At 28.5% G+C, this 57,671-nt stretch carries 48 protein-coding genes (2 of these 48 running past the window's edge); 32 read left to right on the top strand and 16 right to left on the bottom strand.

Annotated elements, in window-relative coordinates; all coding sequences use genetic code 11:
* From BTO07_RS01290 to BTO07_RS01275, 4 genes are all read left to right on the top strand, one after another.
* On the top strand, window positions 1–430 hold the final stretch of the coding sequence (locus BTO07_RS01290) for a FecR family protein (RefSeq protein ID WP_087519501.1). 560 nt of this gene lie to the left of the window's left edge; only the last 430 of its 990 coding nucleotides appear in the window; the start codon falls outside the window, past its left edge; it ends in the stop codon at window positions 428–430.
* A 20-nt stretch (window positions 431–450) separates the two neighbouring features.
* A complete protein-coding gene (locus BTO07_RS01285) occupies window positions 451–3,381 on the top strand; it encodes a TonB-dependent receptor (protein WP_087519500.1) in 2,931 nt (976 codons plus the stop codon).
* A 158-nt stretch (window positions 3,382–3,539) separates the two neighbouring features.
* The gene (locus BTO07_RS01280) at window positions 3,540–6,167 is read left to right on the top strand and encodes a TonB-dependent receptor (protein ID WP_087519499.1); all 2,628 of its coding nucleotides are present in this window, start codon (window positions 3,540–3,542) and stop codon (window positions 6,165–6,167) included.
* 827 nt (window positions 6,168–6,994) lie between these two features.
* A complete protein-coding gene (locus tag BTO07_RS01275) occupies window positions 6,995–9,709 on the top strand; it encodes a TonB-dependent receptor (RefSeq protein ID WP_087519498.1) in 2,715 nt (904 codons plus the stop codon).
* Window positions 9,710–9,871: 162 nt separating this feature from the next.
* Here the strand turns inward: BTO07_RS01275 and BTO07_RS01270 are convergent, their stop codons facing one another.
* Entirely contained in the window at window positions 9,872–10,222 is a 351-nt protein-coding gene (locus BTO07_RS01270; protein ID WP_087519497.1) for a 4Fe-4S dicluster domain-containing protein, read from the bottom strand.
* Between the two features lie 70 nt (window positions 10,223–10,292).
* On the opposite strand from BTO07_RS01270, the gene BTO07_RS01265 reads away from it, so the two are divergent.
* From BTO07_RS01265 to BTO07_RS01215, 11 genes are all read left to right on the top strand, one after another.
* Complete coding sequence (locus tag BTO07_RS01265; RefSeq protein ID WP_087519496.1) at window positions 10,293–11,354, top strand: acyl-CoA reductase; 1,062 nt, start codon at window positions 10,293–10,295, stop codon at window positions 11,352–11,354.
* A gap of 90 nt (window positions 11,355–11,444) precedes the next feature.
* A complete protein-coding gene (gene serC, locus BTO07_RS01260; protein ID WP_087519495.1) occupies window positions 11,445–12,506 on the top strand; it encodes a 3-phosphoserine/phosphohydroxythreonine transaminase in 1,062 nt (353 codons plus the stop codon).
* 139 nt (window positions 12,507–12,645) lie between these two features.
* Window positions 12,646–13,596, top strand: coding sequence for a D-2-hydroxyacid dehydrogenase (locus tag BTO07_RS01255; protein ID WP_087519494.1), 951 nt, complete (start codon window positions 12,646–12,648; stop codon window positions 13,594–13,596).
* Window positions 13,597–13,599: 3 nt separating this feature from the next.
* Window positions 13,600–14,838 carry a DUF1015 domain-containing protein gene (locus BTO07_RS01250; protein WP_087519493.1) on the top strand — a complete coding sequence of 413 codons (1,239 nt, stop codon included), beginning with the start codon at window positions 13,600–13,602 and terminating at the stop codon, window positions 14,836–14,838.
* A gap of 1 nt (window position 14,839) precedes the next feature.
* On the top strand, window positions 14,840–15,508 hold the full coding sequence (locus tag BTO07_RS01245) for a YggS family pyridoxal phosphate-dependent enzyme (RefSeq protein WP_087522518.1): 669 nt from the start codon (window positions 14,840–14,842) through the stop codon (window positions 15,506–15,508).
* Between the two features lie 25 nt (window positions 15,509–15,533).
* Window positions 15,534–16,613 (top strand): exonuclease domain-containing protein, encoded by a 1,080-nt coding sequence (locus BTO07_RS01240; protein WP_087522519.1) that lies wholly within the window; start codon window positions 15,534–15,536, stop codon window positions 16,611–16,613.
* Window positions 16,614–18,560, top strand: a complete 1,947-nt coding sequence (locus BTO07_RS01235) for a DUF3857 domain-containing protein (protein WP_087519492.1) — start codon at window positions 16,614–16,616, stop codon at window positions 18,558–18,560.
* A 38-nt stretch (window positions 18,561–18,598) separates the two neighbouring features.
* Entirely contained in the window at window positions 18,599–19,423 is an 825-nt protein-coding gene (locus BTO07_RS01230) for an ion transporter (protein ID WP_087519491.1), read from the top strand.
* A 2-nt stretch (window positions 19,424–19,425) separates the two neighbouring features.
* Window positions 19,426–20,349, top strand: coding sequence for a tRNA (adenosine(37)-N6)-dimethylallyltransferase MiaA (gene miaA / locus BTO07_RS01225; protein WP_087519490.1), 924 nt, complete (start codon window positions 19,426–19,428; stop codon window positions 20,347–20,349).
* 57 nt (window positions 20,350–20,406) lie between these two features.
* The gene (locus BTO07_RS01220; RefSeq protein ID WP_087519489.1) at window positions 20,407–20,925 is read left to right on the top strand and encodes an OmpH family outer membrane protein; all 519 of its coding nucleotides are present in this window, start codon (window positions 20,407–20,409) and stop codon (window positions 20,923–20,925) included.
* Window positions 20,926–21,061: 136 nt separating this feature from the next.
* On the top strand, window positions 21,062–22,015 hold the full coding sequence (locus tag BTO07_RS01215; protein ID WP_087519488.1) for an alpha/beta fold hydrolase: 954 nt from the start codon (window positions 21,062–21,064) through the stop codon (window positions 22,013–22,015).
* 88 nt (window positions 22,016–22,103) lie between these two features.
* On the opposite strand, the gene BTO07_RS01210 is transcribed toward BTO07_RS01215, so the two are convergent.
* From BTO07_RS01210 to BTO07_RS01195, 5 genes are all read right to left on the bottom strand, one after another.
* Window positions 22,104–24,176 carry a hypothetical protein gene (locus BTO07_RS01210; RefSeq protein ID WP_087522517.1) on the bottom strand — a complete coding sequence of 691 codons (2,073 nt, stop codon included), beginning with the start codon at window positions 24,174–24,176 and terminating at the stop codon, window positions 22,104–22,106.
* Between the two features lie 144 nt (window positions 24,177–24,320).
* Window positions 24,321–24,926 (bottom strand): GTP cyclohydrolase II, encoded by a 606-nt coding sequence (ribA, locus tag BTO07_RS01205; RefSeq protein ID WP_087519487.1) that lies wholly within the window; start codon window positions 24,924–24,926, stop codon window positions 24,321–24,323.
* A 23-nt stretch (window positions 24,927–24,949) separates the two neighbouring features.
* The gene (locus tag BTO07_RS01200) at window positions 24,950–25,348 is read right to left on the bottom strand and encodes a NifB/NifX family molybdenum-iron cluster-binding protein (RefSeq protein ID WP_087519486.1); all 399 of its coding nucleotides are present in this window, start codon (window positions 25,346–25,348) and stop codon (window positions 24,950–24,952) included.
* Between the two features lie 2 nt (window positions 25,349–25,350).
* Window positions 25,351–25,512, bottom strand: coding sequence for a DUF5320 family protein (locus BTO07_RS17245; RefSeq protein WP_157663254.1), 162 nt, complete (start codon window positions 25,510–25,512; stop codon window positions 25,351–25,353).
* Between the two features lie 3 nt (window positions 25,513–25,515).
* A complete protein-coding gene (locus tag BTO07_RS01195) occupies window positions 25,516–25,923 on the bottom strand; it encodes a DUF134 domain-containing protein (protein ID WP_087519485.1) in 408 nt (135 codons plus the stop codon).
* Between the two features lie 291 nt (window positions 25,924–26,214).
* Here BTO07_RS01195 and BTO07_RS01190 point away from each other — a divergent pair, with 291 nt between their 5' ends.
* Together BTO07_RS01190 and BTO07_RS17240 are read left to right on the top strand one after the other, a co-directional pair.
* The gene (locus BTO07_RS01190; protein ID WP_087519484.1) at window positions 26,215–27,918 is read left to right on the top strand and encodes a hypothetical protein; all 1,704 of its coding nucleotides are present in this window, start codon (window positions 26,215–26,217) and stop codon (window positions 27,916–27,918) included.
* A gap of 271 nt (window positions 27,919–28,189) precedes the next feature.
* Window positions 28,190–28,360 (top strand): CopG family transcriptional regulator, encoded by a 171-nt coding sequence (locus BTO07_RS17240; RefSeq protein WP_157663253.1) that lies wholly within the window; start codon window positions 28,190–28,192, stop codon window positions 28,358–28,360.
* Window positions 28,361–28,441: 81 nt separating this feature from the next.
* Here the strand turns inward: BTO07_RS17240 and carB are convergent, their stop codons facing one another.
* Window positions 28,442–31,297, bottom strand: coding sequence for a carbamoyl-phosphate synthase large subunit (carB, locus tag BTO07_RS01185; RefSeq protein WP_087519483.1), 2,856 nt, complete (start codon window positions 31,295–31,297; stop codon window positions 28,442–28,444).
* A gap of 120 nt (window positions 31,298–31,417) precedes the next feature.
* Entirely contained in the window at window positions 31,418–31,579 is a 162-nt protein-coding gene (gene rpmH, locus BTO07_RS01180; RefSeq protein ID WP_036785483.1) for a 50S ribosomal protein L34, read from the bottom strand.
* 230 nt (window positions 31,580–31,809) lie between these two features.
* Here rpmH and BTO07_RS01175 point away from each other — a divergent pair, with 230 nt between their 5' ends.
* The 3 genes from BTO07_RS01175 (at window position 31,810) to BTO07_RS01165 (ending at window position 36,600) form a co-directional block, all read left to right on the top strand.
* Complete coding sequence (locus BTO07_RS01175) at window positions 31,810–33,423, top strand: CTP synthase (RefSeq protein WP_087519482.1); 1,614 nt, start codon at window positions 31,810–31,812, stop codon at window positions 33,421–33,423.
* Window positions 33,424–33,567: 144 nt separating this feature from the next.
* Complete coding sequence (gene yidC / locus BTO07_RS01170) at window positions 33,568–35,451, top strand: membrane protein insertase YidC (RefSeq protein ID WP_087519481.1); 1,884 nt, start codon at window positions 33,568–33,570, stop codon at window positions 35,449–35,451.
* Window positions 35,452–35,628: 177 nt separating this feature from the next.
* Complete coding sequence (locus tag BTO07_RS01165) at window positions 35,629–36,600, top strand: hypothetical protein (RefSeq protein WP_157663252.1); 972 nt, start codon at window positions 35,629–35,631, stop codon at window positions 36,598–36,600.
* 410 nt (window positions 36,601–37,010) lie between these two features.
* Here BTO07_RS01165 and BTO07_RS01160 read toward each other — a convergent pair whose 3' ends face one another.
* A complete protein-coding gene (locus BTO07_RS01160) occupies window positions 37,011–38,216 on the bottom strand; it encodes a THUMP domain-containing class I SAM-dependent RNA methyltransferase (RefSeq protein ID WP_087519479.1) in 1,206 nt (401 codons plus the stop codon).
* 192 nt (window positions 38,217–38,408) lie between these two features.
* Between BTO07_RS01160 and BTO07_RS01155 the strand changes: the two genes are divergently transcribed.
* The 5 genes from BTO07_RS01155 (at window position 38,409) to BTO07_RS01135 (ending at window position 42,786) form a co-directional block, all read left to right on the top strand.
* On the top strand, window positions 38,409–39,134 hold the full coding sequence (locus BTO07_RS01155; RefSeq protein ID WP_087519478.1) for a class I SAM-dependent DNA methyltransferase: 726 nt from the start codon (window positions 38,409–38,411) through the stop codon (window positions 39,132–39,134).
* Complete coding sequence (locus BTO07_RS01150) at window positions 39,131–39,808, top strand: ZIP family metal transporter (protein WP_087519477.1); 678 nt, start codon at window positions 39,131–39,133, stop codon at window positions 39,806–39,808. Before BTO07_RS01155 ends, BTO07_RS01150 begins: the two co-directional genes overlap by 4 nt.
* A 103-nt stretch (window positions 39,809–39,911) precedes the next feature.
* A complete protein-coding gene (locus tag BTO07_RS01145) occupies window positions 39,912–40,391 on the top strand; it encodes a hypothetical protein (protein WP_087519476.1) in 480 nt (159 codons plus the stop codon).
* 52 nt (window positions 40,392–40,443) lie between these two features.
* Window positions 40,444–42,084, top strand: a complete 1,641-nt coding sequence (locus BTO07_RS01140) for a sensor histidine kinase (RefSeq protein ID WP_198342494.1) — start codon at window positions 40,444–40,446, stop codon at window positions 42,082–42,084.
* A gap of 60 nt (window positions 42,085–42,144) precedes the next feature.
* Window positions 42,145–42,786 (top strand): response regulator, encoded by a 642-nt coding sequence (locus tag BTO07_RS01135; RefSeq protein ID WP_198342493.1) that lies wholly within the window; start codon window positions 42,145–42,147, stop codon window positions 42,784–42,786.
* Window positions 42,787–42,853: 67 nt separating this feature from the next.
* On the opposite strand, the gene BTO07_RS01130 is transcribed toward BTO07_RS01135, so the two are convergent.
* Window positions 42,854–45,037 carry an ATP-dependent DNA helicase RecQ gene (locus tag BTO07_RS01130; protein WP_087519474.1) on the bottom strand — a complete coding sequence of 728 codons (2,184 nt, stop codon included), beginning with the start codon at window positions 45,035–45,037 and terminating at the stop codon, window positions 42,854–42,856.
* A gap of 139 nt (window positions 45,038–45,176) precedes the next feature.
* Here BTO07_RS01130 and BTO07_RS01125 point away from each other — a divergent pair, with 139 nt between their 5' ends.
* From BTO07_RS01125 to lptB, 4 genes are all read left to right on the top strand, one after another.
* On the top strand, window positions 45,177–46,145 hold the full coding sequence (locus tag BTO07_RS01125) for a KpsF/GutQ family sugar-phosphate isomerase (protein WP_087519473.1): 969 nt from the start codon (window positions 45,177–45,179) through the stop codon (window positions 46,143–46,145).
* Window positions 46,145–46,966 (top strand): twin-arginine translocase subunit TatC, encoded by an 822-nt coding sequence (tatC, locus tag BTO07_RS01120; RefSeq protein WP_087519472.1) that lies wholly within the window; start codon window positions 46,145–46,147, stop codon window positions 46,964–46,966. The genes BTO07_RS01125 and tatC overlap by 1 nt, the downstream gene beginning before the upstream one ends.
* Window positions 46,950–47,291 carry a carboxymuconolactone decarboxylase family protein gene (locus BTO07_RS01115; protein WP_087519471.1) on the top strand — a complete coding sequence of 114 codons (342 nt, stop codon included), beginning with the start codon at window positions 46,950–46,952 and terminating at the stop codon, window positions 47,289–47,291. Before tatC ends, BTO07_RS01115 begins: the two co-directional genes overlap by 17 nt.
* Before the next feature lie 145 nt (window positions 47,292–47,436).
* On the top strand, window positions 47,437–48,177 hold the full coding sequence (gene lptB, locus BTO07_RS01110; RefSeq protein WP_087519470.1) for an LPS export ABC transporter ATP-binding protein: 741 nt from the start codon (window positions 47,437–47,439) through the stop codon (window positions 48,175–48,177).
* Window positions 48,178–48,228: 51 nt separating this feature from the next.
* Here the strand turns inward: lptB and BTO07_RS01105 are convergent, their stop codons facing one another.
* Window positions 48,229–48,999 carry a CDP-alcohol phosphatidyltransferase family protein gene (locus tag BTO07_RS01105; RefSeq protein ID WP_087519469.1) on the bottom strand — a complete coding sequence of 257 codons (771 nt, stop codon included), beginning with the start codon at window positions 48,997–48,999 and terminating at the stop codon, window positions 48,229–48,231.
* Window positions 49,000–49,095: 96 nt separating this feature from the next.
* Here BTO07_RS01105 and BTO07_RS01100 point away from each other — a divergent pair, with 96 nt between their 5' ends.
* From BTO07_RS01100 to BTO07_RS01090, 3 genes are all read left to right on the top strand, one after another.
* Window positions 49,096–50,079 carry a YheT family hydrolase gene (locus BTO07_RS01100; RefSeq protein ID WP_087519468.1) on the top strand — a complete coding sequence of 328 codons (984 nt, stop codon included), beginning with the start codon at window positions 49,096–49,098 and terminating at the stop codon, window positions 50,077–50,079.
* Window positions 50,080–50,150: 71 nt separating this feature from the next.
* Entirely contained in the window at window positions 50,151–51,221 is a 1,071-nt protein-coding gene (locus tag BTO07_RS01095) for a PorV/PorQ family protein (protein ID WP_198342492.1), read from the top strand.
* A 5-nt stretch (window positions 51,222–51,226) separates the two neighbouring features.
* A complete protein-coding gene (locus BTO07_RS01090; protein ID WP_087519466.1) occupies window positions 51,227–52,411 on the top strand; it encodes a lipoprotein N-acyltransferase Lnb domain-containing protein in 1,185 nt (394 codons plus the stop codon).
* Here the strand turns inward: BTO07_RS01090 and BTO07_RS01085 are convergent.
* The 5 genes in view from BTO07_RS01085 to BTO07_RS01065 are tightly spaced (each overlapping or abutting the next) and all read right to left on the bottom strand, a layout consistent with a single transcriptional unit that may run on beyond the window.
* Window positions 52,391–53,770: a sugar transferase gene (locus BTO07_RS01085; protein WP_087519465.1), complete on the bottom strand. Its 1,380-nt coding sequence runs from the start codon at window positions 53,768–53,770 to the stop codon at window positions 52,391–52,393. The two genes, BTO07_RS01090 and BTO07_RS01085, sit on opposite strands and share 21 nt — an antisense overlap.
* Window positions 53,767–54,510 carry a glycosyltransferase family 2 protein gene (locus tag BTO07_RS01080; protein ID WP_087519464.1) on the bottom strand — a complete coding sequence of 248 codons (744 nt, stop codon included), beginning with the start codon at window positions 54,508–54,510 and terminating at the stop codon, window positions 53,767–53,769. The genes BTO07_RS01085 and BTO07_RS01080 overlap by 4 nt, the downstream gene beginning before the upstream one ends.
* Window positions 54,503–55,795 (bottom strand): phenylacetate--CoA ligase family protein, encoded by a 1,293-nt coding sequence (locus BTO07_RS01075; RefSeq protein ID WP_087519463.1) that lies wholly within the window; start codon window positions 55,793–55,795, stop codon window positions 54,503–54,505. Before BTO07_RS01075 ends, BTO07_RS01080 begins: the two co-directional genes overlap by 8 nt.
* On the bottom strand, window positions 55,792–56,805 hold the full coding sequence (locus BTO07_RS01070; RefSeq protein ID WP_087519462.1) for a glycosyltransferase family 4 protein: 1,014 nt from the start codon (window positions 56,803–56,805) through the stop codon (window positions 55,792–55,794). Before BTO07_RS01070 ends, BTO07_RS01075 begins: the two co-directional genes overlap by 4 nt.
* On the bottom strand, window positions 56,795–57,671 hold the 3' portion of the coding sequence (locus BTO07_RS01065; protein WP_157663251.1) for an O-antigen ligase family protein. The gene runs 452 nt beyond the window's last position; the window shows 877 of its 1,329 coding nt (coding positions 453–1,329); its start codon lies beyond the right edge, outside the window; its stop codon occupies window positions 56,795–56,797. The genes BTO07_RS01070 and BTO07_RS01065 overlap by 11 nt, the downstream gene beginning before the upstream one ends.

Genomic DNA, 57,671 nt, shown 5'->3' with positions numbered 1-57,671 from the left:
AGAAGTATATGGTACTTCATTTAATGTAAGCACAAAAAAGAAGAAAACAGATGTATTTTTAGAAGAAGGAAATATCTGGTTAAAATTAAATAATGGTACTGATAAAAAAATGATTCCTGGTAATTACATTTCTTATTCAGCTGAAAAAAATAAAATATTAGAAGACATAAATATTTTTAATCCTACTACAAAAACATCTTGGAAAGATGGTTCCTTATTGTTTGAAAACTTATCTTTGGAAAAGGCAATGGAAAAAATAGAAGAATCTTATGGTTATTCTATTGTTTTTAAAGATGATAAAAGTAAAAATACTTTAATAACAGGAGCTGTTCCTATTACTAATATTGATATCTGTTTAAAAGCCATTGAAAAATCTGTTGACGTAATTATTACCAAAAAAGGTAATAGTTTAATTATCAGAAAAAAGTAGGTATAACTTTAAATCAATAAATGGTTAAAAAATTAGTATTCATAAAACTTATATTACTTGTTTTTGTGATTTTCACTAACCAAATAACTATTGCTCAAGAACATCAAAAAAATACAATTCCTTTAGCCAATCTACTAGATAAAATTAGTAATAAGCATAAAATATTCTTTACATACAATGCTAATTTACTCTCTAATAAATACATCCAAGAGGAAGGCTTTATAAACTTATCTTTAAATGAATCTATTTCTTTATTAGAAAAACTCACTCCTTTTCATTTTGATGATTTAGGCAATAACTATTATGTTATTTATCCTAAAAAAAGCATTTATAAGAAGAAGTCTTTTTCACGAGAAAATAAAATTTTACCCAATACTATTGATAGTACTTTTAAAGAAAACAAAACAATAGTAAGAGGAATCGTTTTAAGTTCTGACAATGAACCTCTTAGTGGAGCGACTTTACAAGATGAAGAATCTTTATTAGGAACTACTACAAAAAGAGATGGTACTTTTGAATTTGAAATTAAAGACGAAAACAACATCACCATTAGTTTTATAGGTCATAATTCTAAAACTCTTAAACTTACACCAAACATATTTCACACAATTGTTTTATTATCTGGTCAAGAGTTAGAAGAAGTACAAATTGTAGGTTCAAGAAATAAAAACAGAGTTGCAAACGACACGCCTGTTGCCATTGATGTTATCGATATTGAAAAAACTTCAACCAAAAGTAGTCAGGTAGAAATAAATCAATTTTTACAATATGCAATACCTTCATTTAATGCTACAAAACAATCTGGAGCAGATGGTGCAGATCATATAGACCCTGCAACTATTAGAGGTTTAGGACCAGATCAAACACTTGTTTTAATTAATGGAAAAAGAAGACATCAAGCCTCTTTAATAAATTTATACGGAACAAGAGGAAGAGGAAATTCTGGTACAGATTTAAATGCAATTCCTATTTCAGCAATAAAAAGAATAGAATTATTAAGAGATGGAGCTTCTGCTCAATATGGTTCTGATGCAATTGCAGGTGTTTTAAATATTGTTTTGAAGGATACTGATGATGAACTAAATGTAAGTTCAACTTTAGGTTTTTATAATGGAGACAATAGCAATATTATGCCTAATAAAATTGATGGTTTCACTTATAAATTAGGTTTAAATTATGGAACAAAAATAAATAAAGGAGGTTTTATAAATTTTTCTGCAGAAGCATTATCAGCCGATAATACAATTAGGCCTGGAACTATTGCAAGAGAAAATTTTGGACAAGCTGCCGTTAAAAATGTGAGTCTATTTATAAATTCTGAAATTCCTATTTATAGAAACACTAAATTATATGTAAACGGAGGTTTTAACTATAAGAATACAGAAGCTTATGCTTTTACCAGAAAACCGAATAGCGAAAGAAATGTTCTTGGCATTTATCCGAGTGGATTTAATCCTTTAATTACCTCAAATATTTTTGACAATTCATTATCAATTGGAATGGTTACAATTTTTAAAGAATGGAATGTTGATGTTAACAATACTTTTGGTAGAAATAATTTTCATTATTTTATTAAAAACACTGTAAACGCTACATTAGAAAAGAACTCTCCTACTGAGTTTGATGCTGGTGGTCACGAATTAATACAAAATACCACAAGTATTGATTTTTCTAAATATTTTAAAACAAAATCTTCAGGATTTAATATTGCTTTAGGATTAGAATATCGATTAGATAAATATAAAATTTTTGCAGGTGAAGAAGCTTCTTATGCTGCTTATGATATTCATGAAAATGTAATAAATTCTCAAACTCCTTTAACTGATTATAAAAGCTATAATGGTGTTATTAGACCTGGGGGTTCTCAAGGTTTTCCTGGTTATTCTCCAGAAAATGAAGTAGACAGAAATAGATCTAATTTTAGTATTTATGTTGATACAGAAATAGATTTTTCTAAAAACCTCATGCTAGGTAGTGCTTTACGTTATGAATATTATAGTGATTTTGGAAGTACATTAAATTATAAATTAGCATCAAGACTTAAATTGAGTAAAAAAGTTAATCTTCGAAGTTCATTTAGTACTGGTTTTAGAGCTCCTTCTTTGGCTCAAAATTATTACAACTTAACTTTCACTAATTTTATTGGTAATACCCCAACAGAATCATTATTGGTTGCTAATAACAGTTCTATAGCTAGAAGATTTAATATTGATAAGTTAAAAGAAGAAATAGCTAAAAATTTTAGTTTTGGTTTTACATCAAAAATTGGTAATAACTTTAGAGCTTCCATAGACACTTACCTTGTTTCTATTAAAGATAGAATTATTTTAAGTGGAAACTTTGATGCATCAACTTTAGGTTTTGGCGTAGAAAACGTACAGTTTTTTGCCAACGGTGTAAATACGAAAACAACTGGTGTTGATTTGGTTTTAAACTGGCAAAAAAACATTGGTAAAAGCAAATTTTCTTTTGATTTTTCTGGAAACATTAACCACATGAGCATCACAGAGATTAAAAATAAAATGCTCGATAAAGAAACTTTTTTCGGAAGAAGAGAACAACAATTTCTATTAGCTTCAGCACCAAAAAGCAAATTTAACCTTGGTTTAAATTACGAATACAAAAGGCTTAAAACATCATTAAATTTTACGAGATTTAGTGAAATCAAATTAATTGATTGGCAAATAGCCCAAAACGTATCTAATTTCAATAACTCTGAAGCTGAAAGATTAAAATCTGCAACAGATATTTACGAACCTAAAATAACAACCGACTTACATTTTAGTTATCAATTAAATACTACAATCAATCTACAATTAGGTGCTAATAACTTGTTTAACATCTACCCAACCGAACAAAATAGCTTTACTGATAGTGGTGGCTTATGGGACGCTACACAAATGGGAACAAATGGGTCATTTTACTACACAAAATTAAATATTAAGCTCTAAATATTAGGGAAATATTTACTTTTTATCAATTTCTTTAAAAAAAATCAAATTTTAAGGAGTATACTTTTTCTTTTTCTGTCTTATGTAATAAATGAGTTCTTCTTTTGATAAGAAAGCAAGAACTAATTAACCACTATTTATTAACTAATAATTTATTTATGAAACAAAAGTATTTATTAAAATTATTTACAATTGCTTTTATGTTTATGATTCCGTTAGGATTCATGGCACAAACAATAAAAGGAAAAGTAACGGATTCATCTGGCGAAGGATTGCCATTTATGAATATTGTAGAAAAAGGAACATCTAATGGAACAACGACAAATGATAATGGTGACTTTTCCATTACTGTTAAAAGTTTACCAACTACATTCGTAGTGTCTTCTATGGGGTTTGAAACTAAAACAATACCCGTAACAAAAAAATCTTACTTAACAATTATTGTTAATGAAGATAATGCTTTAGATGAAGTTGTAGTTACAGGTAACAGAACAAAACCTAGAACTATTTTAGATTCTCCAGTGCCAATTGACAATATTGATGTTGCAGAATTAACAAAAAGTGGAAAGCCTACTTTAGATAGAATGTTAACTTTTAAAGTTCCTTCTTTTAATTCTCAGAATCAAGCAATTGCAGATGCAACTGCTCATTATGATCCAGCAGATTTACGTGGTTTAGGGCCAAGTAGAACGTTGGTTTTAATAAATGGTAAACGTAAAAACCAAAGTGCACAAGTTTATTTAAATAGAACTCCAGGTAAAGGTGAAGTTGGTGTAGATTTAAAAAGTATACCTACTGCTGCTATAGCAAGAGTTGAAGTTTTAAGAGACGGAGCTTCTGCAATTTATGGATCTGATGCAATTGCAGGTGTATTAAACATTATCTTAAAAAAAGACGTAGACTACTCTACTTTTACTTCAAAAGCAGGAATTACATCTGAACATGATGGTTTTAATTTCTCTACAGATTTTAATACTGGTTTTAACTTTGGTGATGGTGGTTTTGTAAACCTTACTTTAGGATATTACAAACAAGCTACAACTAACAGAGCTGGTAATGTTTCTGATGTAGGAGACACTCCTAGAGATATTGCTTGGTTAGCTGCTAACCCTACTGCTGGTATGACTGTTGGTCAACCAGAAATGGAGAAAAAAGATGTTTTTGTAAATATGGAACATCCAGTTGGTGAAGAATCTACTTTATATTCTTTTCATGGTTTAACAACTAGAAATGGTCAAAGTTTTGCTTATTATAGAGCTCCATATTGGAGAAACGATGTTGCAGATGCAAACTTTATAACAAGAGATTCTGAAGATTTTATTGGATATCAACCAACTTTTGAAACTACAATTAATGATCATATTAATGCTTTAGGAATAAGATTTCCATTAGCAGAAGGATGGAATGCTGATGCAAGTGTTACTTATGGTTCTAATGATGTTGATGTTACAGTTAATAACTCTGTAAATAGAGATTACTTAGCAGATCATGGAACTTCACCAAGATCTTTTAATCCTGGAGGATACAGATTTACAAACGTTGTTTATAACTTAGATATTAATACTCAGTTATCTGATGAAGTTGGTTTAGCTTTTGGATCTGAATTTAAACAAGAAACTTTTAAAGCAATTGAAGGAAATCCTTTATCTTATTACGGAGCAGGTTCTGATTCTTTTGCTGGTATTAAGCCTGATGAAGCTGGAAAATGGTCTAGAAACAACTTTGCACTTTATTCTCAATTAGAATATGATCTATCTGATGATTTATTATTAGGTGTTGCTGGTAGATATGAAGACTTTACAGATGCTGGTTCTAATTTTTCTTGGAAAGCAAACGGACGTTATAAATTAGGTTCTAAAGGAGCAATAAGAGGTTCTTATAGTACAGGTTTTAGAGCACCAACTTTACACCAATCACATATTACATTAAGTCAGTACATTATTGTTGCTGGATCTTCAGAGCCTTTATTACAAGGAACTTTAGCAAATGATAATTCTGCTGTACAAGCTTTAGGAGTTCCTACTTTAACTCATGAAATTTCTAAAAATATTTCTGCTGGTTTAACGTATAAATTTTCTAGAAACTTTTCAGGATCTATAGATTTTTATCAAATTAAAGTTGATGATAGAGTATTATTCTCTTCTCAAATTGGTTCTGATAGTGATGATACAACAACAAATCCTGTAGAACAAATTTTAGAAGACAATGGTGTTGTAGCTGTACAAGTGTTTATTAATGCTGGTGACACAAAAACAACAGGAACTGATGTAATTCTTAACTATAGAAACATTGAAGTAGGTGATAGCGGAAGATTACATGCTAGTTTTGCTGCCAACTTTAATACAACAACAATTGATGCTATTAATACTCCTAAAACTATTTCTGATGCAGGATATAACATCTTTGATAGACAAGAACAGGGTTTAATTACAAACTCTAGACCAAAATCTAAAATGATTTTAGGTTTAAACTATGTATCTGATAAGTGGGATGTTTCTTTTAACAACACTCGTTTTGGTGAAGTTATTATTACTGCTCCAGAATCTGGAGGTACAGATCAAACTCTTGCTTCTAAAATATCTACAGATTTAGGTTTTGGTTATATGTTAACAGACAAAATTACTTTTAACGCTAACTTAAATAACATTTTTGATGTGTATCCAGATGAAACTTTAACTTCTACAAACACTTCTCAAGCAGGTTCTAGATTTAAATATTCATCAGAAGTACAACAATTAGGTCAATTAGGTACTAACTTTAGTATTGGAGTAAACGTTCAATTCTAATAAATAGACAAAGTCCCCTGAATAATATTGAAAAATAAAACCCCCAAATCTTAAGACTTGGGGGTTTTAATAAAAAAAGGTGTCTCGTCCTGAAATAGTGATACAGCTAACACTATTTATTTATGGAACAACAAGGTAATAATTTTAAAGCTTCTATAGGTACTTACCTTGTTTCTATTAAAATCAAATCATTTTAAGTAGAAATTTTGATGCATCGACACTAAATTTAGGTTTTGGAGTAGAAAACGTAACCGTTTTTTTCGAATGGTATAAATACGAAAACGACTAGTGTTTGTTTGATTTTAACTTGGCAAAAACGTTGGTCTAAATTACGAATACAAAAGACTTAAAACATCATTAAACTTCACCAGATTTAGTGAAATTAAATTAATCGATTGGCAAATAAGTCAAGACATCTCTAATTTTAATAATTCAAAAATTGAGAGATTAAAAGCATATACAGATAATTATCAACCTTAAATAACAACCGACTTACATTTTAGTTAACAATTAAATACTACCAGAAATCTACAATTATGTGCTATTAAATTGTTTAACATCTATCCCTCTGAATAAAATAGTTTTACTGATAATATTAGATTAATAAATACTAAATAAATTGAAACAAATAGATCATTTTATTACATAAAATTAAATATTAAGCTCTAAATATTAGGGAAATAATTACTTTTTATCAATTTCTTTGAAAAAAATAAAATTTTAAAGAGTATGCTTTTTCTTTTTCTGTCTTATGTAATAAATGAGTTCTTCTTTTCTTAATAAAGTAAGAACTAATTAACCACTATTTATTAACTAATAATTTATTTATGAGACAAAAGTATTTATTAAAATTTTGTACAATTGCTTTTATGTTTATGCTTCCATTAGGATTCATGGCGCAAACAATAAAAGGTAAAGTAACGGATTCATCTGGTGAAGGATTGCCATATATGAATGTTGTGGAAAAAGGAACTTCTAATGGAGCTACTACAGATGATAATGGTGAGTTTAACATTAATGTTAAGAGTTTGCCAACAACTTTAGTTATTTCTTCTATGGGTTTTAAAACAAAAAACATAAAAGTAATTCAGCCTTCTTATTTAACTATTGTTGTTAATGAAGATAATGCTTTAGATGAAGTTGTTGTTACTGGTTCTAGAACTGCACCTAGAAGTAATGTAGATAGTCCATTACCAATTGATGTTGTTGGCATTAAAGAGTTAATGTCTACAGGTCAAAATACTTTTGATAAGGCGTTACAATTTAGAATACCTTCATTTAATACAGTACAAACTCCAGTAAATGATGCAACCTCTTTATTAGACCCGTATGAAATTAGAAATATGGGACCAAGTAGAACATTAGTGTTAATTAATGGAAAACGTAAAAACGTTAGTGCATTATTATATACGCAAGATTCCCCAGGACGTGGTGAAACAGGAACTGACATTTCTGCAATACCTGTAGATGCTATTAAAAGTATACAAGTATTAAGAGACGGAGCATCTGCACAATATGGTTCTGATGCCATTGCAGGTGTAATAAACATTATTTTAAAAGACGATGTAAATAGAGGTTCTGCAACTTTAAGAACAGGTGTTACTTCTGAAGGAGATGGAGAGATGTTTGGAATTAGTATTAATAACGGATCTTCTATTGGTGACGATAAAGGATTTATTAACTATACTGTTGACTTTTCTAAAGTAGGATTAGCGAACAGACCAGGAACAGTAAGTGCTAAAGGAGAAGCATTTGGTGGTACAGGTTTTGGAGCACCTTTAGCAGATGTTGAAGAGTTCTTGTCTCGTAAACCAGATGCAGGAAACGTTAACGGTTCTCCTGAGACTGTAGCAACTAAATTTTTAATCAACGGTGGTTATGACTTATCTGAAGAATCTAGACTATATTTTAATGCAGCATATGTATTTAAAAAAGTAAATTCTTATGCTAATTACAGAACTCCTTATTGGAAAATTGCAACTGGAGATTTAGCTTATTTACAAGATTTATTTCCTTCTGATCAGGCAGGTGGATTTGATGGGTATGTACCAACTTTTGAAGGTGTATTAAATGATTATAATGCTACATTAGGTATTACAAGAAAGGTAAATGATTGGAATGTTGATGCAAGTATTACTCTTGGAGGTAACGAACAAACATATAAAGTAAATAATTCTCATAATGCAAGTGTAGGTTACCAAGAACTTAGTCCAACAAGTTTTGATCCAGGAGGAACCTCTTTTAACCATTTAGTAGGGAATTTAGATGTATCTAGACTTCTTTCTGACAAAGTTAGTATTGGTATGGGAGCAGAGTTTAGAAATGAAAATTTCGAAATAATTGCTGGAAAAGCATCTTCTTATGAAGGTGGTGGTTCAGATTCATTTTCAGGAAATGACCCAGTAAATTCAGGAATCTTTAATAGATATAACTTAGGAGGATATTTTAGTTTAGATTATGATGTATCTGACGACTTTTTATTAAGTGGTACTGTACGTGGTGAAAATTACTCTGATTTTGGAAATACATTTGTATACAAATTTAGTTCTCGTTACAAATTATCTAATAAATTAACAATGAGAGGTTCAGTTTCTTCTGGATTTAGAGCACCAAGTTTACACCAAATTTATACTGAAAAATCTCAATATTCTTTTGCTGATGGTGGAGGAATTGATGTTGTTGGTTTAGTAAATAATGTATCTCCTAAAGCAAGAGAATTAGGAATACCAGCACTTAAACCTGAAAAATCTACAAACTTAACATTTGGTTTTGGTGGTAAATTATCAAATAACATAAACTTCACAATTGATTATTATAAAATTGATGTTGAAGACAGAGTAATTTATACAAATCAAATTGGTAAAAATCAATTTTTTATTAATGGATTTGATACTACTACATCTGGTATTGATTTTGTCTCTGGTATTTCAAATATTGAGATTGGAGAAGGTAAACTAGCTTTAAACCTTTCAGGAAACTATACTATTGAAAACAAAAGAACAGAAGATGTGCCTACAATTGATGTTAAAGAGGATGATGGTTCTACAACTGCATATCCTGTTCTTGACAGATCTAATTTAGCTTTAATGTTTACTTCTAGACCAAAAACAAAATGGATCTTAGGAGCAAACTATGATATCAATAAATGGGGTCTTTCTTTAAACAATACGTACTTCGGTAAAACAACATTTAGACAAAAGTTTATGAGTGATGGTTTAAGAACTGAGTTTACACCTAAAATTGTAACAGATTTAGCAATAAATTATCAGGCTACTGATAAATTATCGATTGCATTAAATGTAAATAATTTATTAAATGTATTACCAGAATGGGCGTTTAAAGCAGACAATGCAGCAGGACAAGCAATCATTGATGATACAAGTGTAATTTCAATTGCAAATGGTGGTTCTGGATTAACTCAACTTGAAAATGAATCGAATGCGATTACATTTAATGGTCGTTATTCTCAAATGACTTATGATGGTTCTCACTTTAGTCAATTAGGTACTATGTTTAACTTATCAATAAATTACCAATTTTAAACTTAAATAATTATTTTGAATTGATTATTTGAAAACGAAACCCCCAAAGCATTAAGCTTTGGGGGTTTTAATTTTTTAAAAAATTACATTTTAAATAAATGGCATAAAAAATCCTGAACAATTGTTCAGGATTTTTTTATTTATAAAAGTCTATACTTTTATTTACTCGTTATGCATAAAGCTTTGTTTAGCTAACAATTCTTCTTCTGTTTCTACAACATCGTCATCTGGCACACAACAATCTACTGGACATACTGCAGCACATTGTGGCTCATCATGAAAACCTTTACACTCTGTACACTTATCCGGAACGATGTAATAAATTTCATCAGAAACTGGTTCTTGATCTTCATCAGCATTTACAGACTTACCATTTGGCAATACTGCATTTCCTTTTAAATCTGTTCCATCTGAATATTTCCAATCATCTGCTCCTTCATAAATTGCAGTGTTAGGACATTCTGGTTCACATGCCCCACAATTTATACATTCATCTGTTATTATAATTGCCATAATTTTCTGTTCTGTTTTTGTACCTTTGCGATTGCAAAAATAAAGCCAAAATCATAGACAACCAAAATAAATGAATAGTATTCAAAACAGAATTACTGCATTCGCAAAATTAGGGGACTTTTTAAGTCAGTTTTCTGTCGATAATATAAAAAAAATCGATAGTATTGAACATAATGAAATCTTTTTCGATGGTTTTTTACATCAAATGAAAATTGCTCAAGAAAAGAACTCTTGGTTTACGAAAGAGAACATCTTATTTTCATTAAACAGCTTAAGTAAAGCACTAACAGAAAGTAACTTAAACACATTTACTAAAGACCATAATTTAAATATAGATTCACCAAAAAAGGTAGCCATTATTATGGCAGGAAACATTCCTTTAGTTGGGTTTCATGATTTTCTATCAGTCTTAATCTCTGGTCACTCAGTGTTGGTTAAGCAATCTTCTAATGATAAACACCTTTTACCCTTTTTAGCAAAGTATTTAGAGTATGTTGAAGTAAGTTTTAAGGGAAAAATCACTTTTACGGAAGAAAAACTGACAGATTTTGATGCTGTAATCGCTACTGGAAGCGATAATACTGCGCGTTATTTTGAATTTTATTTTAAAAATAAACCAAATATTATTAGAAAAAGTAGAAATTCTGTGGCAGTTATCACTGGAAAAGAAACTGAAGAAGATTTTATACAATTATCTGATGATGTTTTTCAGTATTTTGGATTAGGTTGTAGAAATGTTTCAAAATTATATGTACCAAAAGATTATAATTTTGATGCCTTTTTTACAGGAATGTATGCTAAAAAAGACATGATTAATAATGCGAAATACGCTAATAATTATGACTATAATAAAGCTGTATACTTAATGAGTTTATTCGATTTATTAGAAAATGGTTTTCTAATGATTAAGGAAGATAAAAGCTACTCCTCTCCTATTGCAACTATTTTTTATGAGTATTATGAGAATGAAACAGATTTAAAAATAAAATTAAATCAAGATAAAGAAAAAATACAATGTATTGTTGCCAAAGATTTTATAGAAGATGAAATTGCTTTTGGACAAACACAACATCCGAAGTTAACAGATTATGCAGATGGAGTGAATACTTTAGATTTTTTATCAAAAATATAATCCTCTTAGAGGAATTTTAATAGTAAAAAACCAAGGTCAGCATATTTACTGACTTAATTAATAAAAGAAATTTAACCTAAGTTTATTCACGTGAAAAAACATAATTTTAGTGCAGGTCCTTGTATTTTACCACAAGAAGTTTTACAAAAAGCATCAGAAGCTATTCTAAATTTTAATGATGATAATTTATCATTAATAGAAATTTCTCATAGAAGTAAATCGTTTGTTGATGTAATTGAAAAAGCACGTTCTTTAGCTTTAGAGTTATTAGGCTTAGAGAATAAAGGTTACAAAGCATTGTTTTTACAAGGTGGTGCAAGTTTAGAGTTTTTAATGGTTGCTTATAATTTATTGAATAAAAAAGCAGCGTATTTAAATACAGGAACTTGGTCTGATAAAGCAATTAAAGAAGCCAAAGCATTTGGTGAAGTTGTAGAAGTTGGTTCTTCTAAAGATAAAGGATATAATTACATTCCTAAAGGATATTCAATTCCTGAAGATGCAGATTATTTTCACTGTACAAGTAATAATACTGTTGCAGGAACTCAAATGAAAGCCTTTCCAGAAACAAATATTCCTTTGGTTTGTGATATGAGTTCAGATATTTTTTCTCGTCAATTAGACTTTGAAAAATTCGACTTAATTTATGCTGGTGCTCAAAAAAATATGGGTCCTGCAGGAGCAACTTTAGTGATCATAAAAGAATATATTTTAGGAAAAGTAGAAAGACACATTCCTTCTATGTTAAATTATCAAATTCATATTGATAAAGACAGTATGTTTAACACACCTTCTGTATTTGCAGTGTATGTTTCTATGCTTACTTTACAATGGTTAAAAGATTTAGGTGGAGTTAAATTTATTGAAGAAGTAAACAATAAAAAAGCCGCTCTTTTATATAATGAAATAGACAGAAATCCTTTATTTAAAGGAGTTGTAGCCAAAGAAGATAGAAGTAACATGAATGCTACTTTTGTTTTAACTGATGAAAGTTTGACAGAAACTTTTAACAACATGTGGGAAGCAGCAGGAATTAATGGAATAAACGGACATAGAAGTGTTGGTGGTTATAGAGCAAGTATGTATAATGCATTGCCTTTATATAGCGTACAGGCTTTGGTGGATGTAATGCAAGAATTAGAAAGAAAGTAATAAAGTAAAAATAGTAGCAAAGGCTCAAAGTTGCAAAGTTACAACAGCTTTACCTTGAACCTTTGAACCTAAAAAATATAAAGTTTGATTGAGAACAATTACACAATTCAACTTTTAAACAATTACACAAGAAATTAGAATGAAAATATTAGCAAACGACGGAATATCACAAAGCGGAATTGATGCTTTAGAAAAAAAAGGGTTTGAAGTAATTACAGTAAAAGTTGCTCAAAACCAATTAGAAAATTACATCAACGAAAACAATATTGATGCAATCTTAGTAGGAAATTCTACGCAAGTAAGACAAGAATTAATTGAAGCTTGCCCAAGTTTAAAACTAATTGGATGTGGTGGTATTGATTTAGATAATATTGATGTTGATTACGCAGAAGACAATGGTTTACACGTAATTAATACACCTAATGCATCTTCTGGTTCTGTTGCCGAATTAGTTTTTTCTCACCTTTTTGGAATGGTAAGATTCTTGCATTCATCTAACAGAGAAATGCCTTTAGAAGGAGATTCTCGTTTTAATGATTTGAAAAAAGCATATTCTCAAGGAATAGAATTAAGAGGAAAAACAATTGGTATTATTGGTTTTGGTAAAGTCGGACAAGAAGTTGCTAAAATTGCCATAGGATTAGGAATGAATGTTTTGGCAAATGATGATAAAGTTACAAGTGCACCTATAACTTTAGAGTTTTTTAACGGACAGAAATCTACTTTTACAATCGATACAATTGATAAAGAAGAATTATTAAAAGAATCAGATTTTATTTCTTTACATATACCAGAACAAGACGATTACATTATCACCAAAAAAGAATTTGAAAAAATGAAAGATGGTGTTGGAATCATAAATACTGCAAGAGGTGGTATTTTACATGAAGTAGATTTAGTAATGGCAATAGAAACTGGTAAAGTACAGTTTGCAGGTTTAGATGTTTTTGAAACAGAACCTTCACCAGCTGTTCAATTATTAATGAATCCAGAAATTTCTTTAACACCACATATTGGTGGAGGAACAAAAGAAGCTCAAGATAGAATTAGCTTAGAATTAGCACAACAAATCATCGCATTATTGAGCTAATTTATGGCAATTGTAAAACCTTTTAAAGCAGTAAGATCCAATAGAGATAAAGTCGCTTTAGTCTCATCTAAATCGTATGAAATTTATACGCCAGAAATGCTAAATTCAAAATTAGCATTTAACCCTTATACATTTTTACATGTTATAAATCCTGGATATAAATATCATAAACAAGATATTTCTGGAGAATTACGCTTTAAATTGGTGCACAATCGTTATTTAGAATTTAAAGAGGATGAAATTTTCACTCAAGATGAATCTCCTGCTTTTTACATTTATCAAAAAACAACAGCTACAAATGTTTTCTGCGGAATAATTTCAGCAACTTCTGTTGATGATTACAATAATAACGTAATTAAAAAACACGAAGGAACTCTTAAGGAAAGAGAGCTGTTATTTGAAAATTATTTAAAAAACACAGGTTTTAATGCAGAACCTGTGCTACTTACGTATCCTGATAATGATGTTATTGCAACTGTAATAAAGAAATACAAACAACAAAGAGCAGAATACGAATTTTCTACAACTGATAAAGACTCTCATTTACTTTGGGTGGTAGATGATGAAGAGGATATTCATAAAATTGTAGCAGCTTTTAAAGAAATAGACACCTTATATATTGCTGATGGTCATCATAGATCAACATCATCTTGTTTATTGGCTAATAATTTAGCAAAAGAGAATCCAAATCATACTGGTGAAGAAGATTACAACTTTTTTATGAGTTATTTATTACCAGAAAGCGAGTTAAGTGTTTACGAATTTAATAGATTTATAAAAGATTTAAACGGTTTAACGCCAAATGAATTTTTAATTGAATTAGACACCTTTTTCAGAATTGAAAATCGTGGACAAGAATTATACAAGCCAAAAGAGAAGCATCATTTTTGCATGTATTTAAATAATGAGTTTTACACTTTATCATTACGTAAATCGGCGATTGATTTTACGGATGCATTAAGTAAATTAGATTCTCAAATTCTTTACACTACAGTTTTAAAGCCAATTTTAGGCATTAAAGATCTTAGAAATGCTTCTAAAATTGTCTATTCTCAAAATAAATCTGATAGTTTAGAATTAAAAACAAAAGTAGATACTGGAGCGTTTAAAGTTTCTTTTGGAATGTTGCCAACAACAATTAATGAATTAAAAGAAATTGTAAATGCTGGTTTATTAATGCCTCCAAAAACCACCTATATAGAACCAAAACTAAGAAGCGCATTAACGATATATGAATTCTGATATGATTAAAGAAAACTTACTTCAAATTAAGAACAAATTACCAGAAAATGTAACATTAGTCGCAGTTTCTAAAACCAAACCTATTACAGACTTACAAGAAGCTTATGATGCTGGTCAACGAATTTTTGGCGAGAATAAGATTCAGGAAATGGTTGATAAACATGCCATTTTACCTAAAGATATTCAATGGCACATGATTGGTCATTTACAGAGTAATAAGGTAAAATACATGGCACCTTTTGTTAATTTAATTCATGGAGTTGATAAATTTAAAACCCTGAAAGAAATTAATAAACAAGCAAAAAAAAACGATAGAGTTATTGATTGCTTATTACAAGTAAAAATAGCCAAAGAAGAAACAAAGTTTGGTTTTTCGTTTGATGAAATTGAAAGTATTTTAGTATCTGAAGAACTCGCAAATTTAGAGCATATAAAAATTGTTGGTTTTATGGGAATGGCTACATTTACAGAAGATCAACAACAATTACAAGAAGAGTTTTTATCGCTTAAAACCTTTTTTGAGAAACAAAAAAAAATAACAGATACTTTAAACTGTAAACTGCAAACGCTGTCTATGGGAATGAGTGGAGATTATCCACTAGCAATTGCAAATGGAAGTACGATGATAAGAGTTGGTAGCTCTATATTTGGTAATAGAAATTATAATTAGTAAATTTAGCTTAAAGAAAAATAATTTGTACGTAATCTTAGATATTGAAACAACTGGAGGGAAATTTAATGAAGAAGGAGTAACAGAAATTGCCATCTATAGATATGATGGACACACTATTGTAGATCAATTCATTAGTCTAGTAAACCCGGAAAAACCAATTCAAGAATTTGTTGTAAAACTGACAGGAATTAACAACAAAATGCTTAAAAATGCACCTAAATTCTATGAGGTTGCAAAGCGAATTATAGAAATTACTTCAGATTGTATTTTAGTAGCCCACAATACTGCTTTCGACTATAGAATTTTACGCACAGAATTTGACCGATTGGGTTATGAATTTAACAGTAACACTTTATGTACTGTAGAATTAAGTCAGAAATTAATATTAGATCAACCATCTTATAGTTTAGGAAAACTTACAAAATCTTTAGGAATTCCTATGACTGATAGACATAGAGCTTCTGGAGATGCTTTAGCAACTGTTCAGTTATTTAAACTATTACTTGAAAAAGACACAGGTAAATCGATTATACAAAGTTCTATAAAATACTTTGACCAAAGGAATCAAAAACAAAAACTAAAAAGTTTAATAGACGAAATACCAACGGTTCAGGGTGTATTTTATGTTCATGATACTAATGGTAAAGTTATTTATTTAGGAAGAGGAAAAAATATTAAATCAGAAGTAAACAAACTCTTTTTAAAAATAACAAAAAGGGCCGTTAAAATTCAAGAAAGAGCAGAAACTATTTCTTTTGATGAAACAGGAAATGAACTTTTTACACAATTAAAATACGCTATAGAATTAGAAGTTTTATCACCAAAATTCAATTTTAATAAGAAACATACAACAATCGCTCAAAATTTTAACAATGAAGACTTTATTATCATTGAAAAAGGAAGAGAAGTTGAAGAAAATGCAATTATTTTAATTGAACAGAATGAAATCTTTGGTTTTGGATATACAAATTTAAATTTTCAAGAAAATCAATTAGATATTTTAAAAGCCGTTTTAACACCGGTTGAGAATAAAATACAAGCTAAAAATATTATAAAGAATTACATCAATAAAAATAAAGTTCAGAAAATTATTAGATTGTAAATGAAAAAAATTGCCTTAATACTCCTACTTTTTTCTAGTATTCTAATTGCACAAGAAAAGAAATCTTCTAAAATGGGACAAACTACTTTAGAAGAATTAAAAATGACAATTTACGATAAAGATTCTACGGCAACTGCTGTTGTTTTATATGAACATGCAAATCGATTTCCTGATAGAAATAATGATGAAATACCCAGAACAGATTATTATTACAGAATTAAAATTTTAGATAAATCTGCTTTTGATTTAGCTGATATTTCTATTAACTTATATAAAAAACAAAGAGTAAAAAATATTAGTGCAATTACATATAACTTAACAGACATTGGCACCTCAAATAAAACACATCTATTAGATAAAGATATATTTACACTAAAAGAAGGTGAAAATTGGATAGAAAAAAAGTTTACTCTTCCCAATATAAAAGTAGGATCAGTTATAGAATATAAATACAGTATTATATCACCATATTTAAGTATTAAAGATTGGAATTTTCAATCTGAAATTCCAAAAATAAAAAGTGAATTAGATATTTCAATTTTAGGAAACTACACATATAATAACAAAATTTCTGGTTATTTAAAACTAGATAAAGATGCCCCATCCATTCATAAAAATTGTGTTTATATAGATGGTATTGGAGATGGAGACTGTGCTGTTTTCTCTTATGGGATGAGTAATATTCCTGCATTTAAAGAGGAAGATTACATGTTAAGTAAAAAAAATTATATCTCTAAAATTACTTTCGATATAAAATCAATTACAAGTTATAGAGGTGTTATAGATAATTTAACAACTACCTGGGAACAAGCAGATAAAAGTTTAAAAAAGCAATTTTTCAACAATCAAACTTCTAAAAAAAGTTTTTTTAAAAAGAATATTCCTGAAGAAATTCTAACCACAGAAAACATTTTAGAAAGAACTAAAAAAATATATCAATTTATTAAAAATCATTATATATGGAATGATAAATATTGGACGAATGAAGATGCGAAAGTAAAACAAGCATTTCAAGAAAAAATAGGCGATGTTGGCGAAATAAATATTTCATTATACAATAGTTTAAAAGCAGCAAATCTTGATGCAGATTTAGTTGTTTTATCAACAAGGAATAATGGGATACCTACAAAGCTATTTCCTGTTATTTATGATTACAATTATGTTATTGTAAAAACAGTTATTGATAAGCAAACTTATTTTTTAGATGCAACAGATAAATTTCTACCTTTTGGTCAACTTCCTGTTAGAACTTTAAATGGAGAAGCAAGAATTATTAATTATAAAAAAAAGAGTTCTTGGATAAAACTAAAACCAAAATATAGCTCTTCAGTTAGCACATCTGTTAAACTAGATTTAAATGAAGATAGTATATTTAACGGTGATTTAATGATTAGAAAAACTGGTTATTCTGCATCTAAACAGAGAAAAGTTATTTCTTTAAAAAGCGAAGAAGGCTATTTAGAAGATTTTGAAACTAAAAACCAAGACATAAAAGTTGAAGACTATAAGGTTAAAGCATTAAATTCTCTTGATAAACCTATACAAGAATTTTTTAAAGTAAGGTTTGAAACAAGTGAAAACTTAGGTTCTAAAATAAGAATCAACCCTTTTCTTTTTGATCAAATTAAAGAAAATCCTTTCAAACTAAAAGAAAGAAATTATCCTGTAGATTTTGCGTACACTAGAAGAAGTAATTATTATATAAGCTTAACCATTCCTGAGAATTTTAAAATTGTAAAATTACCAGAAAACAAAGCAATTTCATTACCAAATAAAGGAGGTCGCTTTGTGCTTAGTACTGTAAAGGAAGGAAACTTAATTAGACTTTCTGTTAGGCTAAACATATTAAAAACGCACTATTCTGTAGAAGAATATTATGCTTTAAAAGAGTTTTATAAGCAAATTATTATTTCGGAAAGTGGATATATAATCTTAGAAAAAAAATAGACTAAATATATATTTGTAATTTTACAAAAAAAAATAACTTGAGTAACACAAAAAAACCATCTTGGAAACATAGAATTCATGAAATTATTTATGAAGCCGATACCAGGGCTGGTAAATTTTTCGATGTAATTTTACTAATTGCTATTCTTGCAAGTATTTTATTAGTAATGCTTGAGAGTGTAGAGAGTTTTGATGCTAAATATCATAACTTCTTAAATATTTCTGAATGGGTAATTACGATTCTATTTTCTCTAGAATATATTTTTAGAATTATCTCTATAAAAAAACCACTAAAATATATTTTTAGCTTTTACGGTATTATAGATTTACTTTCCACAATACCTAAATACTTATCATTATTCTTTATTGGTGGTCATCATTTAGCAGCATTAAGAGCTTTACGTTTATTAAGAATCTTTAGAATTTTAAAATTAGCAAGATATATTGGTGCATCAAATAAATTACTAATTGCTTTAAAAGCGAGTAGGGCCAAAATTGCAGTATTCCTGTTTTTTGTAATTATTTTATGCGTGATATTAGGTACAGTAATGTACATGGTAGAAGGTGCAGAAAATGGTTTTACAAGCATACCTAGAAGTGTTTATTGGGCAATTGTAACACTAACTACAGTTGGTTATGGAGACATTGCTCCTCATACACCATTAGGGCAATTTATTGCAAGTATTATTATGATTTTAGGTTATGGAATTATTGCGATTCCTACTGGAATAGTTAGTTCAGAAATGACAAAAACCAATGATAAAAAAGTACATACAAATACACAATCTTGTCCAAGTTGTTTAGCTGAAAATCATAAAGATGGAGCAGAATTTTGTTATAAATGTGGTAGTAAATTAAATTAAAAATGACATCTAATAACTTTCTAATTACCATTGTTGGTCCTACTGCTATTGGTAAAACTGCATTAAGTATTCAACTAGCAAAACATTTTAAAGCAGACATTATTTCTTGTGATTCTAGACAGTTTTATAAAGAAATGAGAATAGGAACTGCGGTTCCTGAAACTGATGAATTGGCAGCTGCAAAACATCATTTTATACAAAACAGAAGTATTTTTGATGATTATAATGTAGGTTCTTTCGAAAGAGATGCATTATCAAAATTAGATGAACTTTTTAAAGAAAATCCAGTTCAGATTATGGTTGGTGGTTCTGGTTTATATGTAGATGCAGTTTTAAAAGGGCTAGATTATTTTCCAGAAGTAGATCCAAAAATTAGAGAAACGTTAACAGAAGAATTAGAAACCAAAGGCTTAGAATATCTTCAAGAAAAATTAAAAGAATTAGATATTGAAACCTACAATGCAATTGAAATTGAAAACCCTAAAAGAGTAACTAGGGCTTTAGAAGTTTGTATCGGTTCTGGAATACCTTATTCTACTTTTAAAAATAAACCCAAAGCACCACGAAACTTTACATCTATTAAAGTTGGTTTAAATGCCGATAGAGAAATTATTTACGCAAGAATTAACCAACGTGTAGATATTATGATAGAAAATGGTTTGCTAGAAGAAGCAAAAGAACTCTATCCTAATAAAAGTTTAAATGCATTACAAACTGTTGGGTATAGAGAACTGTTTTCTTATTTTGATGAAGATTTTACGAAAGAATTTGCAATTTCAGAAATCAAAAAAAACACCAGAAGATTTGCTAAAAGACAACTAACTTGGTTTAAAAAGGATGAAAATACATTGTGGTTTGATTATCTAACAGATTTAAACACTATTATTGCTAAAATTTCTGATAAAATTAACAAAACAAACAGTTAACAGACTTTCGTAATTCATTCACTTTTATATCTTTGTCTCACAAAAAAAAACAAAAACATGAAATCAAAAATTATCTTTATTTGTATTGCTTTATTAAGCACCGTTTCTATTGCTCAATCTAAAGTTGGTACAGTAGATAGTGAATATATTGTAAAGCTGATGCCAGAAACAAAGATTGTTGCTAAAAGGTCTCAAGCTTATGGTGCAAAATTAGATTCTTCTTTTTCAATAAAACTAAAAGAATATCAAACAAAAATTGATGCTTTTAAGAAAAATGAAAAAACCATGGAAGATGCAGTAAGAAAGGCCGATTACAAAGAACTTGCTGAAATGGAGGCTGATATTAAAAAATACCAACAAAATGGTAATAAGTTAATGCAATTAAAAAGTGAAGAACTAATGCGTCCTTTATACAGAAAATTAAGTGAGGCAATTACATTAGTTTCAAAAGCTGAAAATTATACGCAAGTTTTAACAATATCTGGAAACGAGTTTGCTTACATAGATACTAATTTTGATATTACGGAACTAGTTTTAAAGAATTTAGGCATAGAAATTCCTAAAGCAGAAAAATAATTATTCTTATTTTAAAATAGAAAAACCTCACAAATTTGTGAGGTTTTTTTTGCTTAAAAAAGCGCTCTTTTGATATTGATATTTGACTCAAAAAAGGTTATCTTAGTTTATTACTAATTCCCTTACTTTCAAAAACATGAAAAACAAAATTCTCCTATTCATCTTTTCTTTAAGCTTACTTTTTACTTCTTGCCAAAATGTAAAAAAAAGGAATCCAGAAAATTTTAAAATTGATTTTTCTACAAAACAGCAGTATAAATTTACACAAGTAGACAACGACATTAAAATGGCTTACTTGGATATTGGGAACAAAGAAAACCCTACCATCCTTTTATTACACGGTGAACCTAACAGCTCATTTGTTTATCGAAATATTGCTCCTCTTCTAGTTCAACAAAACTATAGAGTTATAATTCCTGATCTTGTAGGTTTTGGATATTCAGATAAACCCACAGATTCAACTCTTATTACGTATTCAAATCAAACAAAATGGTTGCAAAAGTTTATTGACAATCTTAAATTAAAGAACATACATTTATTTGCACATGATTGGGGAGGAATGATATCTTTAAGAATTGTCGCTAAAAATCCTGAATTGTTTCATAAAGTGGCTGTTTCTTATAGCTATTTATTTGAAGGAGATGAAATTATTCCTAAAAGCTTCTTAGGATTTGTAGACTATGCTAAAAATGAACCTTCTTTTTCTGCAGGAAATATTATGGATTGGGGTTCTAATACAAAACTATCCGATTCTATAAAATCTAAATACGATACTGCTTTTAAAAACAAATCTGACTTTATTTCGGTTAGAAAATTCCCTTCTATGATTCCTTTGGATAAAGACGATAAAGAGGCAATTATAAATAGAGAATTAAATAAAAAACTAAACTTATTTACAAAACCATTTATGACTATTTGGGGAAATCATGATGATTTAATGTGGAAAGGAAAAGACAGTATTTTGCAAAAAAATATTATTGGCGCTAAAAACAGGAAACATTATATTTTAGAATCTAATCACTTTATACAAGAAGATAAACCTAAAGAACTTACTCAAATTCTAATTAACTTTTTTAAAGACGATAAATAGTAATGAGTTTCTTTTGAAATTATATCAAAAAAGAATCCTCACAAAATTGTGAGGATTCTTTAGTTAAAACAATATTTCTACTTGATTTTTAATGCATCAATTCAGGAGTATTCAAAATCAATTCTATTTTTTTAATAATTACAGTAATCTCATTCATTTGTGCTTCTATATTTTTAAAATAGATGCTAATATCTCTATTAATCCAACTTTCAGAAATAACCCTTGCTCCTAGACTAATTCTTAAAACAGCACTTTGATGTTCATTATCATATTTAACATTCACTGCTTGTCCAATATGACATTTTTGAGCAGCAAGTCTAATAATTTCTAAAGGTGAATCTTTAAAATGATCAGAAATATCTGAGTTTAACAATACGTACAGCTTTTTCACTTTATCAACAGATAATACTTCTTCATTTTTAAGGATGAAAAAAGGGAAAATTGTACGGATATTTCGTATTCCGAATTTCTCATTATCATATCTATTTTCACTTGCCTCATCACTACAAAGCGATTGTAAAAAAGTAGCTTCTTTTATAGAATCTTCTACAAAGTTGCAAAACATTTCAATTCCCATATTTCTATAAAGAATTGGCGTTTTATAATACCTGTCCATTTCTACAATAGCAGCTTTCCAACGCATGTAAGAACCATAATTAAAGCCGTCAGATAAGTTTCTAGAACAAAACCAAGATGTTGGCCAATCTGAATGATTGTAATATTGAGTTAAACCATTTGGCAACGTCTTTTTTGCAGCAGCAATAGACTTACTCACTTTTGCTGGAAAAATTAATGCGCCAGAATATGGAGGTCCTGTAAAGTATTTACTTCCTGTAATACTAACAATATATCCACTCTTTAAATAACTTTGTATGTCTGTAGGATCTAATCGAAGTTGCGCAGCATCAATAACAACTTGTATAGACAAATCATTCAATGTATTCAATTTCTCCATCATTTCTTCACTAGGAGATTGATATCCTAATTTAGAATGATCCATAACATGTAAAACAATATGTTTTCCTAATTTATTTGTTTCTGAAATTGCTGTAAAAACTTCTGAATCTAATTGAGCAGTAGATTTTAATTGTCCGCTTTCATCTCTAAAAGGAATTTTAATCAAATCAATATCTCTAAATCCTTCAATTTCATCTCCTTTTTTAGCAGGAAAATTAAGCGCTGTATTATTTTCGAAATGACATCCTTTTAATGCACCAGCAACTCCACTACCTGTTTCGTCTGAAGCGACTAAAACATGTGTAATTTCTTTATCGGTAATAATTTGAGTAATCGCTGCTATTTGAAGTGAAGAATCTGTACCTGAAGGAGAAAAAATTATTTGACATTCATCACTTAATTTAAAAATACTTTTAAGGTCGTTTTTTAGAGATTCAGAAAACTCAATAGCAGTTTTCTTGAAACCATTCTTTAAACTATTCTTAATTAAAATACTTCTTACTTTATCTGTCTTATCATACGCAAAGTTAGAAACACTTGTAGCTGTAGAAGAAGCAAACGTAAATGCTTCTGGTCTAGGAAAAGGTCTACAACCATATTTATTTAACAAATCTACTTCGTCAATATTTAATCTAAGATCTCCACCAGCCATTAATAAATATTCTGTTGGTTTTGCTAAGTTTTTAATTAAAGGTTTCCAAGATTCTTCAAAAACTTTATTTTCTGTATTCAATCCATGAATTGCCTCTAAAGCTTCATGTTTTAATAAAGCTTCAGCATTTAAATCTTCATCATTTTTAATCAAATTAATTAAAAAATAATCAAGGTTTTTTAATTTTTCTTTATCGTCTTTTGGTAATAATTTATAAAATATTCTCGTTACTTCTAACGCAGCAATATTACATAAAGCAGTTCCGTTTTTTTCGTTTCCTAAAGCTTTATACCAAAGTTGCCATTCGATACCATATCTTAAGTAAACTAAAGCTAAAACTGGGTTTTTCAAATATAAAGCACCTATTGTAATCGATTTATTTGGGGTAATTTTAAACACATCTGGTTCATTACTAGAAGTAATAATATTAATGTTGTTTACTTTAGGTACCGTGTTAAATCTTTTTAAAACGTGAACAAGATAATTTACATTTTCTTTTTCAAATAAAGGTGTCCTTTTATATTGATCCTCAATTGCGATGTTACTTTTCATATGTACTTTCATTTAAACGTTCTTAAGAACGTAGTTCTCTAAAAGAGAATATTTTACTGATTTTCTAACCAGTTTATACTTCGTATTTTTTCAATTGTAAATTTCTGAAAAAATGGGTGATTATTACTACTTATTATATTTATTTTATTCACTCAATTGATGTCCCATATGAGTTTCTTTTGTGTCTAAATAAAATTTATTGAATTTGTTTGATGGTATTATTATAGAAACTCGTTCTACAACCTGAATTCCGTTCTCTTCCAAACCAATAATTTTGTCAGGATTATTCGTTAATAAATTCACTTTTTGAATATTAAGTGCATTTAAAATATCGGTTCCTATTTGATAATCTCTTTCATCTGCAGCAAAACCCAGTTCTAGATTTGCTTCTACAGTATCCATGCCTAATTCTTGTAATTTATAAGCCTTCATCTTATTCATTAAACCAATACCTCTGCCCTCTTGCTGCAAATATACCACAACGCCACTTCCGTTTTTCTCAATCATTTTCATTGCTTCCATCAACTGATCTCCACAATCGCATCTTAATGAACCAAATAAATCTCCAGTAGCACAAGCAGAATGAATCCGTGTTAAAACTGTATCATTTTTAGTAAATGTTCCTTTCACTAATGCCATATGTTCTAATCCGCTTTCTTTTTCTTGAAACGGAATCAATTCGAAATGACCATATTTGGTAGGAAGCTTTACTCTCTCACCTTGCAACATTGTTATATTTCTAGTAGACATTAACTTATATCTATTACATTAATCTAATTAATATTAGTGATTACAAGCATGTCATGACCTTCTTTATGACTGTGACTATGTTTAGCACAACCAACACCATTATCTGTAATTTTGCCATCAACAAAATCTAAAATAACATCTGCAGAATTACCAGAACAACCACGAATTACACCAATACCTGCAACAACTAATTTAGTCATAGCACCATCGCCAATATTACCTGCTAACATAAATGTTACACCTTCTTTTACTAAAACACTTACAATGTTAGATTTACATCCACATTTACCATCAGATTCTAATAATGTTAAATCTACTATTTCATTTTCATCAGAAAAAGTGTGTATTTCGTAGAACTTACAACGTCCAAAATGATCTTCAATCTTATTGTCTTCTGTAATTGGTATTGCTATTTTTTTCATCTTTAATCGATTTTTGTAATTTTACTATTATGACGCCTTCCTTTTCTAAAAGGTCTGTTTGTAGGTGCTTCATCAGCATCTGATTTTGTTTTTCTACATTTCCCTAATTTCATTCCTGTTTTTGGGCCTAAACCTTCAGGGCCTTTGCTGTTTAAATTTGGCATCACTTATTCATTTAAGTTTACTAATTCCTTATTATCATTGGCAGGACAATTACCACATATTTTAGGGTCTTTAATTCCACCTGTTAACTTAAAACATGTGTTGCATTTGTACCAATCTTTATCAAATTCAAAATCTCCACCTTTAATCAATATTGCTTTTCCTTCTACAAAAGCTTCTCCAATTTTTTTTAATGCGCTGTTATAAATTCGGGTTAATGTTGGTCTGGAAACTTCCATCTTTTCTGCTGCTGCATCTTGCGATAACTTATCATAAATAACCAATTTAACCGACTCATATTCTTCATACTGCATAATAACATGCTCAGAATTTCGCAAAGGAATTCCAAAAGGTTTAAAACCAAGCATTTTTGGTGGATGATCTACTTTTCTCTTCTTTTTTGGTCTTGGCATTTGTTGGTTTTAATGTGATTCTAAACTATCTGTAAAAGAATTATTACTACCGAGCTCAATCATGTACTCGGTAATAAAAATTCTCCCGTATAACTAAAATTCGGTACAAAGATAATGAACTTACGTTCATAACGAAAAAAAAGGAGTACTTTTAAGAAAAAATTAAGACAATTATTTTTTGATGTAAACAGGTAGTTTTACTGATGAAATTTTGGCTTGAAAATGGTAACTTAGCTTGTTTCTGATGTACCTTATTTATATGAGTGTTATAATTAGGCAAAATATTAAAAAATGGAAATAAATACAACTCCAATTTATTCAGATATATTTAACGATCAAGAACCAGATATAGTTTTTTTACTTAAAGGAATTCCTTCAAGCATGATAATAACTCTTTTGAGTTATATTAATTCGGAGTTATATTTAAAAAGTGATAATAAAACACAAATAAAAATATTCAAAAAAATAACTGAAAGATTTGATTTAAAAACAAAAACTGAAGTTTACAATAACCTAAGAAAATTAATCCAAGAGAATCCAAGAATTAATATTTTCACAATTAAAATAAATCTTGAATTTATACATTATGTTTTAGTCAATTATCAAGGTTTTGAATACAAAGACTCAACTCCAGAAAATGAATTAAATTTTTTAAAGGCTTATCTTTTAATTACCAAGAATTTAAACGATAAATACAAACCAAAAGATTTGAGTGAAAAACATAAAAAGCATCAATTTTTTAGAGAATTTTTATGGCCAATAATTGTTGATCAAATTGACATCAACCAATCTTCAAATCCAATTGTTAGTTTAATAAAAGGCTTAAATTTATTAAATTATTTTAAACAAAGTGAATATTCAGAAAATGTAGATATATTTCTCAGAAAAAATGGAGAACCTGATACTTGGAACTATATACTTAAATTATTGAGTTTATTACAAAACTCTTGGAATCAATTAGATTCTGAATTTCCTCCATTTTTGATTGATGAAAATAATTTATTTCATTCATTATTCGATACATTTATATTAGATATCGAAGAATACAAACTGAAATATAAAACTGGAAGCAATAGTTATTCAGGCTTAAAAGACAGACCTTTATTTAAAAATAAAAAGAAACTTATTGTATTAAACTGGGATTTCATATCTAACAAGCTTTATGAAGGTTTAGTGTTTGATTTTTACAATAAATCAGAAATAAATAATGTTCCAAAATTTAAAAACTTCACTAATTACAAAAATCTTATTGCTAATAAAGTAACTGAAAAAAGTCTTTTTGAAAAAATACTCCCCAAGTATTTAAAAGGAAAAAATACAATTCTAAAATTTGATGATGATATTGTGCAAGGGTTTCCTGATGCATATTTCAGAAATGGAAAATATATTTTTCTATTTGAAATTAAGGATGCATATTTTTCTGCAGCCGCAGTAAATTCCTATTCTCACATAAAAATTAAAGAAGAATTAGATAAAAAGTATAACACTACAAAGAAGGGAACAGGGCAAATAATTAAACATTTAGAAAAATTAAAACAAGAGCCTTTTGAAAACAAAACATATAGAGAATTAAAGATTAAAACAAGAAATTTGGTTATCTATCCAATTATTATTTATACGAGTTCTATTTTTAAATCGTCAGGATTCAATAAGTATTTAATTGAAGAGTTTAAAAATAAAGTAAATAAAAATGAGAATAACTTGGAGAACTCTTTTGGTGAAATTAAAAATTTAACTTTTATGAGCCTTTCTTTTTTAATTAATAACCTGAGTAATGCTAATAAATTTGATTTTAAAGGTATAATAGATAATTTTCATAAGAAAGTAAAAGAAGTAGAAAAAAAACACGAAAGGACAAACAACTTAGATTTATTACATAAATCAAATAATAACTTTGAATATTTCTCGAAAGATTATTTATCAAAAAAAAATATTGATTCATCAAAACCTGTATTTAAAGAAATTATTGAAACTTTAGAACTAAAAAAGACATAGCCCAACACCTTGATAACTAATCACAAAAAAAAGCATCCAAAATTGGATGCTTTTTTTAATATATCAAAAATGATACTTTTTATTTATTCAAGTACATTTTACGTCTAGAATATAAGTCGTAAAATTCATCGTCTTTTAAACTATCTATAAATAAGATACTCTCTCAAATCGAATAAATCCTATAAATTACGGTAGCACTATAAAACTCAAATTGAGAGCTAAATTTTTGAAATTTACTTTTTAGATGTAAATTAGCATAAAACAACACGTTATGGAAAGACAAAATATTTCATCTACGCAACCAGACGATTTAATTAGACAAGCAAGAAAACAGCAAAGTCAAATTGATTGGATTAGTACTAGATTGGAAAAAGCAGAAAATAGCGGATTTACGAATTTAAATAAAGATCAAATATTAACGGAATCTAAGTCTTTGATTTAATAGCTAATTATAAAATAATCAACACCAAAAAAAAAGCATCCAAAATTGGATGCTTTTTTTAATATATCAAAAATGATGCTTTTATTTATTCAAGTACATTTTACGTCTAGAATATAAATCGTAAAATTCATCGTCTTTTAAACTATCTATAAATAAGATACTTTCTCCAGTAGATTTCATTTCTGGTCCTAATTTTTTATCAACATTAGGAAACTTGTTAAAAGAGAAAACAGGTTGTTTAATTGCATACCCTTCTAATTGAGGATTAAAATTAAAGTCTGTTACTTTATTATGACCTAACATTACTTTAGTTGCATAATTTACATACGGTTCTTTGTATGCTTTTGCTATAAAAGGTACAGTTCTAGAGGCTCTTGGGTTTGCTTCAATAATATAAACAATATCATGTTTAATTGCAAACTGAATATTAATTAAACCAACAGTTTTTAATTCTCTTGCAATTGTATGTGTATGATCTTTAATTTGTTGCATTACAAATTCGCCTAAATTAAAGGCGGGTAAAGTTGCGTTAGAATCTCCAGAGTGTATTCCACAAGGTTCTATATGCTCCATAATACCAATAATGTACACATTACCATCAGCATCACAAATTGCATCTGCTTCAGCTTCAATTGCGCCATCTAAATAATGATCTAACAATAATTTATTACCAGGCATTCTACCTAATAAATCAACTACATGTTTTACCAAGTCTTCTTTATTGATGACAATTTTCATTCCTTGTCCTCCTAAAACGTAAGAAGGTCTTACCAAAATTGGGAAATCTAATTCATCTGCTAAAACCAAAGCTTCGTCTGCAGTTTCTGCGATACCATATTCTGGAAAAGGAATTTTATTATCTTTTAACATCGCTGAAAATCTTCCTCTATCTTCTGCAATATCTAACGCTTCAAAAGAAGTACCGATAATTTTAATTCCGTATTTTGTTAACTTCTCTGCTAACTTTAATGCAGTTTGCCCACCTAATTGTACAATAACTCCTTCTGGTTTTTCATGACGAATAATGTCATAAATATGTTCCCAAAAAACAGGCTCAAAGTATAATTTATCTGCGGTATCAAAATCTGTAGAAACCGTTTCTGGATTACAGTTAATCATAATTGTTTCGTAACCACATTCTGCAGCTGCTAAAACACCATGTACACAACAGTAATCGAACTCAATTCCCTGACCAATTCTATTTGGTCCAGAACCTAAAACGATAATTTTCTTTTTATCAGTTACAACACTTTCGTTTGCAATAATGATTTCTCCGTCTGCAGTTTCAATTTCGTTCTCGAAAGTTGAATAATAATAAGGAGTTTTTGCCTTAAATTCTGCTGCACAAGTATCAACTAATTTAAAAACACGTTGTACTTTTAATTCTTCTCTTTTTGTATATACTTGACTTTCTAAACAATCTAGCATATGTGCTATTTGTCTATCTCCATATCCTTTTTGCTTTGCTTCTAACAACAAATCTCTTTGAATAGAGTCTATAGTATATGTAGAAATTTCTTTCTGCAATTGAAATAACTCTTCATATTGCTTTAAATACCACATGTCAATTTTTGTGATATCATGAATCTGAGATAATGGAATTCCGATAGCAATTGCATCGTAAATAGCAAAAACACGGTCCCAACTTGCATTGGTTAATTTATCTATAATTTGGTCATAATCTGTGTAGCCTTTTCCATCGGCACCTAAACCATTTCTTTTTATCTCTAAAGATTGTGTTGCTTTGTGCAATGCTTCTTGGAAAGAACGTCCAATACCCATTACTTCTCCTACAGATTTCATTTGTAAACCTAAAGTTCTGTCTGAACCTTCGAATTTATCAAAATTCCAACGAGGTATTTTTACAATTACATAATCTAATGTTGGCTCAAATAAAGCGGATGTAGATTTTGTAATTCCGTTTTCTAATTCATCTAATGTATAACCAATCGCTAATTTTGTAGCAACTTTTGCAATAGGATATCCTGTTGCTTTAGACGCTAAAGCGGATGAACGAGAAACACGTGGATTAATTTCAATTGCAATAATATCTTCTTTTTCGTCTGGCGAAACTGCAAACTGTACGTTACAACCACCTTCAAAATCTCCAATAGAACGCATCATGTGAATTGCCATATCACGCATTTTCTGAAAAGTAGTATCAGAAAGTGTCATTGCTGGGGCAACTGTTATAGAGTCTCCAGTATGAATTCCCATAGGATCCATATTTTCGATAGAACAGATAATTACAACATTGTCGTTTTTATCTCTTAATAATTCTAATTCATATTCTTTCCATCCCATCATCGCTTTATCAATCATCACCTCATGTATTGGCGATGCTTCTAAACCGTAACTTAATAATTGGTCAAAATCTTCTGCTTTGTAAACAATAGAAGCTCCTGCGCCACCTAAAGTATATGAAGAACGAATAACTAATGGAAAACCAAATTTTTGTGCAATTTCTTTCCCTTTTAAAAATGAAGTTGCTGTTGCTTGAGGCGCCATTGGCACACCAATCTTAATCATTAACTCTCTAAATTGCTCTCTATCTTCAGTAACATTAATGGCATCAATATCTACACCGATTAATTTTACATTAAAATCTTCCCAAATTCCTTTTGCATCTGCTTCAATACATAAATTTAATGCAGTTTGCCCACCCATTGTTGGCAAAACAGCGTCAATTTGTGGATGCTCTTTTAAAATTTGAATAATAGATTTAGTTGTTAAAGGCAGCAAGTAAATATGATCAGCCATTGAAGGGTCTGTCATAATAGTTGCAGGATTCGAGTTAATTAGAACAGTTTCGATTCCATCTTCTCTTAAAGAACGTAATGATTGTGAACCAGAATAATCGAATTCACAAGCTTGTCCAATAACAATAGGTCCAGATCCGATAATTAAAACTGATTTGAGGTCTTTTCTTTTTGGCATTGTGTTGTAGTTGTAGTTGTTGTTGTCTTGTTGTTGTTTGCAAAAATAATTAATGCTTGGGTATAAAAAAAGGTGTTACTTAAAAAAGTAACACCTAATATATTAACAAATGTTAACCATTTATTTTTTATGTCTAGTTTCAGATGAAACAGAAACTTTCTTTCTTCCTTTTGCTCTTCTACGAGCTAATACTTTTCTACCGTTAGCAGAAGCCATTCTTTCCATGAAACCATGTTTATTTCTTCTTTTTCTCTTTGACGGTTGGTACGTTCTTTTCGGCATTATATGTATTTTTTAAAGTGTCTTCTTATTTTTTATCTATTACTTATAGAAACTAATTTCTTTTTAAGCGTGCGCAAATATACAACTGTTTTTATTTTTGACAAACACTATTTCAAAAAAAAACAAAATATTTTTCGACAGAACAAAAGTACAAGTTTTTCAAATGTTTTTGCCTTTTTTATTTGCCATAAATGTTAGAGTTAGTATTTTTGCGCAAACCTAAGAATACCATGAGTAACACTAAATACGTTTTTGTAACAGGAGGCGTAACTTCATCACTTGGAAAAGGAATTATTGCAGCTTCTTTAGCCAAATTATTACAGCAACGAGGATTTTCTGTAACTATCCAAAAATTAGACCCTTATATTAATATAGATCCAGGAACTTTAAATCCGTACGAACATGGAGAATGTTATGTTACAGATGATGGAGCAGAAACTGATTTAGATCTTGGTCATTATGAGCGTTTTTTAAACATTCCTACAAGTCAGGCTAATAACGTAACTACAGGTAAAATTTATCAATCTGTAATTAATAAAGAGCGTAAAGGTGAGTTTTTAGGGAAAACTGTACAGGTGATTCCTCATATTACTGATGAAATTAAACGTAGAATTCAAATTTTAGGTGAAACTGGTGATTACGATATCGTAATTACAGAAATTGGTGGAACTGTTGGTGATATTGAATCTTTACCTTATGTTGAGTCTGTTAGACAAATGCTTTGGGAAAAAGGTGAAGAAAATGCCATTGTTATTCATTTAACACTAGTACCTTATTTAGCTGCTGCAGGTGAGTTAAAAACAAAACCTACACAACACTCTGTAAAAATGTTAATGCAAAGTGGTGTAAGCCCAGATATTTTAGTGTGTAGAACAGAACACGAAATTTCTGACGACATTAAACGTAAACTTGCATTATTCTGTAATGTAAAGAAAGAAGATGTTATACAATCTATAGACGCAGAAACTATTTACGATGTACCTAACTTAATGTTAGAACAAGGTTTAGATTCTGTTGTTTTAAGAAAATTAAAATTATCTTCTAAAGGGGAACCAGAATTAAAGGTTTGGAACGAGTTCTTAAAGAAACATAAAAATCCTAAACACGAAGTAGAAATTGCTTTAATTGGTAAATATATTGAGTTACAAGATTCTTATAAATCAATTACAGAAGCATTTATTCATGCAGGTTCTTCTAATGAAACCAAAGTAAAAGTACGTTGGGTGCATTCTGAAAGTTTAACTATTGATAATTGCGAAGAAAAACTAAAAGGTGTTAACGGAATTTTAGTGGCTCCTGGTTTTGGTGATAGAGGAATTGATGGTAAAATAAAAGCAGTTCAGTACGCAAGAGAAAACAATATTCCTTTCTTCGGAATTTGTTTGGGAATGCAAATGGCTGTTATCGAATATTCTAAAAACGTATTAGGTTTAGAAGATGCTTTTTCTACAGAAATGAAAAAGGATTGTAAAAACCCTGTTATAAACTTAATGGAAAGCCAAAAAGATGTTACAGAAAAAGGTGGTACAATGCGTTTAGGTGCTTGGGATTGTAAACTTGTAAAAGATTCTAAAGCTTACAATGCTTATAAATCTGAAAATATTAGTGAACGTCACAGACATCGTTATGAGTTTAATAATGATTACTTAGAGCAAATTGAACTTAAAGGAATGAAAGCTACAGGTTTTAATCCTAAAACAGGATTGGTAGAAGTTGTAGAAATACCTACACATCCTTGGTTTGTTGGTGTACAATATCATCCAGAATATAAAAGTACAGTTTTAAAACCACACCCTTTATTTGTAGATTTTATAAAAGCTGCTTTAAAACAATCTAAAAGTTAATTACGGAACATTATTTGAACGAATAATACCTTTAACATTTAAAGCAGTAAAAACGATATAAAAACTGCTTTTTCACTACATTTGTCGCGTTTTCATCAAAATATTTTGATGATCTAATGACAATTTGACATTTTAAGATAACACATGGAAAAAAAGAAATTCGATATCAATTCTTTTATAGGAATGGTATTATTAGGAGGTATTTTATTATACTGGGTAAACACTAATAAGCCAGATGAAACGATTGATCCTTCAACGAATACTGAACAAGTTGTAGATGCTACAAACAATACAACAAATACAATCATAGAAAACACACCCGTTTTTGAAAACGATTCTTTAAAGCAAGTAGCCTTCACTAATAAATTAGGCGCATTTGCACAAAGTGCTATTAATGGTTCAGATGGAACATCAGTTTTAGAAAATGAATTGGTAAAATTGGTCATCAACAATAAAGGTGGACAAATTATTGAAGCTGAAATTAAGAATTATCAAACACATGATTCTTTACCTTTATATATGATAAAAGATAATAACTCATCTTTTAACATCAATTTTGGCACAACAGATAATAGAATTTTAAATACCAAAGATTTATTCTTTTCGCCTACTATTACTAAAAACGGAGAAAGCACAATCGTTTCTATGAAATTGAAAGTTTCTGACTCTCAGTTTCTTGAATATAGATACGAAATGAAACCGAATGAATATATGGTGAATTTTGCTGTTCGTTCTCAAGGTTTAAGTAGTGTAATTAACTCTTCTAACCCAATTAATTTAGATTGGTCTTTAGATGGTTATAGACATGAAAAAAGTTTAAAGACAGAAAACACAATGTATTCTCACCTTTTTTATAAGACAGAAGACGATGTAGATTATTTAAATGCAGGTAACAATGAAATTTTAAATGACGTAGACTGGGTTTCTTACAAACAACATTTCTTTTCATCTAGTTTATTATCAGACACTCCTTTTAATAAAGCGTCTGTAACATCTACAGATTTAATAAAGAATGAAGAAATAGATTCTGTTTATACAAAACGTTATGAGTTAAAAACTCCTTTAGAATTATCTAATGGTGAGTTAAACTATAACATGAAATGGTATTATGGGCCTAGTGATTATAATTTATTAAAAACTTTTAAAGGAACAGATTTAGATAAAACAGCAGATTTAGGTTGGGGAATTTTTGGTTTCTTAAACAGAACTGTATTTTATCCTGTTTTTAATTTCTTAGAAGGATTTTTATCTAACTATGGATTAATCATTATTTTAATGACAATTGTTGTTAGAATTATCATGTCTCCTTTAGTTTATAAATCTTATTTATCGAGCGCTAAAATGAAGGTTATTAGACCTGAATTAACGGCATTGAATGAGAAGTATCCTGGAAAAGACAACGCAATGAAACGTCAACAAGAAACCATGGCAATTCAGCGAAAAGCTGGAGTAAGCATGATGTCTGGTTGTATACCTGCATTATTACAGATGCCTGTTTTCTTTGCATTATTCAAGTTCTTTCCTACAAATTTAGCTTTAAGACAGCAAAACTTTTTATGGGCAAATGATTTATCATCTTACGATATGATTTATAAATTGCCATTTAACATTCCTTTTTATGGAGATCACGTAAGTTTATTTCCAATATTAGCTTCTGTTGCTATTTTCTTTTACATGAAAATGAATCAGAGTCAACAAGCAAACATGCAAGCACCAACGCAAGAAGGTATGCCAGACATGGGGAAAATGATGAAGTACATGATTTACTTCTCTCCTATTATGATGTTATTCTTCTTTAACAATTATGCAAGTAGTTTAAGTTTATACTACTTTGTTTCTAACTTGTTAACGATAACAATTATGTTAGTAATTAAAAACTACATTATTGATGAAGATAAAATTCATGCTCAAATAGAGGAAAACAAGAAGAAACCTGAAAAAGCGAAGAGTAAATTCCGTCAGAAAATTGATGGTGCTATGAAACAAGCACAAGAGCAACAAGCACAACAGAAAAAAGGTAAAAAATAGAAGGCAATGCCTTTAATAATTTAAAAAACCGAAACTTATTTGTTTCGGTTTTTTTGTTTTAAAAAGTAAGGGAATAGGTGTTCTTACAGTAGCCTTTTTAAATCAAAAAAACTAACTTAGATAACTTACTGATGTATATTACAAAAGGACTTTATATATGTGTTAATGTTGGCTAAAATGAAAAAAAAATTATTCCTTGAAAAGTTTAAAGTAAAAACCAAAAATGAATTACTAGAAATTTTGAATAACAGAGAGAAATATACTTCTAATGCTATTGATGCTGCAGAAATTATATTAAAAGATAAATACTCTGAGAATTCAGAAGTAAACAAATTAGAAACAATAAAACAACCTTTAAAGAAGCAATCAGTTTTAAAGAACGAAACTAAAAATTTAAAATTTTATTCTCAAAAAGCAATAGGAATTGCTACTTTTATTGGAGGTCCATTAGCTGCTGGATATTTAATTAGAGAAAACTATCTCAGTCTAAATAAACCAGATGAAGCAAAGAATTCTCTATTAATTGGAATTGTATCAACTGTTGTTTTGTTTGCAACTATTTTCATGATTCCAGAGTCAATTATGGATAAAGTTCCAAATCAAATATTGCCTGCAATCTACACTGGTATTATCTTATTTATTGTTACAAAAATTCACGGAACAATATTAGATCAACATAAAGAAAATGGAAACGAATTTTATTCTGGATGGAAAGCAGCAGGAATTGGTCTTATATCTGGAAGTATTATATTAATTGGACTTTTCGGTTATATCTATATTTTACCTGACGGTGAAGAATATCAAAAATATGATACTGAATTAGCAAAATTCACGAAAAATGAAACTGAATCTTTAGTTTTTTATGAAAATATAAATACTAAAACAATTAACTCACTTCTTCAAGAATTAGACAATAGTGTAATTCCTAAATGGAAAGATAATATTGCTATCATTAAAAAAACAAATAATATTGAAAACTTACCTTCCGAATTATTAAAACAAAATAAGATATTGCTAAAATATGCAGAATTAAGATTAAAAACTTTTGAATTATTTAAAACAGCGATAACTTTAAACACTACAATTTATGAACAAGAATTAGAACAATTACATAAAGAAATTGATGAACAAATTGAAAAGTTGAATTAAAATACAAAAATAAGTTATGTATAATTACATTGCTTATTTTTTTTCCTCTAGAAAGAATACAAAAAGACCTTAAAGGCTTGTGATCCCAAACTATTTTCCACTAAAAACACTTAACGAAATCATATAAAAACACCTTAATTAAACTGAATAAAATTCAGTTTAATTAAGGTGTTTTTATATATTTAAGCAAAGAATAGTTTAATTCTCAAAGAAGCTCATAAACTAGTTTAGCCCTGATTAACTCTGCTTTAATATTTTATATTGAATCGTTGAATGCTTTGCATTTGAAGTGGCATCCTTTTTTTATTTTTCTTAAAAAAAGATATAACGAAAAGCAGGAAATAGCTTCTTAAAAATAATTTAGAATTATTAGATAGAGATTGCTTCGTGCCTCGCAATGACAGAAAAAATTAATCTTCAGCATTTGCTTCTAAATCGGCTTCTGAAGTATCTTCTTCTTTGTGTTCTTTAAATTTACGTGTTCCTTCGTACAATTCGTATTTTACAAACTTACAGTTTAAATCCCCGTTTTTAAGAGCGATTCTTTTAGAAGTTCTTAATCCTACACATTTTAAAGCGTCTGTATCTGATGTTATTAACCAAGCTGAAGAACCTGGGTAATTGTGCTTTAATGTATCACCAATTTTCTTGTAAAATTCTTCTGTATCAATATTTAAACGTTCACCATAAGGTGGATTAAATAAAATGGTAGTGTTACCAAAAACTTCTTTTTTAGAGTTAAAAAAGTTGACATGGTGTACACCTATAAATTCATCTAAATTTGCGTTTTCGACGTTTGCTTGTGCTTTTTGTACAGCAGATGGTGCTTTATCGAATCCCATAATTTTAAAATGAGAAGAACGAATTTTCTTTAATAATGATTCTTGAATTGTAAAGTATAAATCTTCATCATAATCTTTCCAGTTTTCGAAAGCAAACAATTTTCTATTGATATTTGCAGGAATGTTATTCGCAATCATTGCAGCTTCAATTAAAATTGTACCAGAACCACACATCGGGTCAATAAAGTTTTCTTCACCTCTATAACCAGATAACAAAACCATACCAGCAGCCAAAACTTCGTTTATTGGCGCAATATTAGTCGCTGTTCTGTACCCTCTTTTATGTAAAGAATCTCCTGAAGAATCTAAAGAAACAGTCAACCATTCTTTATGAATGTGAATGTGTACCTTTAAATCTGGATAATCTAAATCTACGTTAGGTCTTTTACTATATTTATGACGAAAATAATCTGCAATTGCATCTTTCGACTTTAAAGAAATATAATGTGAGTTAGATGTAAAATTCTTAGAATTTACCACTGCTCCTATTGCAAAAGTACCTTCAGTATCTAAATAGTTTTCCCATTTAATTTTCTGAATCGCTTCATACAAATCTTCTTCATCGTAAATCTTACAAACTTTTATCGGTTTTAAAATTCTCACAGCAGTTCTTAAAGCAATATTTGCTTTGTACATAAAACCTGTATCACCTCTAAAAGAAACCATTCTGATGCCTTCTTTAACATCTTGTGCGCCTAGTTCTTTTAACTCATTTGCCAAAACACCTTCTAAACCGAAAAGTGTAGTTGCCGTCATTTTAAAATCTTTGTTCATACTCATAAAATTGACTGCAAAAATACATTTTATTAATAGGATAAATAGTAATTAAATTTTTCATTTTTTGAAACGTAAGATTTAGTTACTTTTACAGACTGAAATCTGAAAGATGTACAACTGCAAAGGAAATGTAATTAGTTATCAAATTAATTATAAAATTAAAAATAAGGTTACAGCAATTTTATAAAGATGAAAACAAAAGATTGGTTTACAGATTGGTTTAACACTTCTTATTATCATACGCTTTATAAAGAGAGAAATGATGGTGAAGCGCAATTGTTTATGAAGAATATTACTTCTTTTTTAAATTTGCCAAAAACGACTCATATTTTAGATTTACCTTGTGGAAAAGGGCGTCATTCTGTATTTTTAAATTCTTTAGGATATAAAGTTACAGGTGGAGATTTGGCTGCTAATAGTATTAAATTGGCTAAAGAATTTGAGAACGAGACTTTAAATTTTAAAGTACACGATATGCGTGCGCATTTTAATAATAAGTATGATGCTATTTTTAATCTGTTTACTAGCTTTGGTTATTTTGAAGATGATAAAGAAGACATTTTAATTTTAAACAACATTAAACAAGGTTTAAATAAAGATGGTTTTTTTGTGTTTGATTTTTTAAATGCTGAAAAAGTAAAATTAAATTTAGTTGCTACAGAAACTAAAACGGTAGATAACATTACATTCAACATTAAAAGAGAAATTAAAGATGGCTTTATCTTTAAACATATTTCATTTTTTGCTGATGGAGAAAATCATTCTTATACAGAACAAGTAAAATATTTAAATCTTGATAAAATGACAGCTTTCTTTGAAGATGTTGGTTTTACCATTACAAATGTTTTTGGAAATTATGATTTAAATACATACGAAGCTAAAACTTCTGATCGATTAATTATTATTGCAAAATGAGTTATATTCTTTTAATAGCATCTGTTCTTTTTGGTTCTATCTTGGTTTTTATTATAAAACCAAACAATAAAATAGTCCGTTTATTATTAGCTTTTAGTGGTGCTTATCTATTATCTGTTACTATTTTACATTTATTACCAGAAGTATATACTGAAACCACCGAATATAAAAAAGTCGGAATTTTTATTTTAGTCGGAATTATTATTCAGTCTGTTTTAGAATCTTTTTCTAAAGGAGCAGAACATGGACATATTCATATTCATACGGATGGAAAAGAGTTTCCAACGCTTTTATTTGTAAGTCTATGTATACATGCTTTTTCTGAAGGATTACCAATTCATAATGCTGGTGATAATTTATTATGGGCAATTGTGGTGCACAAAATACCAATTGCGGTTGTTTTAACTACTTTTCTAATTCAGACTAAATACTCGAAAAAAATAACTTATATTTTTTTGGTTGCTTTTGCTTTAATGAGTCCTTTAGGAATGTTATTGGGAGATAAAATCCCTTTTTTCACAACCTATGCAACTGAAATTACAGCTTTAATTGTTGGGGTTTTCTTACATATTTCTACAATTATACTTTTTGAAAGCACTGAAAACCATAAATTTAACTTACAAAAGTTTATTGCAATTCTTTTAGGAGTATTACTTACTATTTTTACTTTATAGTTTTTTACTTATATTTAAGGACATGATTATACCTACTTGTAGGTATATGTGTACTTACCAAATATTAGATATTTGGAATATATTAACCAACTAAAAACTAACCATGGAAAAAAACAGCAACTTTAAAACTTATAAACCAAAAGATAGAAAATTAAAGAAAAAAGAGAAAATGCATTATGATAGTAATCTAGATATTTTAATTCATGATAGCTATATCGATAATTCAAATAAACTCATTCATGTCAATTTTCCAGTTAATAAAACTGACAGTACAACTATAAAAGGAAACTATTTTTATGATTTATTAATTGGAAAAATTTTAGTAATTCATATTAGCATAGATGATAAAAATGAAAGAATAAAAGGAAAAAATAGAATGGTTTCATTTAATATAAAGTTAGACGATATTGATGAAGTTTCAGGAAAGTTAGATTTTGTTAATTTAGAAAAATTAACAATTTTTGTTTATAATGATGATGATGATGATTTTCCAAAACTCACTTGTTTTTCTCAAAAAGTAAATGAAGGTATTGCTCGTCCCAAAGAAGGAAATGGTGGAGGAATTATAATCCAAGGGCCATAAAATGTTAAAAGTTTTATTTTTGAAGCTTAATAAACTACAAATCATTTTTTTTATGATTTGTAGTTTATCTTATGCACAAAATTCACAAAAGGATTCAGCTTATTTTTACTTTAAAAAAGCAATCGAATTTAGTAATAATAATAAACATTTTGGTGCCTATAAAAATTACATTAAAGCTAAAAATATTTACGTTTATTTAAATGAAATTGATAGTGTAGCAGAATGCAACCTTGAACTTTTTGAGTTAATAGCTTCTCAAAATAATTTAGAAGACAATTCTAAACCTTACCTAGATGATTATTACGAATATGCCTTAAAAAAGAATGATTCTTTAAAGTTATTAGTAGCAAGTAATAGTTATGCTAGTTATTTCTGGGATTCAGATACCATTGAATTATCAATAAAATACTATAAAAACTCTCTAAGACTTACTGAAAATATAAAGTTAAGAAAGTATAGGGTTACTGTTTATGCTAATTTAGCTTACCTTTTTACAAAAACAAAAACAGACTCAGCTAGTTACTACTTTAAAAAAACATTAAGTTTATATACCAAAGAAGACAAAAATCAACTATTTGCAACTTACATCAATTATGCTGTTTTTTTCCAAAAACAAAATAAATTTGAAGAAGCAATTATACAGTTGAATAATGCAGCAAAAATTGAACCTACAGCTTATAAATTAAAATATAACAAAATATTATATGGCAAATTTGCAAATTGTTACCAAGAAATTGGATATTATAAAAAAGCATATGAAGCTTATGAAAAATACAATATATATAGAGACAGTTTAAATAATACTGCTCAAAATATTGCTATTTCAGATTTAGATGTAAAATATCAAACTGCAGAAAAAGATAAAAAAATACTTGAAACAGAAGCTAAAAGACTAAAGAATAGAAATCTTTTAATTGGCTCTCTCCTATTCATTTTATTAGCTGGAACTATTGCTGTTTTATCACTAAAAAACTCTAAACGAAAAAGAAAACTAGCAGAACAAGATAAAGAACTAGAAACTCAAAAAAACCTTACACTTTTAAAAGAACAAGAACTGACTACTATTAATGCAATGGTAGATGGTCAAGAAAAAGAACGCAAGCGTATTGCAGAAGATTTACATGATAATTTAGGTTCTGTTTTAGCTACTCTTAAACTACATTTTGAGAATCTTAAAATGAATCGTGAGAAGAAAAAGATAAATCAAGAAATGTTGTTTGATAAAACAGAAGGGTTAATAGATGAAGCTTACTTAAAGGTTAGAAGTATTGCACATGCTAAAAATGCTGGCGTTTTAGCAAATCAAGGTTTATTAGTCGCCATACAAATGATGGCTGAAAAAATATCTTCGGCAGATAAAATTCAAATTGAAGTTATCGACTTTGGTTTAGATAAAAGACTAGAAAATAGTTTAGAAATTAGTGTTTTTCGAATTACACAAGAGTTGATTACCAATATTATAAAACATGCAAATGCTAAAAACGCAACCATCAACATTTCTTTATATGATAAAAATCTAAACATTATAATAGAAGATGATGGGTTAGGATTTGATATAAAGAAGGTTAATCTTAAAAACGGAATGGGAATCAGTTCTATAAAAACACGAGTTAGCCATTTAGGAGGTACTTTTAATGTAGATTCTACCAAAGGAAAAGGAAGCTCAATAATTATTGATATTCCAATTTCTTAATTACTTACTTATAGGGATATTTCAATTTCATAAAAGTGCTATTTTTATAAAAAAGAAACTATGATTACAATTATAATGGCAGAAGATCATCAAATGTTAATCGATGGAGTAAAATCTTTCTTTGAATATGATGATGAAATAAATATTATTGGCTCTGTAAATGACGGAGAAGAATTAGTGAAATTAGTTTCCTTAAAACAGCCCAAATTAGTTATTACAGATATCAGAATGCCAAAAATGGATGGAATTCAAGCTACCAGAATTATAAAGAAAAAACTTCCTCATATTCATGTTTTAGCAATGACAATGTTTGATCAACCAGATGCAATTAAACAAATGTTAGATGCTGGTGCAACTGGTTATATATTAAAAAATTCAGGAATTAAAATGTTATCGAAAGCAATTGTTACTGTTGCAAATGGAGAAACTTTCTTTGACCCAAATGTGGCGTTCAATTTTATGAATAGTTATATAGATGATAATGTAACTATTGGCAAATCAGATAAAGTAATTTTATCTAACAGGGAAAAAGAAATTTTAAATTTAATTTCTAATGGAAAAACATCAAAAGAAATAGCAGAGAGTTTATTTATTGCAAAAACGACAGTAGATACGCATAGAAAAAACATGATTCGTAAGCTTGATTTATCTTCTGGTAATGAATTGGTTAAATACGCTATTGATAAGAAATATAAATTTTAATATATAAAAAAAAAGAGGTTGAATTAAATTCAACCTCTTTTTTTATTTAAACTAATTATGTTTTGTTTTAATTTGCGACTTCATTAATAAATTTAATACGCATTAAACGTAATTCTTCTTCATCATAATCACCATCAAATTCGTCTAAAGCATCTTGAATTTTATCAGATTCTGCATCCATAAAATAATCATGGATTTCTTCCTGCTGATCTTCATCTAATAGATCATCTAAACAATAGTCAATATTTAACTTTGTTCCTGAAAATATAATCATTTCCATTTCCTTTATCAGCTCACTCATTTTAAGTCCTTTGGACTTAGCAATATCTTCTAAAGGTAATTTTTTATCAGTATTTTGAATGATAAATAACTTTAATCCAGAATTAGTACCTGTACTTTTTACAATTAAATCATCAGGTCTTAGAATATCATTTTCTTCTACATAAGTAGAAATTAATTTTATAAAATCCTTTCCAAATTTTCTTGCTTTTCCTTCTCCTACTCCATGAACTGTAGATAGTTCTGGTAAAGTTATTGGATATTTTAAAGCCATATCATCTAAAGATGGATCTTGAAAAACAGCAAATGGAGGAACACCTTGTTTTATTGCAACACTTTTACGTAAATCTTTCAATATTTTTACTAACTTTTCATCAGCAACTCCACCAGAAGATTTAGAATTTGTTATTATAGAACTATCATTTTCTTCATTGTAAGAATGATCTTCTGTCATCATAAAAGAATAAGGTTTATTTATAAACTCCTGTCCTTTTTCTGTTAACTTAACAACACCATATTGTTCTATCTCTTTCTTTATTAAATTAACGACTAAAATCTGTCTGATTAAGGCCATCCAATAAAGTGCCGATTTATCTTTACCACTCCCAAAAAATGGTTGTAAATGTGTTTTATGAGAAGTTAACAATGCGTTTTCTTTTCCAATAATGGTATTTACAACTTCTTTCGATTTGTATTTCTGTAAAGTATTTTTTATAACATTTAATAAGAGTTTTACATCCTCTTTAGCTTCATGTTTTTTCTTAGGATTTCTAGAATTGTCATCCATATCTGCTCCATCTCCATTTTCAGCATCAAACTCTTCACCAAAATAATGCAACAAATATTTTCTTCTATTCATCGAAGTTTCTGCATAACCAACAACTTCTTGTAATAATGCATGTCCAATTTCTTGTTCAGCAACTGGCTTACTAGCCATAAATTTCTCTAACTTTTCAATGTCTTTATATGCATAAAAAGCCAAACAATATCCTTCACCATCATCTCGACCAGCTCTACCTGTTTCTTGATAATAACTTTCTAAACTTTTAGGAATATCATGATGAATTACAAAACGAACATCTGGTTTGTCAATTCCCATACCAAAAGCAATGGTAGCAACAACAACATCGCAATCTTCCATCAAAAACATATCTTGATGTTTTACACGAGTTTTTGCATCCAAACCTGCGTGATAAGGAACCGCCTTAATTCCGTTTACTTGTAAAACCTGAGCAACTTCGTCTACTTTTTTACGGCTTAAGCAGTAAATAATTCCAGATTTGCCCATTCTTTGCTTTACAAAACGAATTATATCTTTTTGTACATCAATCGTTTTCGGTCTTACTTCATAAAAAAGATTTGCCCTATTAAAAGAAGCTTTAAACCTATTTGCATCCGTAATTCCTAACGTTTTTAAAATATCTTCCTGCACTTTTTCTGTTGCAGTAGCAGTTAAACATATTATTGGTACGTTATCTATAGCTTTAATAATATGCTTTAAATTTCTATATTCTGGTCTAAAATCATGACCCCATTCAGAAATACAATGTGCTTCATCAATAGCAACAAATGAAATTTTCTGCGTTTTTAAGAAAGCAACATATTCTTCTTTTATTAAAGATTCTGGTGCTACATACAAAAGTTTTGTAATTCCACTAGCAATATCTTCTTTAACTTGCGCTACCTCTGTCTTATTTAAGGAAGAGTTTAAAACATGCGCCACACCATTATGTTCAGAGATTCCTCTAATTGCATCTACTTGATTTTTCATCAAAGCAATTAAAGGAGAAACAACAATAGCTGTTCCTTCTGCCATTAAGGCTGGTAATTGATAACAGAGTGATTTCCCTCCACCTGTTGGCATTATAACAAAAGTGTTATTATTGGCAACAATACTTTTAATTACTTGCTCTTGTAATCCTTTAAATTTATTAAATCCAAAGAATTTTTTAAGAGGACTGTATAAATCCATTTATCTAAATATTCGTTTAACTTTAAAAACAACTCACAAACATACTATAATATTTGCTCTAACTATTATTTATAGTAAATTTGCTCGTTTCTTAATCTAAAGATATAACTTTTTTTTATTCTGATAAAATACCAAACTATTGAAAAAGACAAACTCAATTATAAAAACCGCCCAAGAAACTATATTAATAGAAAGTAACGCTATTGCTAATTTAGCTAAATTAATTGATGCTGACTTTGAAGAAGCCGTTAAATTTATTTTAAATTCTAACGGAAGGGTAATTGTTACCGGTATTGGTAAGAGTGCAAACATTGCTACTAAGATTGTAGCAACCTTTAATTCTACAGGTACTCCGGCAATTTTCATGCATGCAGCAGATGCTATACATGGAGATTTGGGTAATGTTCAAAAAGATGATGTAGTTATTTGTATTTCTAAAAGTGGAAATACGCCAGAAATAAAAGTGTTAGTTCCACTAATTAAAAATTATGGAAATAAAATAGTTGCAATTACAGGAAATGTTGATTCTTATTTAGGGGAACATGCAGATTTTACATTAAATGCTTTTGTAGAAAAAGAAGCTTGTCCTAATAATTTAGCGCCAACAACAAGTACAACCGCACAATTAGTTATTGGTGATGCTTTGGCTGTTTGTTTATTAGATTTAAGAGGATTCACGAGTAAAGATTTTGCAAAATATCATCCCGGAGGAGCTTTAGGTAAACGTTTATACTTAAGAGTTTCTGATTTAGTTGAAAATAATGAAGTTCCGAAAGTACATGAAACAGATAGTATTGCGAAGGTTATTGTTGAAATTTCTGAAAAAAGATTAGGAGTTACTGCAGTAATGAATGCTGATAGATTAGTTGGAATTATTACGGATGGTGATATTAGAAGAATGCTTTCTAAAACAACTGAAATAGCCGATTTTACAGCAATAGATATTATGGGTAAAAACCCTAAAACAATTTCTGATGATGCTATGGCAATTGATGCCTTAAACACAATGGAAAACAACAGTATAACACAAATGTTAGTGGTTGATAATAACAACAATTATGTGGGTGTTGTACATTTACATGACTTAATTAAAGAAGGAATTTTCTAATGGCAGAAAAACAAAAAGAAATGTCCTTTTTAGGTCATTTAGAAGAATTAAGATGGCATTTAGTCAGAGGTGCGTCTGCAATATTTATTTTGGCAATTGTTTTCTTTGTATTTGCAGAACAAGTATACGATCATTTTTTATTAGCACATATAAAACCAGATTTTATCACCTACAAAGTGTTTTGTGATTTTTTTAATTTATTTGGTTTAGATAGTGCTTTCTGTAATGTTAGTTTTGAAGATAGTAAGCTACAAAGTATAAAAGTTACATCACAATTAATGAACTCTATTTGGTCTTCATTAATATTGGGAGTTATTTTATCATTTCCTTATCTTTTATGGGAAATTTGGAGATTTGTTTCACCAGGTTTAACAAAACACGAAATAAAAAGATCTAGAGGTTTTATCTTTATAGCCTCACTTTTATTTTTTATCGGAGTTTTATTTAGTTTTTATGTAATTGCACCTATTTCTATACACTTTTTGTATAATTATCAAATTACAGACGCTATTCAAAATAGTTTTACATTAGAATCACACATAGGTTTAGTAACAAACATGTTATTAGGAGTTTCTATTTTATTTGAATTACCGGTTTTAATCTACTTTTTAACAAAAATAGGTTTAGTAACCCCAGATTTTTTAAAGAAATACAGAAAACATGCGTTAGTTGTTGTGTTAATTTTAGCAGCAATTATTACACCACCAGATATTGCAAGTCAAGTTATAGTAGCAATACCAATTCTTATTTTATATGAAATAAGTATTAAAGTTTCAAGAAGAGTCATAAAAAAACAACAGAAAGATGCACGAAAAGGTTAAAGAATTTAATGATTATCGTCAAAAAATGAACGATAAAATTTTAGATTCAGACAATAAAGTAATTAAAAGAATCTTCAATTTAGACACCAATGCTTTTAAAGAAGGTCATTTACCAGTAAAGACAAAAGAGCTTCTAGGACTAGTAGCATCAGCAGTTTTACGATGTGATGATTGTGTACAATATCATTTAGAATCTGCACATAAACTAGGTGTTACCAAAGAAGAAATGATGGAAACAATGTCTATTGCTACTTTAATTGGAGGAACTATTATGATTCCTCATTTAAGAAGAGCTGTTGAATATTGGGAAGCTATTGATGAATAAAGTTTAATCGTGTAATTGTTTAATCGTGTAATTGGGAGCAAGTTTGTGAACAAATTAAGATGTAACATATTTTAAATTTTTACTTTTACTTTATTTAGATGATTACAATTAAACAATTACCCATTTTAACAATTACACTTAATAAATGATTTTAAGAGCAGAAAATATTGAAAAAATTTACGGAAGTAGAAAGGTTGTAACTGGTATTTCTTTGGAAGTTAAACAAGGTGAAATTATTGGACTTTTAGGTCCGAATGGAGCAGGAAAAACAACTTCTTTCTATATGATTGTTGGGATGATTAAACCAAATTCTGGTAAAATCTTCTTAAATGATGAAGAAATAACTGAAGACCCAATGTACAAACGTGCACAAAAAGGGATTGGTTATTTAGCACAAGAAGCTTCTGTTTTTAGAAAATTATCTGTGGAAGATAATATTATGTCTGTTTTACAATTTACAGATTTATCAAAAAAAGAACAGAAAATTAAACTTGAATCTTTAATTGAAGAGTTTAATATTGGTCATGTTCGTAAAAATAGAGGTGATTTATTATCTGGTGGAGAAAGACGTAGAACAGAAATTGCACGTTGCTTAGCTTCTGATCCTAATTTTATTTTATTAGATGAACCTTTTGCAGGTGTAGATCCTATTGCTGTTGAAGATATACAAAGTATTGTAGCACATTTAAAAGACAGAAACATCGGAATTCTAATTACAGATCATGATGTACAAGCAACTTTAGCTATTACAGATAAAACCTACTTAATGTATCAAGGAAGTATTCTTAAAAGCGGAACTCCAGAAGAATTAGCTGCAGATGAAATGGTTCGTAAAGTATATTTAGGTAAAGATTTCGAATTGAAAAAGAAGAAATTTTTTAAATAGAAATTATTATTTCCTATAACTTTTCGTTTTCAATAATAACATCCAATTTTTTTAAGCTTCAATTTTTTTCTTAGAATTACTAACCACCGATAAAACTACGTAAAGTATTATTATAAGTGGAATTGAAATATACTGTAATAAAATTATCATCAGTAAAGATACTATTAAAAACAAATACTTCATTAAATTATTCTTTATTGAATACTCTTTAAACTTTAAAGAAAATAAAGGGATTTCAGCATTCATTAAATACGTTAACAGAATTGTTATTGCAATTAAGAAATAATTGTTTGTCATTAAATTTTGTGCAAATTCAATATTAGAATATTGTTGAATTAAAGGCAACGAAATAACAAATAAACTCATTGCTGGCGTTGGCAAGCCTATAAACGAATCTGATTGTCTTGTATCAATATTAAATTTTGCGAGCCTATAACAAGCTCCTAAGGTTAAAAATAAACCGATGTATTTAATCCAAGACAAAGAATAATCATTATGTGATATTGGAAATAAAAGTCCTTGTTTTATATATTGACCATCAATATTTTCAAAACTCGATATATATAACAAATTATACATTATAATTCCAGGTACAACTCCACTTGTTACCATATCTGCTAAAGAATCTAATTGTTTTCCTAATTCTCCAGAAACATTAAATAAACGAGCAGCAAAACCATCAAAAAAATCGAATAGAATTCCTAAAACAACAAATAAACCTGCAGAAACAAAATCACCTTCTACTGCAAAAATAGTTGCAATTGTTCCACAAAAAAGATTACCAAGAGTTATTAAATTCGGAATGTGTTTTTTGATCTTCATTTTATTGTTTGATTAAATAGCTAAAGTAAGAAATCAAATGATGGTGGTTTTCATTATTCTTTAATTTTTTATCATATTTGTAAGAAAAGAAATTCTATGCCAGTATTTACTTCAGACTTCTCGCCTACTTTACCTTTTAAAAATGGTCATTTTAATACGATGTACAGACCCCTTTTCATGAAAGATATTTGTAGTTATTTACGAAAAAGAGTGACTACTTGGGATAACGATTTTATAGATTTAGATTTTTCTTTAGTCGGCTCTAAAACCTTAGTATTATTGATTCATGGTTTAGAAGGAAGTTCAGAATCTAAATATATAGCATCTACTTCTAAACACCTAAATTCAAGAGGTTTAGACACTGTTTGTTTTAATCTAAGAGGTTGTTCTGGTGATGATAATTTACTACTAGGAACTTATCATAGTGGAAAAACAGAAGATGTAGATTTTGTAGTAAAACATCTTTTACAAAATTATGAATACGATAATTTAATTATAACTGGTTTTAGTTTAGGTGGTAATTTAACCTTAAAATATATTGGTGAACAAGCAGAAAATATTTCACCTAAAATAAAAGGAGGAATTGCTGTTTCTGTTCCTATTGACATTGCTTCTGCTGAAATAGAAATGGATCGATTAAAAAACAAATTATATATAGAAATGTTTTTTAAAACAATGAAAAACAAAATTTTAGAAAAAGCACATAAGTTTCCAGCATACAATTTAGACAAAGACCAATTATTTAAAGCAACAAAGTTTAAACATTTAGAACATTTATATACTGTGCCTGTTTTTGGTTTTGATAGTCCTGAAGATTATTGGGTAAAAGCAAGTTCTAAACCTTATTTATCTAAAATTACTAAGCCAACTTTACTAATAAATGCTAAAGACGATACATTTTTATCTAAAGAATGTTATCCTTTTGAAGAAGCTCATGATTCTGATTATTTCTATTTTGAAGGACCAAATTATGGTGGTCATGTTGGTTTTATGAACTCCTTTAAGCCAACAGAAAACACTTGGTTAGAGCATCGAATTGAAAGATTTATCCGAGAAAATATTCAGATTAACCTATTGTAAACAATATCTTTAAAAAACTACTGTTATTTTAGTATGTTTTTAGATATTTGTTATTGATAATTTTTCGCCTTTTGAAACACAAAATATTATTTTTTTTACTACTTACTCCACTTTTTTTATCTGCACAAGCATTTAGAAGTTATTCTAATGAATTTTTAACTATTGGTGTTGATGCTGCAGGGTTAGGAATGAGTAAAAGTATTGTTGCTACAACAAATGATGTAAATTCAATTTACTGGAATCCAGCTGGTTTAGTTGGTATAGAAGATTATCAAGGTTCATTAATGCATGCATCTTATTTTGCAGGAATTGCAAATTATAATCATGCAGCGTTTGCAATGCCAATAGATAGTCAAAGTGCTTTTGGAGTTTCTATTATTCGTTTTGGGGTTGATGACATTCTAAATACTACCGAATTAATTGATAGTAATGGAAATATTGATTTTAACAGAATAAGTCTTTTTTCTTCTGCAGATTATGCTTTTAACATTGCCTATGCTAGAAACCTGCTTTTTAAAGATGTAAAGTTTGGGGTAAATGCAAAAATTGTGAGAAGAATTATTGGTGATTTTGCTTCTTCTTGGGGATTTGGTTTTGATGCAGGAATTCAATTTGAACGTAATTCTTGGAAATTTGGATTAATGGCAAGAGATATTACAACTACATTTAATAGTTGGGCTATTAATGAAGATGAATTCAATAAAATTAAAGATGCAATTCCAGGACAAAATCAAGAATTACCAGAAACGACTGAAATTACAAAGCCCAAACTGCAATTAGGTGTTGCAAAAATATGGAGAGTAGGACGTCGTTTTAATTTACTTACAGAAGTGAATGCAAATATGCGTTTTACTAAAACCAACGATATTTTTTCTTCGGATGCTTTAAGTATAGATCCAGCAATGGGATTTCAATTAGATTTTGATGAATTGGTTTATTTAAGAGCTGGAGTTGGTAATTTTCAATACATAACAGAGTTTGACAACACAAAATCACTTTCTTTACAACCTAATTTTGGTCTTGGTTTTAAATACAACGGAATTAAAGTTGATTATGCTTTAACCAATATTGGTAGTGTTGGTAACGCTTTATATTCTAATATTTTTTCAATTACAGTAGATTATAGTTTTTTTAGACATTAGTTTTTATGAAAAAAAAGTACTTCCTTATATTATTTATTCTTTCTATTTATTCACCTTTAAAAGCTCAAGTACAACTTTCTGCATACGCTGAAGTAAGTATTGTAACTGCAGGACCAGGAGGAGAGTTATATGAAGCTTTTGGACATTCTGCAATAAGAATTAAAGACCCAGTTTTAAATTTAGATTTAATTTATAACTATGGAATGTTTGATTTTAATCAACCTAACTTCTTATTAAATTTTGCAAAAGGAAATATGATCTATAGTTTAGCGCGCTATGATTTTAAATACTTTTTAGCAAGCTACAGAAGAGACAAACGATGGGTTAAACAACAAGTTTTAAACTTATCACAACAAGAGAAACAAGCCTATTTTATATTTTTAGAAACAAATGCTTCACCTGAAAACAGAAACTATCTCTATGATCCTTATTTTGATAATTGTGCTACAAAACTAAGAGATATCACAAAATCTATTTTAGGAAGTAAACTTGTTTTTAACGACACCTATTTAGAAAAAGAACTAACTTTCAGGGAATTAACCAACCATGAAATTCCTTGGAATGCTTGGGGAACATTTGGTTTAAATTTAATTGCAGGTACAAAATTAGACCAAAAATCGACTTATGAAGAATACATGTATTTACCAGATTATGTGTATAGCTCTTTTAAAAATGCAACAGTATATATAAAGAATCAACCAAAAGAATTAGTAAAAAGAGAGGATATTCTTGTCAGAGTTAAAGAAAAACAACCTAAAACTGCTCTTTTTAACCCGTTTTTAATATTTAGTATTATTGCTCTTTTGGGTATATATATTACTTATAAAGATTATATAAAGAATAGAAGAACAAAATGGTTAGATTTTGTTTTGTTCTTTACAACAGGATTCATTGGTTGTGTATTATTTTTCCTATGGTTTTTCTCAACACATTCAACAGCACCAAATAATTTTAATTTGTTGTGGGCTTTTGCTCCGAATTTAATTATCGCTTTTCTATTATTAAACACGAAACAACAAAAAAGATGGTTACAGAAATATTTGTTTGTATTGATCGTTTTATTGCTTCTCATTCCTGTACTTTGGATACTCAAAATTCAGGTTTTTCCAATAGTAGTAACTCCACTATTAATATTACTTATTATTAGGTATTACTTTTTATCAAAAAGATTATTGACCTTTATAAAATAAAACAGTAGTAACCGTTTTTATCAATATTTTAAAGTCCATAAAAGCACTTCTTTCTTTTATATAATACAAGTCATAACGCAATTTAGTCTCTTGCTCTTCAATTGTATTTGCATAAGGATAGTTAACTTGTGCCCAACCTGTTAAACCTGGTCTAACAACATTCCTAATTGCGTAAAAAGGAATTTTATTTTCTAAGTCTTTCACAAATTCAGGTCTTTCTGGTCTTGGTCCAATAATACTCATATCGCCTTTCAATATATTGTAAAACTGAGGAAATTCATCCAACCTCGTATTTCTTAAAAATTTGCCAAAAGCAGTAATTCTTTTATCATTTTTTACTGCCCAAACTGCTCCATTAGATTCAGCATTTTCAACCATAGATCTTAGCTTAAAAATATTGAATTTCCTTCCATTTTGACCAACTCTATCTTGCGAATAAAATAGAGATCCTCTATTACCCATAAGATTACCTAAAAATAAGATAGGTATTAAAAAGAAAAGTACAATAAGACCAAAAATTGAAAGAATAATATCTACAAATCTTAAACCAAAAAGATAAAAACGGTTGCTATTATTCTTACTGAAATTTAAATGTTTGTAAAAATTATTTTTTAAATATTCTTTAGGAACTCTTAATGTTACTTCTTCATAAAACGTTTCATAACTAACTATATTTACTCCTTGTTCAAATAATAAAACAAGCTCTTTGTTCAATTTTTCAACAACTTCTGGTAATAATCCTTTTAGAGAAACAATCACTTCAGTAACACTATTCTTATCAATTAAAGAAGAAATCTTAGCAGTAGAAATATCCTGAAAATTATGAATACCAGTTACTTCCTTATCAGATAAATAAGCATGTAAATTATGAATATTGTCTTTTTGAATTTTTTTAAGTATACTTTTTATTCTATCTGACTCCCCAATAAAAACAATGTTTTTGAAATATTTTGGTGAAAAAATCAACCACATATATAAAAACCGCCAAATAATAACGGGTAAAGATAGTATTAGAAAGAAATATACTATTTGCAATCTATTAGATGGTAAAACGGGTGAAATATAAGGTGTGAAAATATAAAATATTGTAGTAAAAAAAGCTGTTAATATTACACTTCTAACGACTGTATATCTATTATTTGAAATATTTAAATTGTACAGCAAAAAGATTTCACCAAATATCAAATAATAAAAAATAAGTAATAATGACCAATTTAAAATATAGTCATTTGAAAAAAAGAAATAATTAAAATTTAGATAAATTGATGATAAAAAAAGACTTAAAATAATTATTGCAATATCTACAATTCTTAATAGAATTTTCCTTTCAGATATATTATAATAAGATTTCGAAATCATTTAAGCAGTTTATTTATTACATTACATAGTGTATAATATGTAGCTCGAAAATAAGATAAATTTTCAACATTTTTATACAAATTCCAATTCCATTTAAGCATTTCTACTTTATTATTTGATATCGATTGACTTCGATCTCTATACTGAGCCAAAACTGTAGCTAAACCAAAAGCATACTTTTCTGATTTTAAAACTTTTAACCACAAACCATAATCTTGTCTTTTTCTAATTTTAGGCATAAATATTTTACCCAAAACATCTTTATTATACATTGCTGTTAAACATCCTATTTCATTAGAATACAACATTCTGTTATAATCTAATTTATCTTTACACTTTATAGTTTTGTTAGTACTATTCCCTTCTTCATTTATAATTTCATAAGATGTATAACTCAAAGAGTAATTATTTTTCAGCATAAAATCTAACTGGAATTCTAATTTTTTAGGCAACCATAAATCATCACTATCTAAGAAAGCTATAAAAGTACCCTTTGCTAAAGATATTGCTTTATTTCTTGCGATAGCAGCTCCAGAATTATCCGATAATTGATGCAATTGAATTCTAGAATCTTGTTTACAAAAAAAAGTAATAATATCTATACTTTTATCCGTAGAAACATCATCTACAATAATCATTTCCCAATTTTTATAGGTCTGATTTAAAACACTATTAATTGTTTCTGAAATAAATTTCTCAGAATTATAATTTGGTGTAATAATAGAAACTAGGTTATTCATTTATTTCAGAAATAAAATTTTTCAGTTTTCCTTTAGTGTAGATGAACTCTGCTTGTTGTTTTATCTCAAAAATAATATCTTTTTTAAAATATTTTTCAATCTCAGCAACTAATTTTCTTTCAACATCTACATTTACTTTAATATCTAACAAAAAAATCAATTTCCCTTTTTGATTTTGAACAACTTGATAGTTTAAAACTATTTTCTCTTTTTTTGATAAATTCTTAAATATGTAATAAAAATACAGACTCGGATATGTATTCTCAACCCCATAAATATTCTCTCCTATTCTACCTGTAACTTCATCTAAAATTAAATGATTTTTGCCACATGAACATTTCTTCTCTCTTGGAGCTAAAGAGATATAATCACCTAATTTATAACGAATTATTGGAAAAGAATGTAATTGTAAATTTGTTACTAATATTTCATTATCTATTTCTTCAACCAAAACCCCCTCCATATTTAAATGCATACTTCCTTGTTCACATTCAAAAGCTATAATACCAGATTCAGTTGCCCCATATTCACTAATAATTTTAACCCCAAAAGCTTCTTTAATTGGAGATTGATAACTTTCAAAAATTTTCTCTGAAGTACCTTTAATCATTTTAATCTGTAACGGTTTCGGTAATTTTAATTTATTAATTAAAATTGCTGTTTGGTATATCATTGATGAATACCCATGAATATAGTTCGCTTTTTGAGCTTTTCTAATAAAACTTTTTAGTGACTTTTCGTTATAGCTAAAAATTCTAAATCTATTTTGTAGAAAATCTAAAATCTTATTTTTTTGTTTACTGATAAAAGAAAAGCTAAAGCCCCAAAAATATCCATTTCTATCCCAAGGATTTATGTCGTACCAAGAATATCCTCTTTGTATTGCTGCTCTATTAAACGAATCTACTTCTTCCTCTCTAAAAAACTTTAAAGACTCTCCTGATGTACCTGAGGTTGTTGCTAAAAACTTCTTTTTAAAAGTCAGATTCGTATGTATTTGAGGTGCAAATTTTATTAAATCCTTTTTTGTTATTATAGGAAATAGTTTAATATCATCTAATGAACTTACTTTTTGAATATCTACATTTAGTTCATCGAACTTCCTTTTATAAAACTCAGAATTATTGTAAGCTACTTGTAAAATTTCTTTAAACTTTTTTAGCTGATATTGCTCTAACTCATCTAAAGACCATTTTTCAGATTCCTTTAAAAAATGGTATTTAATTTTAAAAGAGGGATTTCTCAATTGTTGTCCTAAAGTGTAGATAATTTTTCTGATCATCATTTTAGAATTTTAAACCACTTTCCTTTGTTATTATTCCAACTAAAATTTCCCACTTTCTTTCTAGCATTTATTGCTAAGTTAGGGTGATTATTATTTAGTAAAGAAACAATTGCACTCGTCATTTCTTCTGTATTAGATTTAGTGACTAATAATCCATCAGTTGTATCATCTATTAAAAAAGGCATTCCACCAACATTTGTACTAACAATTGGTAACCCCAAAGCCATCGCTTCCATTACACTAACAGGTGTATTGTCAAAATTTGTTGTATTAATAAAGATGTCATAATCTTCAGATTTTTTATGCCAATCTTCTTTTAGAAGAACATCTGTAAATTCTACAGAACTTTCTAATTTTAATTCAGAAATCAACTTTAAGCAATCATCATAACTATCATCAACAAAAGGTCCAACCATACATAGTTTTGCTTTAGGATATTCTTTTTTAAGTAAATCTAAAACTTTGATTGCTAACGTAGGATTGTAAATTTCTTTAAAAGCTCTAACCCAAAATAATTTAGGCTCAAGTTGTTTTCTATTCTTAAAATTATAGTTTTCTATCTCTAAAATATTAGGAATAAACATGGTATCATATCCTTTTTTCTCAAAAGAGGATTTTAGGTAATTTGAAGGAGCTACATTTTTATATGAGTTCTTAAAAATCAAATCACTTAAAAACGTATTTCGTTCTAATCTTTCAGGTAAATTACCTCCATGTAAAATAGGAATGTACTTTAATTTAAAAACTCTTGCTAATTGAGATATGATAAATGCATAATAGAAATTTATGGTACTAAAAGTATCAATTAGAACATAATCTACTTTATTTCTATTTTTTACGAGAGAAATACACATATCTAATAACCTTAATAGTTTACTTATTTTATCTGATGAAACTATTACAGAAAAACCTTCTTCTTTTAACAACGTAGATAATACTTTTATGGTAGAATTATACTTTGTTTTCCCTGTTAAATTGTTACCTATATATAATATTTTTTTACGATTCATCTGGTACAATTCTAATCAAACTTAATCCATAAACAAAAGCAGGAAATGCGATTCTCATTGCAGAATGGTTAATCGTTAAAAACCAAAAAATATAAAAAGAAATTAAAAATGCTCTTTGGTAATTATTACTAAAATACATATTCTGTAAAGGTGCTATTAAAAGTATCAACAGTGCAATTATGCCTAATGAACCATGCTCTTCAATTAATCTACTAACCTCATTATGAGAAGCAGCAGTTACATGCTCTCCAGTTTCAATTCTTTTATACTTACCATTACCAACTCCAATACCAAAAATTGGAGATTCATAAAAACTTTCTAACTGCATATTAATAATCTTCCCTCTTCCTGCAGTTACATCTTTTTTCTTAACACCCATAGTATTTTCTCCTGCATATCTATTAGCAATCATTCCTCCGGTAATATTTGATGTATACAACCAAATTCCTAAAAATAAAATTAGTGAAACGAAAACATATTTAGAAACTTTAACAAGAGTTACCTTCTGAAATAAAAACATAAAAAAGGCAAAAAACAAAAACGCAACCACTGCTGTAATCATACCTCCTCTTGAAAATGTTAATAAACCTCTGTATATGAAATATGTTAAAAAGAAACCATCTAAAAAAATATATACAGATAAATTAATTCTGATAAATAAAAAAACACCTAAAATAAATGCTCCGAAACCAATCATAGTAGCCACCTGATTGGGGCCAAAACCTCCAGATGTGTCAAAATTTGATAAAGTACCAAAAACCATTTCTTCTAAATCTGGTGTTCTAAAATAAACATAACTAACCATAGAAAATATAGGCAATAAACAGAGAAAAAGCAACTCTTTAAATTCTGTTAATGTTATTGTC

Source organism: Polaribacter sp. SA4-12 (genome assembly GCF_002163675.1).
Taxonomy (GTDB): Bacteria; Bacteroidota; Bacteroidia; order Flavobacteriales; family Flavobacteriaceae; genus Polaribacter.
The sequence above is the reverse complement of the archived record's forward strand: the minus strand, read 5'-3'. Positions and strand labels throughout refer to the sequence as shown.

Coding starts and splice junctions, on each gene's coding strand:
- BTO07_RS17245 (WP_157663254.1), bottom strand. CDS start 25,512: ATGCCAAATTTAAACAGCAAAGGCCCTGAAGGTTTAGGCCCAAAAACA.
- BTO07_RS01075 (WP_087519463.1), bottom strand. CDS start 55,795: ATGATGATCAGAAAAATTATCTACACTTTAGGACAACAATTGAGAAAT.
- BTO07_RS01160 (WP_087519479.1), bottom strand. CDS start 38,216: ATGAACAAAGATTTTAAAATGACGGCAACTACACTTTTCGGTTTAGAA.
- BTO07_RS01070 (WP_087519462.1), bottom strand. CDS start 56,805: ATGAATCGTAAAAAAATATTATATATAGGTAACAATTTAACAGGGAAA.
- BTO07_RS01155 (WP_087519478.1), top strand. CDS start 38,409: ATGAAAACAAAAGATTGGTTTACAGATTGGTTTAACACTTCTTATTAT.
- BTO07_RS01210 (WP_087522517.1), bottom strand. CDS start 24,176: ATGAAAAGTAACATCGCAATTGAGGATCAATATAAAAGGACACCTTTA.
- BTO07_RS01245 (WP_087522518.1), top strand. CDS start 14,840: ATGATTAAAGAAAACTTACTTCAAATTAAGAACAAATTACCAGAAAAT.
- BTO07_RS01215 (WP_087519488.1), top strand. CDS start 21,062: ATGAAAAACAAAATTCTCCTATTCATCTTTTCTTTAAGCTTACTTTTT.
- BTO07_RS01100 (WP_087519468.1), top strand. CDS start 49,096: ATGCCAGTATTTACTTCAGACTTCTCGCCTACTTTACCTTTTAAAAAT.
- BTO07_RS01270 (WP_087519497.1), bottom strand. CDS start 10,222: ATGGCAATTATAATAACAGATGAATGTATAAATTGTGGGGCATGTGAA.
- BTO07_RS01085 (WP_087519465.1), bottom strand. CDS start 53,770: ATGATTTCGAAATCTTATTATAATATATCTGAAAGGAAAATTCTATTA.
- BTO07_RS01105 (WP_087519469.1), bottom strand. CDS start 48,999: ATGAAGATCAAAAAACACATTCCGAATTTAATAACTCTTGGTAATCTT.
- tatC (WP_087519472.1), top strand. CDS start 46,145: ATGGCAGAAAAACAAAAAGAAATGTCCTTTTTAGGTCATTTAGAAGAA.
- BTO07_RS01135 (WP_198342493.1), top strand. CDS start 42,145: ATGATTACAATTATAATGGCAGAAGATCATCAAATGTTAATCGATGGA.
- BTO07_RS01195 (WP_087519485.1), bottom strand. CDS start 25,923: ATGCCAAGACCAAAAAAGAAGAGAAAAGTAGATCATCCACCAAAAATG.
- BTO07_RS17240 (WP_157663253.1), top strand. CDS start 28,190: ATGGAAAGACAAAATATTTCATCTACGCAACCAGACGATTTAATTAGA.
- miaA (WP_087519490.1), top strand. CDS start 19,426: ATGACATCTAATAACTTTCTAATTACCATTGTTGGTCCTACTGCTATT.
- BTO07_RS01255 (WP_087519494.1), top strand. CDS start 12,646: ATGAAAATATTAGCAAACGACGGAATATCACAAAGCGGAATTGATGCT.
- BTO07_RS01080 (WP_087519464.1), bottom strand. CDS start 54,510: ATGAATAACCTAGTTTCTATTATTACACCAAATTATAATTCTGAGAAA.
- rpmH (WP_036785483.1), bottom strand. CDS start 31,579: ATGCCGAAAAGAACGTACCAACCGTCAAAGAGAAAAAGAAGAAATAAA.
- carB (WP_087519483.1), bottom strand. CDS start 31,297: ATGCCAAAAAGAAAAGACCTCAAATCAGTTTTAATTATCGGATCTGGA.
- BTO07_RS01250 (WP_087519493.1), top strand. CDS start 13,600: ATGGCAATTGTAAAACCTTTTAAAGCAGTAAGATCCAATAGAGATAAA.
- BTO07_RS01235 (WP_087519492.1), top strand. CDS start 16,614: ATGAAAAAAATTGCCTTAATACTCCTACTTTTTTCTAGTATTCTAATT.
- yidC (WP_087519481.1), top strand. CDS start 33,568: ATGGAAAAAAAGAAATTCGATATCAATTCTTTTATAGGAATGGTATTA.
- BTO07_RS01275 (WP_087519498.1), top strand. CDS start 6,995: ATGAGACAAAAGTATTTATTAAAATTTTGTACAATTGCTTTTATGTTT.
- BTO07_RS01280 (WP_087519499.1), top strand. CDS start 3,540: ATGAAACAAAAGTATTTATTAAAATTATTTACAATTGCTTTTATGTTT.
- BTO07_RS01115 (WP_087519471.1), top strand. CDS start 46,950: ATGCACGAAAAGGTTAAAGAATTTAATGATTATCGTCAAAAAATGAAC.
- BTO07_RS01130 (WP_087519474.1), bottom strand. CDS start 45,037: ATGGATTTATACAGTCCTCTTAAAAAATTCTTTGGATTTAATAAATTT.
- BTO07_RS01165 (WP_157663252.1), top strand. CDS start 35,629: ATGAAAAAAAAATTATTCCTTGAAAAGTTTAAAGTAAAAACCAAAAAT.
- ribA (WP_087519487.1), bottom strand. CDS start 24,926: ATGTCTACTAGAAATATAACAATGTTGCAAGGTGAGAGAGTAAAGCTT.
- BTO07_RS01285 (WP_087519500.1), top strand. CDS start 451: ATGGTTAAAAAATTAGTATTCATAAAACTTATATTACTTGTTTTTGTG.
- BTO07_RS01140 (WP_198342494.1), top strand. CDS start 40,444: ATGATTTGTAGTTTATCTTATGCACAAAATTCACAAAAGGATTCAGCT.
- BTO07_RS01175 (WP_087519482.1), top strand. CDS start 31,810: ATGAGTAACACTAAATACGTTTTTGTAACAGGAGGCGTAACTTCATCA.
- BTO07_RS01265 (WP_087519496.1), top strand. CDS start 10,293: ATGAATAGTATTCAAAACAGAATTACTGCATTCGCAAAATTAGGGGAC.
- BTO07_RS01145 (WP_087519476.1), top strand. CDS start 39,912: ATGGAAAAAAACAGCAACTTTAAAACTTATAAACCAAAAGATAGAAAA.
- lptB (WP_087519470.1), top strand. CDS start 47,437: ATGATTTTAAGAGCAGAAAATATTGAAAAAATTTACGGAAGTAGAAAG.
- BTO07_RS01190 (WP_087519484.1), top strand. CDS start 26,215: ATGGAAATAAATACAACTCCAATTTATTCAGATATATTTAACGATCAA.
- BTO07_RS01090 (WP_087519466.1), top strand. CDS start 51,227: ATGAAAAAAAAGTACTTCCTTATATTATTTATTCTTTCTATTTATTCA.
- BTO07_RS01200 (WP_087519486.1), bottom strand. CDS start 25,348: ATGAAAAAAATAGCAATACCAATTACAGAAGACAATAAGATTGAAGAT.
- BTO07_RS01150 (WP_087519477.1), top strand. CDS start 39,131: ATGAGTTATATTCTTTTAATAGCATCTGTTCTTTTTGGTTCTATCTTG.
- BTO07_RS01220 (WP_087519489.1), top strand. CDS start 20,407: ATGAAATCAAAAATTATCTTTATTTGTATTGCTTTATTAAGCACCGTT.